The sequence below is a fragment of the Streptomyces sp. NBC_00503 genome (assembly GCF_036346895.1).
In the GTDB taxonomy this organism is placed as follows: Bacteria; Actinomycetota; Actinomycetes; order Streptomycetales; family Streptomycetaceae; genus Streptomyces.
This window is the reverse complement of sequence record NZ_CP107855.1, coordinates 1,367,629-1,422,816: the sequence shown is the minus strand read 5'-3', so window position 1 is coordinate 1,422,816 and position 55,188 is coordinate 1,367,629. Positions and strand designations below refer to the sequence as shown.

Sequence of the window (55,188 nt, the reverse complement as noted above, 5' to 3'; positions counted from 1 at the left end):
GTGCCCCACTCCACCCGGCCGCCGGAGAGCACGTCGACAGTGGCGACCTTCTCCGCGATGCGCTGGGGCGGGGTGAAGGCGAAGGGGGTCAGGGTGACTCCGAAGCCGAGCCGGATCCGCTCGGTGAGCCCGGCCAGGTGTCCGAGGAGCACCTCGGGGGCCGGGCAGTGCGAGCGGCCTTCGCGGAAGTGGTGTTCGACCGCCCAGACGGTACGGAACCCCATCCGGTCGGCGAGCCGGATCTGTTCCACGGCCTCCCGGTAGGCGCGCTGCTCGGCGGCCCGCTGGCCGTGCGGATGGGCCCCCTGCCAGGGCCGCGGCACGTCGATCTCGTAGAGCACGTCCAGGTCCATGGCGGCACGCTGCGGCAGATCTGACGAAGTGTCAAGAATGCCGGTCGGGATCCCCTGCGCACTGATCGATCATCCGCACGCAACAAAGGACCACCCCGGACAGATCCGCGCAACGATCAGTCGCCAATGTGCAAGGATGGTGCATTACGGGCGGTATCACTCAGCTCGTAGGCTCACTCGCTGTACGTGGAGTGGCGAGGACCGCCTGCTCGGCGGTCCCCATGCCCAGGCCTCAGGCCTGCTCCTGCTCCGGACCGCTGCGGTCGACGCCTGACAACCCCACCCGCAGTGACAAAGGAGTCCCCTCGTGCTCGATCACGGCCAGGCGCCACCGCTCACCTCCGAGCCCCGTAAGGCTGCCCACCCCCTGTTGCGCCGCAAGCCGGTGGAACAGCTGGTCGCCGAGGGCGGCCAGGGCGAGGGCGGCGCGCTGAAGCGGTCGCTCACCATGTGGCAGCTGACCATGATCAGCATCGGCGCGACCCTGGGCACCGGCATCTTCGTCGTCCTCGGCCAGGCCACGCCGATCGCCGGTCCGGCCGTCTTCATCGCGTTCATCGTCGCGGGCCTGACGGCGCTGTTCTCCGCGCTCTCCTACGCCGAGCTGGCCGGTTCCATACCGGTTTCGGGCTCCTCGTACTCCTACGCCTACGCCACGATGGGCGAGCTCGTCGCCTGGATCTGCGGCTGGTGCCTGGTCCTGGAGTACGGGGTCTCCGTCGCGGCCGTCGCCGTCGGCTGGGGTCAGTACCTCAACGAGTTCCTCGACGGCACCATCGGATACACCATCCCCCAGGGCTTCTCCGCGCCGCTGGGCGAGGGCGGCTACATCAACCTGCCCGCACTGGTCGTGGTGCTGCTCTGCATGGTCTTCCTGCTCCGCGGGGCCAAGGAGAGCGCCCGGATCAACTCGATCATGGTCGCCGTCAAGATCGTGACGCTGGCGGTCTTCTGCGTCATCGGCTTCATGGGCATCAAGGCCGGCAACTACACCCCGCTGGCCCCGCTCGGCGTCACCGCCATCAGCACGGCGGCCTCCATGCTCTTCTTCTCCTACATCGGCTTCGACGCCGCCTCCACCGCCGGTGAGGAGGCCAAGAACCCGAAGAAGGACCTGCCGCGCGCGATCATGCTCTCCCTGGCCATCGTCACCGCCCTGTACTGCCTCGTCGCCCTGGTCGCCGTCGGCGCCATGCCGTGGCAGGAGTTCGAGGGCAGCGAGGCCACGCTGGCCAAGATCATGGAGAACGTCACCGGGCACGCCTACTGGAGCGTCGTCCTCGCCGCCGGCGCGATCGTCGCGATCGCCAGCGTCGTCTTCGCAGTCCTCTACGGCCAGACCCGCATCCTCTTCGCGATGTCCCGCGACGGCCTGATGCCCAAGGCATTCGCCAAGGTGGACCCGAAGACCGGCACGCCCCGCGTCAACACGATCATCGTCTGCGTCTTCTGCGGACTCCTGGCCGCCTTCATCCCGCTGGGCGAGCTCGCGAACGCCACCAGCATCGGCACGCTCTTCGCCTTCGGCCTGGTCAACATCGCCGTCGTCATCCTGCGCTACACCCGGCCGGAGATGAACCGCACCTTCAAGGTCATGCTCTTCCCGGTCACCCCGATCCTGGGCTTCCTCTTCTGCGCCTACCTGATGACGGAGCTGCCGGGAATCACCTGGTTGGTCTTCGGTGGCTGGATGGCCGTCGGGCTCGTGATCTACTTCCTTTACGGCATCCGCCGCTCCCGACTGGCCACCGCCGAGCCGACCACCGCAGAGCCGGCCGCAGCAGAGAAGTGATCCACGCGCAGTGCGACTGAACGATCTCGACGAACGCATCGTGCACGCCCTCGCCGAGGACGCCCGCCGCTCCTACGCGGACATCGGCTCCGAGGTCGGGCTCTCCGCCCCCGCCGTCAAGCGGCGCGTGGACCGGCTGCGTGCCGAAGGGGCCATCACCGGCTTCACCGTCCGCGTCGACCCCGCCTCCATGGGCTGGGAGACCGAGGGCTTCATCGAGATCTACTGCCGCCACAACACCTCGCCGGACGACATCCGGCGAGGTCTGGCGCGCTACCCCGAGGTGGTGTCCGCGTCGACCGTCACCGGCGACGCGGACGCCCTCGTCCAGGTCTTCGCCTCCGACATGCGGCACTTCGAGCGGGTCCTGGAGCGGATCGCGGGCGAGCCCTTCGTGGAGCGCACCAAGTCCGTCCTCGTCCTCTCCCCGCTGCTACGACGTTTCACCTCGGGCGCCCCGGCGTAGTCAGGCGTGCTGCGGCGCCTCGTCCTTCATCAGAGTCTGCAGCGTCGCGCGGAACTCAGGAGTGTCCTGGTGGCCGTGCACGTCGACGGAGTGCAAGACCGCCGCCCGCATGACTTCCTCTTCCTCACCCGCGATGGTGAGGGAGCAGTGCGATTCGCTGGGGTACTGCCTGCAGTCCATGACCTTGCGCATGATGTACCTCCCGGGATGGCAGGTGCAGGTGGACTCGCCTCCCACGATCCTCTTCCCGGGCCCGGTGCGAAAGCCGGGGCGCCGAGCCGGCCACAGCACTAGCGCCCGAGGTACCCCCGGCGGGCCCACTCCCCGGCCAGCAGCCGGTACGAACGCACCCGGTCGGCGTGGTCGTGCGTGATCGTGGTGATCAGCAGCTCGTCCGCGCCGGTCGCGTCGCGCAGCCGCTCCAGCTGGTCGGCGACGGTGGCCGGGGACCCCGCGAACTGGGTCTCCACCCGGTCGGCGACCAGCTTGTGGTCCGTCGCCGACCAGCCCCGGACCAGCTCCCGGGCCTCGGCCGGGGAGGGGAAGGGGATCGCGCCCTCGGCCGTGCGGATGCTGTGCACCCACGGCCCGTACCCGGCGGCGAGCTCCCGGGCCTCCGCGTCGGTCGGCGCCACCACCACATCGGCGGAGACGCTCAGGTGGGGCCGGTCCAGCCCGCCCGGCCCGGCCGAGGGTTTGAAGGCCTCCCGGTACGCCGAGGCCGCCGCCAGCACGTTCGCCGGGCTGACGTGGTAGTTCGCGGCGAACCGCAGCCCGCCCGCCCCGGCCGTCTCCGCGCTCACCCCGGCGCTGCTGCCCAGCACCCACACCTCCACCTCGGCGCCCTCCCCGGGCACGGCGTGCGCTTCCACCCCTTCCGGCGAGCGGTACTCCCCGCGCAGCAGGGCCAGTACGTCGGCCACCTGCCCGGAGTACTCCTCGGACTCGGCCCCCGGCAGATGCAGCAGCCGCTGCTGGAGCAGCACGCGCGGGTGGCCCCGTAGATGGGCGAAGGAGAACGGCTCCGGGATGCGCAGCCCGTTCTCCGTCGTGTGGGCCCGCGCCGGCTCCCCGGCCGGGCGCTGCGGCGGGCCGCCCGCCGAGCGGCCCAGGCCCAGGTCGATCCGGCCCGGGAAGGCCGCGTCCAGCAGGCCGAACTCCTCGACCGTGGACAGGGCCGTACGGTGCCCCAGCTGGACCGCGCCCGAGCCGATCCGGATCGAGGTGGTCGCCGAGGCGGTCAGCGCCACCACGACGGCGGGGGAGGACCCGGCGACCCCGGGATTGAGGTGGTGCTCGGCGAACCAGTACCGGGCGTAGCCGAACTGTTCGGCCTGCCGGGCCAGGTCGACGGTGCTCCGCAGGGCCTCGGCGGCCGTGGAGCCCGACGGGATCGGGACGAGGTCGAGGATCCCGAGCGGGACGGTGGCGGGCATGGGGGTCTCCTCAGTGGTGGGCGTGGGCCAGGGGGCGGGGGCGCGGAGCCGCGAGACCGAGGTGGTCGCGCAGCGTCGGCCCCTGGTACTCGTCGCGGAACACCCCGCGCTCCTGGAGCAGCGGGACGACGGTGTCGGCGAAGCCGTCCAGGCCGCCGGGCGTCAGGTGGGGGACCAGGATGAAGCCGTCGGCGGCGTCCTGCTGGACCAGGTTGTCGATCTCCCGCGCGACCGTCAGGGGCGAGCCGACGAAGGACTGCCGGCCGGTCGTCTCGATCACCAGCTCCCGGATCGACAGCCCGCGGGCGGCCGCGAGCTCGCGCCACTCCCGCGCGACGGCCACCGGATCCCGGTTCAGGCGTACGCTCGCCCGTCCCAGCGCGATGGTGTTCTCCCCGGGGTCCGGGTCGATCTCCGGCAGCGGCCCGTCCGGGTCGTAGCCGGACAGGTCCCGGTTCCACACGTGCTCCAGGTACTTGATCGCTGTCGCCCCGCTGACCTGCTCGAGCCGCACCTCGCGGGCCAGCTCCCGGGCCTCGGCATCGGTGTCGCCGAGCACGAAGGTGGCCGCAGGCAGGATCTTCAGCTCGTCGGGGGTGCGCCCGTAGCGGGCCAGGCGCCCCTTGACGTCCGCGTAGAACGCGCGGCCCGCCTCCAGCGTGCTGTGCCGGCCGAAGATGGCGTCCGCACCGGCCGCCGCGAACTCCCGGCCCTCGTCCGAATCGCCCGCCTGGAAGACGACGGGCCGCCCCTGGGGGCTGCGCGGCACGTTGAAGTGGCCGGAGATGTCGAACTGCTCGCCCCGGTGGGCGAAGGCCCCCGCGCCCGCGTCCCGCAGGAACTCCCCGGAGACCGGATCGGCGAGGACCTCGCCGCCGTCCCACGAGTCGAACAGCTCGTGCGCGGTGGCCAGGAACTCCCGGGCCCGCTCGTAGCGCTGCTCGCGCGGCAGGAACCCGCCGCGCCGGAAGTTCTCCCCGGTGAAGGCGTCCCAGGAGGTGACCACGTTCCATGCGGCCCGGCCGCCCGACAGGTGGTCGAGGGAGGCGAACTGGCGGGCCACCTCGTAGGGCTCGTTGAAGGTGGAGTTGATGGTGCCGGTCAGCCCGAGGTGCTCGGTGACGGCGGCCAGGGCCGCCAGCACGGTGAAGGTGTCGGGCCGCCCGACCACGTCCAAGTCGTAGATCTCACCGCCCTGTTCGCGCAGGCGCAGGCCCTCGGCGAGGAAGAGGAAGTCGAACTTGGCGCGCTCGGCGGTACGCGCGAAGTGGACGAAGGAATCGAAGTCGATATGGCTTCCGGCGGCCGGGTCGCTCCACACGGTGGTGTTGTTGACCCCGGGGAAATGCGCCGCGAGATGGATCTGCTTGAGCGGCTTGCTCATGGCTGTGGTCCTTCCGGACGGGGTCAGGCGGATGCGGATGCGGATGCGGATGCGGGGGCGGGGGCCGGGGCGGGAGTGGGTGCGGGAGTGGGCGTGCGGGTGGCCCCGGGCGCGGCGGCGTACCGGTTCGCGGGGCGCTCCAGCCCCAGCAGGCCGCGGAGCGAGGAGGCCTCGTACGCGCTGCGGAACACCCCGCGGCGCCGCAGTTCCGGGACCAGGCCGCGGGTGATCGCCGGCAGGTCGTGCGCGAGCACCCCCGGCCGCAGCCGGAAGCCCGTCAGCCCGGCCCCGTGCCACTCCAGCAGCAGATCGGCCAGGAGGGCCGGGGTGCCCGCGAAGACCAGGGCGTCACTGGTGTACGCGGCCCCGTGCGCGGCGTCCAGCCGCTGCAGCCGGCGCTCCGCGGCCGCCGGCTTCTCGTCGAGGAACACCGTCAACTCGCCGAATACGTGCGGGAGTCCGGGGAGCGCGGCGGCCGCGGAGCGGGCCTCGTCCGCGGTGCGCGGGGTCACGTAGCCGATGTCGGCGGTCCGGGCCAGGAACGGGTACGCGGCGGCGTCCGAGGCGAGTGCGCTGACCGGCGGCCTGCCCTGCGGCGGCCGCGGGGTGATGGAGGGACCCCTGACGCTGAAATGGGGTCCCTCGAAGTCGATGTAGTGCAGCTTTTCCCGGTCGACGAAGCGGCCCGTCGCCACGTCGCGGATCTCGGCGTCGTCCTCCCAGCTGTCCCACAGCCGCCGCACCACCTCCACGTGGTCGGCGGCCTCCCCGTACAGCACGGCGGCGCCCTCTCCCGCCGCACGGCGCCCGAAGTGGCGTACCTCGTCCGGTCGTTCGGAGATCTGGATGCGCAGACCGGCACGCCCGCGGCTGACGTGGTCCAGGGTGGCCAGCGCCTTGGAGACGTGGAACGGCTCGGTGTGCGTGGCCACCACGCTCGGCACCAGCCCGATGTGCCGGCTCAGCGGCGCCACCCGGGCGGCCACCAGGACCGCGTCGAGCCGGCCGCGCACCAGGTCGGTGCGGCCGTCGGGCCCGGCCGGATCGGTGGACTGGAGGCCGAGCGAGTCCTCGAAGGTGACGAAGTCCAGCAGGCCGGCCTCGGCCTCGGCGACCAGCGCGGCCCAGTACCCGGCGGTGAACAGCCGGCCGGCGTCGGCGCCCGGCTCGCGCCAGGCGGCCGGGTGCCAGCCCGCGCCGTCCAGGGCGACGGCGAGACGGATCTCGGGGGAGGCGGAAGGGTCGGTCGAACGGTGAGCGGGCATGGCGGAGCTGCCTCCTGATCAGGCGGGCGGTCGGGCCGGCGACCGGCGCGGCGAAAGGCGCGCGGATCGCGGCCCGCGGAACGCGGAACGCTGATCAGGAACGACAGAGGGAGGCGGCGACCCGCTGGAGGTCGATGTGCGCGCGGGAGTGCAGGTGCACGGCGCGGCTGGGGGTGACGGGGTCACCCCCGGTGCGTACGGTCATGCCCTTGCCACCCCCTTCCGGTCGTTCTTCCGACGCTAGGTCAGAGGGGGCCGGGCCGCAACGCCCGCAGGGCCGATCCGTGTTAAGCCTTCGTGTCGGTGTCAAGCCTTCGTGTCGGGAGTGCGAAGCCCGATGAAGAACGGCTCCCGGCGCAGGGTGAACCCCATCGCCTCGTAGAGGGCGATCGCCGAGGTGTTCTGCGCGGCCGCGTGCAGGAACGGACTGTCCCCGCGCCCCTCCACGGCGGCCACCACCGCGCGGATCAGCCGCCCGGCCAGCCCCTGGCCGCGGTGCTCGGGGTGCGTGCACACCGCGCTGATCTCCGACCAGCCCGGCGGGCGCATCCGTTCCCCGGCCATCGCGACGAGCCGGCCGCCCCTGCGGATCCCGAGGTACGTGCCCAGCTCGACGGTGCGCTCGCCGAACGGGCCGGGCTTGGCCAGCGCCACCAGCTCGAGCATCTCCGGCACGTCGGCGGGCCCCAGCAGGACCGCCTCCGAATCCTCCTTGCCCCGCACTGGCCGCCCGTCCAGCTGCACGCCCGGTATCGACAGCAGGGTCTCCCAGCCGGGCGGCGGGGTCGGCAGCCCGGTCACCCAGACCTCCTGGCCGGGCCCGACCAGCGCGGCCAGATCCTCCCAGGCGTGCGGGTCCTCGGGATCGCAGAGGGCGGCGAAGGGGGACACGCCCGCGGCGTAGCGGGCGGCGAGCCCGGCGGGGCCGGTTTCGGCGAAGCCCCGGTGCGGGCCGTCGAGCGCGGCCCAGACGGGATTGTCGAGGACGCTTCCGGGCCGGAACTGGGCGGACATGGGCGGAGCTTCCTTCCATCATGCGGGCACTCTTGACGGCCTCAGGGCGGTGCCATGAGACTGCCAACGTCAGCCTAACGGGGCCGCGGACAATGAGGGGGACCCGGTGGATCAGCTCATCACGCCACCCGCGCCCCTCCGCCGCTCCTGGCTCACCCGCCGTCTGCACATCGATCTCCTCCGCGTCTGCAGCGCCTCGGCCCCGGCCTCCTAGACCCCGCCGAGCACGCGCGTACGTACCCATGCAGGCAGCCGGAGGAGAACCGTGTCCCAGACCCCTGTGCAGACCCATGTCCAGAGCCCTGCCCCGACGCACGCCCAGCCCCAGCCCCAGGCACGCCTGCGCGGGCGGATCGGGGCCGGGTTCTCGCCGGTCCCGCACCGGTACCGGGTCTTCCTGGCCGCCGACGACTGTCCGCACTGCCGAGGCGTCGCCGCCGCACTCGCCGAACCGGGGCTCCGGGACGCCGTCGCCGTGACCGTCCTCGGCTCCAGCACCGACAGTGACAGCGACACCCGCACCGACAGCGCCGGGCACCAGGCGCTCCGCCGCGCCTACGAGGCCTCCGGACACCACCACGACGGCCCCCTCACCGTCCCCGCCCTCTGTGACGGCTGGAGCGGCCGGGTGGTGTCCAACCACACCCCCGACATCCTGGAAGACCTGCGCCGCCTCAGCGCGGACCCGGCCTTCCGCAAGGCCTCGTAGGGGCTGGGTCGGGGCCTCATAAGGCGCCCGCGCGGGGTCCGTACAACGCCCGCGCAACGAATCGCCGGGTCCGCCCCGCAAGACGCAACGAATCGATGCGCGGAGCGCAACGGTCACGGCTTGTCGGGGTCGAACGCGCGAACGTACCGTCTTATGACCCCCACCCCTCCTGCCACAGAGGTACGTCCATGCCCCCGTTGCGCACCGCCCTCCTCCAGAGCTCCGGACGGCTCGGCGACACCGCCGCCAACCTGAAGGCGCTCGACGAGGCCGCGGCACGCGCCGCACAGGCGGGGGCCGGGCTCCTCGTGACCTCGGAGATGTTCCTGACCGGCTACGCGCTGGAGATCGCGGACATCGCCCGGCTCGCCGAACTCGCCGACGGCATGTCCGCCCGCGCCATCGGCGAGATCGCCCGCCGCCACGGTGTCGCCGTGCTCTACGGCTACCCCGAGCGGGACGGCACAGCCGCCGACACCGTCTACAACGCGACCCAGCTCATCGGCCCCGACGGCGACCGGCTGGCGAACTACCGCAAGACCCACCTCTTCGGCTGCTTCGAACAGGACGCCTTCACCCCCGGAGACGTCCCCGTCGTCCAGGCGGACCTCGGCGGACTGCGGATCGGCCTGATGATCTGCTACGACGTGGAGTTCCCCGAGAACGTACGGGCGCACGCGCTGGCCGGCACCGACCTCCTCCTGGTGCCGACGGCGCAGATGCACCCCTTCCAGTTCGTCGCCGAACAGCTGGTACCCGTACGGGCCTTCGAGAACCAGATGTACATCGCGTACGTCAACCGGACCGGCCCGGAAGGCGAGTTCGAGTTCGTCGGGCTCAGCTGCCTGGCCAGCCCCGACGGGGTCACCCGCACCCGCGCCGGGCGCGGCGAGGAAATGGTGATCGGCGAGGCCGACCCCGAACTGCTGCGGGTCTCGCGCGAGACCAACCCGTACCTGCGGGACCGCCGCCCCGGCCTGTACGCCTCGCTCGTCTGAGCCTCCCGCCCGGTCCCGCCGGGCCCTCCAAGCCTCTTTCCCCCTGCCCCACCCCGCTAGGAGTCGTACCCCATGACGTCCACGGTGCCCACCACCGCCGTCCCGCACAGCGACGGTCAGCCGCCGATCACGATGTTCGGTCCGGACTTCCCCTACGCGTACGACGACTTCCTCGCGCACCCGGCGGGCCTCGGCCAGATACCGGCGACCGAGCACGGCACCGAGGTCGCGGTCATCGGCGGCGGACTGTCCGGCATCATCTCGGCGTACGAGCTGATGAAGATGGGCCTCAAGCCCGTCGTCTACGAGGCCGACCAGATCGGCGGCCGGCTGCGCACGGTGGGCTTCGAGGGTGCGGGCACCGAGGAGCTGACCGCGGAGATGGGCGCCATGCGCTTCCCGCCGTCATCCACCGCCCTCCAGCACTACATCGACCTCGTCGGCCTGGTCACGGAGCCCTTCCCGAACCCGCTCTCCCCGGCCACTCCCTCGACGGTCGTCGACCTCAAGGGCGAGACCCACTACGCCGAGACCATCGCCGACCTCCCGCAGGTCTACCGCGACGTGTCCGCCGCGTGGAACGCCTGCCTCGAAGAGGGTGCCGACTTCTCCGACATGAACACCGCGATGCGCGAGCGGGACGTCCCGCGCATCCGCGAGATCTGGGCCAAGCTCGTCGAGAAGCTCGACGACGAGACCTTCTACGGGTTCCTCTGCAAGTCCGAGGCCTTCAAGTCCTTCCGCAAGCGCGAGATCTTCGGCCAGGTCGGCTTCGGCACGGGCGGCTGGGACACCGACTTCCCGAACTCGATCCTCGAGATCCTGCGCGTCGTCTACACCGAGGCCGACGACCACCACCGCGGCATCGTCGGCGGCTCGCAGCAGCTCCCGCTGCGGCTGTGGGAGCGCGAGCCCGAGAAGATCGTCCACTGGGCGCAGGGCACCTCCCTCTCCACCCTCCACGAGGGCACCCCCCGCCCGGCCGTGACGCGCCTGCACCGCACCGCGGGCAACCGCATCACGGTCACGGACTCCTCGGGCGACATCCGCACCTACCGTGCGGCGATCTTCACGGCCCAGTCCTGGCTGCTGCTCTCCAAGATCAGCTGCGACGACTCGCTCTTCCCGATCGACCACTGGACGGCGATGGAGCGCACCCACTACATGGAGAGCTCCAAGCTCTTCGTCCCCGTGGACCGCCCCTTCTGGCTGGACAAGGACGAGGAGACGGGCCGCGACGTCATGTCGATGACCCTCACGGACCGCATGACCCGCGGCACGTACCTCCTGGACAACGGCCCCGACAAGCCGGCCGTCATCTGCCTGTCCTACACCTGGTGCGACGACAGCCTGAAGTGGCTGCCGCTGTCCGCGAACGAGCGGATGGAGGTCATGCTGAAGTCCCTCGGCGAGATCTACCCGAAGGTCGACATCCGCCGCCACATCATCGGCAACCCGGTGACCGTGTCGTGGGAGAACGAGCCCTACTTCATGGGCGCCTTCAAGGCCAACCTGCCGGGCCACTACCGCTACCAGCGGCGCCTGTTCACCCACTTCATGCAGGACCGCCTCCCCGAGGACAAGCGCGGCATCTTCCTCGCGGGCGACGACATCTCCTGGACGGCGGGCTGGGCCGAGGGCGCGGTCCAGACGGCGCTGAACGCGGTCTGGGGCGTCATGCACCAGCTCGGCGGCGCCACGGACGCCACCAACCCCGGCCCCGGCGACGTCTACGACGACATAGCCCCGGTCGAACTCCCGGAGGACTGACGGTTCCCGACCCCTCCGGCCCCCTGACACGGGCCGCCCCCGCGCGCGCGAGCGCGGGGGCGGCCCGTCCTCATGCCCGGCGCCGCCAGATCAGCTTCCACCGGGACTTCGGCGCGTCAACCAGGGCATCGGGCTCCCAGCGGTACTCCAGCTGCACTCCGCATTCCGCGCAGAGGCCGCGGTACACGCCGTGGGGGACCCGCCACTCCTTCGTACCGCCGTCCCGTTCGCAGACCGGGCAACCCTGGAGGTTTCGGCGGGCGGCGCCCATGATGCGCGGCATGACCGTGGGCAACGGCTCCGTCGGATGCGATTCGGGGTCCGGACAGTAGAGCATGCGCAGGGGCTCGGGCGGGTCCGGCTGCCGGACCCCGGCGGCCTTCTGGAGCTTGCGGCGCTCCTGCCACGGCAGGAACTCCGCGAGCCAGACCTCCCGCGCCGCGTGCAGCTCCTCCACCGCCCGGACCAGCGCCTGCGGATCCTCCTCCAGGTCCACGGGGATCCCGGCGCTGCGGTACAGGTGGTGGTAGGTCGCGTGGAAACCGTACGGGGCGAACTCCGTGATGCACGTGCGCAGCGCGGCGAAGCGCTGCTGCGGCGTACGGGAGGTGTCGTGCACGCGGAGCCGATGGGTGGTGAAGCTGGCCATGGGCCGGAGCCTATGTGCGCGGCGGCAGCTTCGCACCGGGGTATCGGACCGTCGGAGTCAGCCCGTCTGCGTCAGCCCGTCGGAGTCAGCAGGCAGCGGCCGACCAGGCCTACGCCCGCGTCGAGGGACTCGGTGAACTCCTCCGCCAGGTCGGGGGAGCGGCGCAGCGACCACAGCAGGCGGGCCGAGGCCCAGGCTCCCGCGCGGGCCCGTTCCAGGCTCCACGCGCCGAGGAGGTGGGTCAGGGGGTCCGCGATCTCGAGGAGGTCGGGGCCCGGCATCAGTTCTTCCCGGATGTGTTCCTCCAGGGAGACCAGATGGTCCCCGACCCGGTCGAAGTCCGCTTCGAGCGCCGCCGGATCGCAGTCCAGGACGTGGCAGGTGGAGACCACCGCCAGCGCCAGGTCGTGGCCGATGTGCGCGTTGATCCCGGCCAGCGCGTGCTGGAGCGGCCGGATCCCGGGGTGGCGGCGGTATTGGAGGAGCGGCCGCCAGCAGGCCGGGGCCCGGTCCGCCTCCACCGCCGTCAGGTAGCGCTCGGCGAAGCGGACGCTGAGGGTCTCCGCCCGTCGCGGCGCGGGGAACGCACCGTGCGCGATCCGCTCGTGGAGCGTCTGCGTCACCGTGAGGTACACCCGGTTGAAGACGGCGACGCCGTCCCGCTCGGGGAGCCGCTCGTCCAGGGCGCGCATCCGCGCCAGCACCGCTTCCATGGGGGCCATGTCAGGCAGCGTCGCAGCCGCGGGCCGGGATCAGGGGAACTTGGCCGTACGCTTCGCCGGTTCGGGCGAAACTCCGTCAACCCCGCTTGTCGCCCGGCTCCCCGGCAGGGTTCCCGTCCGTGCCGTCGTACGCCGAGGTGCCCGCGTCCAGCAGGGGTTCCTGCTGCTTCATGTGGGCCGGAGCGAAGTACCGCAGGGCGTGGTAGCCGGTGATGACGACGATCGTGCCGAGCGCGATCCCGCCCAGTTCGAAGCTGTCGCTGATGTGCAGCTTGACGCCGCCGACGCCGATGATGATGCCGGCCGCGGCGGGCACCAGGTTCAGCGGATTGCGCAGGTCCACGCGGCCGTTGAGCCAGATCTGCGCGCCGAGCAGGCCGATCATGCCGTAGAGGATCACGGTGATCCCGCCCAGCACCCCGCCGGGGATCGCGGCGACGACCGCGCCGAACTTCGGGCACAGGCCGAAGAGGAGGGCGAATCCGGCGGCCGCCCAGTAGGCCGCCGTCGAGTACACCCGGGTGGCGGCCATGACGCCGATGTTCTCGGAGTAGGTGGTGTTCGGCGGGCCGCCGAGCGCGGTGGAGAGCATCGAGGCGGCGCCGTCGGCCGCGATGGCCGTGCCCAGCTTGTCGTCGAGCGGGTCGCCGGTCATCTCGCCGACGGCCTTGATGTGCCCGGCGTTCTCCGCGATCAGGGCGATGACCACCGGCAGCGCGATCAGGATCGCCGACCATTCGAAGGCCGGCGCGTGGAAGCTCGGCAGGCCGATCCAGTCGGCCTTTCCGACCCCGGACAGGTCGAGCCGCCAGTGGTCCACGGCCTCGGGGCCGCCCATCGGGGAGTGGATCTTGCCGAAGACCAGGTCGAAGATCCAGGAGATGCCGTAGCCGAAGACCAGGCCGAGGAAGATCGCGATCCGTGACCAGAAGCCCCGCAGGCACACCACGGCGAGCCCGGTGAACGCCATGGTCAGCAGGGCCGTCCACTGGTCCTGGGGCCAGTACGTGGAGGCCGTCACCGGGGCCAGGTTGAAGCCGATCAGCATCACGACCGCGCCGGTCACCACCGGCGGCATCGCCGCGTGGATGATCCGCGCCCCGAATCGCTGGACGGCCAGACCGGACAGGAAGAGCGCCGCGCCGACCACGAAGACGGCGCCCGTGACGACCGCGCTGTCCCCGCCGCTGGCCCGGATCGCCGCGGCCACGCCCACGAACGAGAGCGAGCAGCCCAGGTACGAGGGGATCCGGCCGCGGGTCGCGAGCAGGAAGATGACGGTGGCGACACCGGACATCATGATCGCGAGGTTCGGGTCCAGCCCCATCAGGACCGGTGCGACGAAGCTCGCTCCGAACATCGCCACGACGTGCTGGGCGCCCAGCCCGGCGGTCCGCGGCCAGGTCAGCCGCTCGTCCGGCCGCACCACCGCGCCGGGGGCGGGGGTCCGCCCGTCTCCGTGCAGGGTCCAGCGCACGCCGAGGCCCATGTTCCACCGCTTCCGTTCGTCGGTCAGGTCAAGCTACGAGGCCGCAGGCGGCCAGGCGATATATTACGGCCGGATAGCAGCAGGTTCGTCCTGGTTCGCGGTGGAGGCTCCCGCCGCCACCGGCCGTCGGCGCAGCACGGTCGCCCCCAGGATCAGTGCGAACGCCAGCAGGGTGACCAGCCCGAAGGACACCACGAGCGAGGTCGCGTCCGCCACCGCGCCGATCGCCGACGGGGCGATCAGGCCCGAGGTGTACGTGATCGTCGCGACACCCGCGATGGCCTGCGCCGGGGCCGGACCGCTGCGGGCGGCCGCCGCGAAGGCCAGCGGGACCACCACCGCGATGCCGAGCCCGATCAGCCCGAAGCCGGCCAGGGCCGCGGCCGGTTGGTGGACCGTGACGACGAGGAGCCCGCCCGCGGTGGCCAGCGCCCCGCCCGCGCGGACCGTCCGTACGGCCCCGAACCGGTCGACGACCTTGTCCCCGACGAGCCGGGCGAGCGCCATGGTGAGCGCGAAGGCCGTGGTGGAGGCGGCGGCGAGGCCGGCGTCCGTGTGCAGCACGTCCCGCAGGTAGACCGCGGACCAGTCCATGCTCGCGCCCTCCGCGAAGACCGCGCAGAAGCCGATCGCCCCGATGAACAGCGCGGACCTGGGGGGCAGCGCGAAGTGCGGCGGAGCTTCGCCGTCCGTGTCGGTGCGCAGGTCCAGCACGCCCCGTACGGCGACCAGCCCGGCCGCCGTCAGGGCGAGCGCGGCGATCAGGTGGTGGAGGCGGGCGTCGGTGCCGGTGTGCGCGGCGACCGTGCCGGCGGCCGAGCCGATCAGGGCGCCCACGCTCCACATGCCGTGCAGCGAGGACATGATCGAGCGGCCCATCCGGTTCTCCGTCTCCACGCCGAGCGCGTTCATCGCGACGTCGGACATGCCGGCGGTGGCCCCGTAGACGAAGAGCACGAAGCAGAGCGTCGCCAGGTTCGGGGCGAGGCTCGGGAGGATCAGGGCGAGGGTCCACAGGGACAGCAGCACCCGCAGGGCGGTGCGGGCGCCGAGCCGGTGGTTGATCCGCCCGGCCAGCGGCATCGTCAGCGCGGCGCCGAGGGCGGGGAAGGCGAGGGCCATGCCCAGGGTGCCCGCGCTGAGCTGCGCGTGGTCCTGGATCCACGGGATGCGGGTGGCGAAGGAGCCGGTGACGGCGCCGTGGGCGCAGAAGACGGCGGCGATGGCGAAGCGGGCATGGCGCAGTCGCGCCGGGCTGAGGTCGGTTTCCCCGGTCATGACACGTAAACTATCAGGGACCCTGCCTGATAGTTAGACCCCGGGAACTCGTAGGATGGGCCGCGTGACTCCTGCCAAGGTCCTGACCGCCACCGCACCGTCCCCCGCCTCCCCGAGCACGGCGCGGGCCATCAACGACCGGCTGGCCCTGCAATTGCTCCAGGACGAGGGCGCGCTGACGGCCCCGCAGCTCAAGCAACTGACCGGCCTGTCCCGCCCCTCCGTCGCGGACCTGGTGGAACGCCTCACCGAGGCCGGACTCATCGAGGTGGTCGGCGAATCGGGCGAGCAGCGGCGCGGACCCAACGCCCGGCTCTACGGGATCGTCGCGCGGCGGGCGCACCTCGCCGCGCTGGACGTACGCGTGGACAGCGCGACCGCGGTCGTCACCGACCTGCTCGGAAATCCGCTGGCCGAGGCGGCGCTGCCCGTCGACGCGGTGGAGGAGGCCGTCGACCGCCTGCTGGAACTCGCCCGGGAAGCGGGCGCGGACCGGCTCCACACGGTGGTGATCGGCGCACCGGGCCTGGTCTCACCGGGCAGCGGCGAACTCGGCAGCACCATCGGACTGCCCGCCTGGCACCGGGACCTGGTGGCGGCCCTGCAGCGGCGGCTGCCGGCGACGGTCGTGGTGGAGAACGAGACCAACCTGGCGGCGCTGGCCGAACAGCGCCTCGGAGCGGCCCGGGACGTGGACTCCTTCGTCCTGCTCTGGCTCAGCGCGGGGGTGGGAGCGGCGGTGGTCCTCGACGGCCGGCTGCGCCGCGGAGCCTCCGGCGGGGCGGGCGAGATCGGCTTCCTCCCGGTGCCGGGCGCGGGCGGGCTGCCCTCGGCCACGAACTGCGAAGGCGGGTTCCACTCGCTGGCGGGGCGCGGGGCGGTGGCCGCGCTCGCGGCGGAGCACGGCTTCGAAGGGACCGCCGAGGAGGCGGTCGCGGGCGGCGCCGGTCCCGCCTTCCTCGACGCACTGGCGGAGCGGCTCGCCCTCGGGGCGGCGGCGGTCGCGGCGATCCTGGACCCCGGCTGCGTGGTGCTCGGCGGGGAGCTCGGACGCGCCGGCGGTGCGGAGCTGGCCTCCCGGGTCGCCTCCCGGCTCGCGGTGCTGAGCCCGGTCCCGATGGAGGTCCGGGCGAGCACCCTGGGCGATCCCGCGGTGCTCCAGGGCGCCCGGCTGGCCGCCCGCGAGGCCGCGCAGGCGACGCTCTTCGGGGCCTGACGCCGGGTGCGGGTGGTCGGCCCTGCGGGGCGTGTCCCCTACCCGCCCTTCCACCGTTCCCTGGGGCTCCGCCCCAGACCCCGCGCCTCAAACTCCCCCAGACTTCGTCCGGGGGGACCCCCTGGCGAGGCTGGAACGTCAAAGGCGGGCCAGGAACTCGGCGAACGTGCCCCGGCCCACCGCGTGCGACGGAGTCAGGTGGCCGCCCCGCTTGAAGCCCGCGTAGACCTTCCCCACCAGGGGGACCGGGAGGAGCGGGCGGCGCTTGCCGGTCGCCGCGAGGTAGGCGCGGGCCGCCTCCTCGAAGGTGAGGACCTCCGGGCCGCCCATGTCCGGGACCCGCCCGGCCGGCGGGCCCGACGCCAGCGCGGCCAGCCGGTCCGCGACCTCCTCGACCGCGATCGGCTGCCCGCTGACCCCGGCGGGCAATGGCATCACCGGCAGCTTCGCCGCCGCGGCCAGCGCCTGGGCCACCAGGTCGTGGAACTGCGTCGTCCGCAGGATCGTCAGGCCCAGCCCCGACGCCTCCAGCATCCGCTCCACCTTCAGCTTCGTCCGGTAGTACGGGAGCGGGACCTCGTCCACACCCACGATCGAGATGTAGACGAGGTGCCCGACCGTCCCGGCCCGCTCGGCCGCCCGGATCAGGTGCCCGGCCGCCACGTCGTCGCCGCCGCGCGGGCTGCTCGCGCAGTGCACGATCACCTCCGCGCCCGCCATCGCCGCGTCGAGACCGCTGCCGTCCCGCAGGTCGACGGGGAAGTCCGGAGCGCTCCGGCTCAGGACGCGGACCTCGTGGCCCGCCGTCCGCAGCCGTTCCACGACCGGCCTGCCCAGGGTTCCGGTGCCTCCGGTGACGAGGATGGTGCTCATGGTGACCGTTCCTTTCGGCGGGCGATGCGTTCACCAGCTGGGACCGGACGGCCCTCAGGAATGTGACAGCTGCCGCTCGATGAATTCCAGCTTCGCCGGGTTCATCACCGCCCGCGCCTCCTGGACCAGCCCGTCCTCGAACTCCACCTGGAGGACCCCGACCCCGCCGACGACCAGCGTCGGCTCCCCGTTGACCTCCGCGAAGGAGACCGGCAGCTCGCCGGAGTACTTGCGCAGCACGCCCAGCAGGAACCGCGCCACGTTGCCCCGGCCCACGACCGGCCGCCGCGCCGCGCTGACCACGCCGCCGCCGTCGGACACGAACCGCGCGTCGGCCGCCAGCAGCCCTTCCAGCCGGGCCAGGTCCCCGCTGTTCGCGGCTTCGAGGAAGCCCTCCACCAGGGACTGCCACTGCGCCGGGTCCGGCTGGAACCGCCGCTCGGGGGCCTTCGCCGCGCTCACCCGTCCCGCGGCCCGCCGGTAGAGCTGACGGCAGTTGGCCTCGGTGAGGTCGAGGAGCCCGGCGATCTCCCGGTGGCCGTACGCGAAGGCCTCGCGCAGCACGTACACCGCGCGCTCCATCGGGGTGAGCTGCTCCAGCAGCACGAGCAGGGCCATGGACACGCTGTCCCGCTGCTCCGCCGACTCCAGCGGGCCCAGCGCGCCCTCCCCGGTGAGGACCGGTTCGGGGAGCCAGGGGCCCACGTACTCCTCGCGCCGGGCCCGCGCCGAGGTGAGGCGGTTGAGGCACAGGCGGGTGACGACCTTGGCGAGCCAGGCCCCGGGGTGCTCGATGGGTTCGGGGGGTTCGCGGTCGACGGCCGAGCTCCAGCGCAGGTAGGCGTCCTGGACGGTGTCCTCGGCCTCCGAGGCCGAACCGAGCATGCGGTAGGCGATGGCGAACATCCGGGGCCGGTGCTGTTCGAAGTCCGCGACGGGGGCGGTGACATGTGCGATCACGGCACCAGCGTACGAAGTGCCCGTACGCGCACGCACGAGGACCCGGTGGCCGCCGGGCCACCGGGTCCTCACGCCTTCCCCCGAAACCACTGGGAACAGGGGTCCTTCATCCGACGCCTATCCGGTCAGCAGGCGCCCTGGTCCTTCCAGACGCCCCAGTCACCGGTGGTGCCGGGCTCCTCGTTCTGCGTCCACCACTGGGCCTTCCAGTTGTGGCCCTTGTGGGAGACGACCGTCCCGCCCGTGTACACGTTGCCCGCGACGTAGGCCGGGTTGGCACAGGTGCCGCCCGTCGGAGGCGTCGTGGTCGGCGGAGTGGTCGTGGGAGGCGTCGTGGTCGGGGGAGTGGTGGTCGGCGGGGTCGTGGTCGGCGGGGTGGTCGTGGGAGGGGTCGTCGCGCCGCCCGGCTCCACCACCGTCGTACCGCGGGCCAGGTCGCCGGCGATGCCGTACGTCTTGCCGCCGAAGGTCACCGTCCAGTTGGACGGGGTCGAGGTCGGCAGGTAGTAGACGAAGTCCAGCTGGACCGAGGCGCCGGGGGCCAGCGTCTGCCAGGCCGGGAGCTTCAGGGAGCCCCGGTTGTAGTCGCCCTTCAGGCCGCCCGCGTTGCTGCCCGTGTGGTCGCTGCGGATGATCGTGGTGTTCCAGCCGGACTGGTCCTTGGCGTTGCTCGGCGCGGAGGTGGAGTAGTCGAACTGGAACTCCGTACCGCCCGGCAGGGTCGCCGTGGTGTTGTTGGTGATCGTCAGCTTCGGGCTGATCGGGTAGTTCGAGTCGCCGAGCGGGAAGGCGCCGAAGTCGGCGTCGACCTTGATCGCCTCGGTCGGCATGGTGATGGTGGCGCGCTTGGCGCCGTAGGGGGCGGCCGACTTGAACTTGTCGTACATCGCCGTCGTCAGGGTGTCGCCCATCTCGTACTGGCCCTTGGCCGCGTTGTACGAGTAGTCGCCGGCGAGCTCCCAGACCATCGTGCCGCCGATGCCCTTGTTGACCACCCAGTCGGCCTTGGCGTTGACGGACTGCTCGTCCTCGGTGGAGAGGAAGACCTTCTTCTGGTCGTTCCACAGCCACGGCGCCACGAGGTTGGAGTCGTACTTGCGGACGTAGGTGCCGGTCAGCTTGGTGTCGGCCGGGAAGCCGTACTTGGTGACGTAGTCACCGACGACACCCTTCTCCAGGTTCTTCGCGTGCCACATCGGGTTGGACCCGGCCGGGGCCTCGACGCCGTTGCTGTCGAGGTCGTGCCACAGGTTGTCGATGCCGACCGCGCCGTCGCCGCACTTGGTCAGACCGGCGCCCGCCGGGCAGTTGGTGGCCGGGGCCTTGCCCCACAGGCCGTCCGTGCCGCCCTGCACGTTCTTGAAGCCGCGGGTGTAGTACGGCAGGCCCATGTTGATGCGGCCGGCCGGCATGGAGCCGCGGAAGTAGTGGTAGGCCCAGTCCGTGTTCAGGTAGCCGATGCCGCCGTACTGGGAGGTGGAGTAGACGCCGGCCGCGGCGAGTTCGCCGTCTTTGCCGTCGTCGAAGAGCGAGGCGTTCGGACCGACGTACTCGTTCCAGGCGCCGTGCAGGTCGTAGGACATGACGTTGACGTAGTCCAGGTACTTCTGCATCTGGAACGTCTCCATGCCCCGCAGCAGGTAGCCGGAGGAGGGGGCGGCGACCGAGAGCAGGTAGTGCTTGCCGTCGGAGGCGCCCGCGCGGTCGAGCTTCTCGCGCAGCGACTTCATCAGGGCCGCGTAGCCCTTGACCAGACCGGCGCGCCGCGCGTTGGACAGCTGCCAGTCCAGCGGGTTGCCCGCGTCCTTCATGGTGGTCGGGTACTCGTAGTCGATGTCGACGCCGTTGAACCCGTACTTGCGGATGAACTCGACGGAGGAGTCCGCGAAGGTGTCGATGCCGGCCTGGTTGACCGAGCCGTCGGCGTTGGTGGCCATCGAGTAGAAGCCGCCGGAGGCGACGCGGTTGCCGTCGTCGCCGAAGTAGCCGCCGGTCTCGGCCCAGCCGCCGACCGAGATCAGGGTCTTGACGTTGGGGTTCTGCTTCTTGAATTTGTTGAGCAGGTTGAAATTGCCCTTGTAGGGGAGGGCGGGGTCCATCTCGGCGCCCGCCACGCCCGGCCAGGTCATACCGGTGGCGGAGTTGTTCGCGTTGTCCGCGCCGACCGAGATCTTGTTGTTGCCGTCGACGTGGGCGAAGGCGTAGTTCAGGTGGGTGACCTTGGACCACGGAATGTTGTTGGGCAGGTAGGCGGGGGTGCCGTCCTTGCCCGTGCGCCAGCCGGTGAAGTAGCCGATGACGCGGCGCTGGTGGTCGGCGCCCATCTTCTCGCGGCCCTCGGTGTCGTAGACCGAGCAGTACGGGACGTCGACGCCCGGGGTCTTGTACAGACCGTCGGGGCGACAGGACTCGTTGTCGGCGGCGTGCGAGACGCCCGCCGAGAGGCCCGCGACCAGCAGTCCGGCGATTGCGGCGCCGGACGTCAGGAGCATGGCTCTCGTCCGTGTGGGGGACAGCATTGTGCCTCCTGGGGAGGGGAGGATGGCAGGACACAACAGGCAGATATGTGGTGCGTGTTGGCCCGTGACGTGCGCACATCTGACGGGCTGTCTCCCGGGGAAGATGAAGGGAACGTTAAGAGGACTAGACCAACCCGTCAATAGGTCTGGACCAAAGCGGCCGATGCGGCCGGGGCGTACGGGGGTGTGAGGGGGGCCGTGAGGGGGGTCGCCGAGGCGGTCGCGAGGGAGGTCGCGAGGGGGGTCGCGAAGGCGGTCGCGGGAAGGCGCCGCGCGCGGGCTGTCCGGATGCCGGGAGGGCTCCGCCGGATGGCGCAATGGAATCGCTCGAGAATGGCCGATGTGTGACCCAGGCCACATTGACTCACTCGCATGGCTGCCGATCACCCGTGGCACACTGGCTCTAGTACCAGTAGCAGCGCACTCCGGGGTCGGTGTAATTCCGAACCGGCGGTATAGTCCGCGACCCGTCCGCATCCAGCGGCCGGTTGACCAGGTGAAATTCCTGGACCGACGGTTAAAGTCCGGATGGGAGGCAGTGCGCGGCGGGCCAGTCACCGGTACGCCGCCGTCGGCGGTTCCATCGGCACATCCCTCGGGATGCGCGAGCGAAGGGACCGTGTTTTCGGCCTCGGCGTCCCCGCGTGTGCTAACCCGCTTCATCTGTCGTATCCCGACAGGCCCCGGAGTCCGTGCCCGATGAGGCAGGAGGACCCGGTGGCGACACACGCCGACGCGCAGGACAGCGGCACATCCGACAGCGATGCCCGCGACGGCCGTGCCTTCGAGGTGCGGGCCATGGCCCGGGCCATCGAGCTCGCCGCCCGCGGAACCGGCTCCACCAGCCCCAACCCGGTCGTCGGGTGCGTGATCACCGACGCCTCCGGCACCGTCGTGGGCGAAGGCTGGCACGAGCGGGCCGGCGGCCCGCACGCCGAGGTCCACGCCCTGCGCGCCGCAGGCCCCGCCGCCCGCGGCGGCACCGCCTACGTCACCCTCGAACCCTGCAACCACACCGGCCGTACGGGGCCCTGCGCGCAGGCGCTCATCGAGGCCGGCATCACCCGCGTCCTCTACGCCGTCCCCGACCCGAACCCGCAGGCCAGCGGCGGCGCCGACACCCTGCGCGCCGCCGGGATCACCGCCGCGGCCGGGCTGCTGCGCGCGGAGGCCGAGGAGGGCAACGCCCCCTGGCTGACCTCCGTACGGCTCGGGCGCCCGTACATCCTGTGGAAGTACGCCGCCACCCTCGACGGCCGCGTCGCCGCCGCCGACGGCACCAGCCGCTGGATCAGCTGCCCCGAATCCCGCGCCGACGTCCACCGGCTGCGCGCCGAGGCCGACGCCGTGGTCGTCGGCTCCGGCACGCTGCGCGCCGACGACCCGCACCTCGCGGTGCGCGGACCCGACGGCGTCACCCCCGGCGGCCAGCCGCTGCGGGTGGTCCTCGACACCCACGCCACCATCCGGCCCACCGCCCGGGTGCTGGACGACGCCGCCCCGACCCTGGTGGCCGTAGCCGAGGACGCCGATATTCGCCACCTGGCCGGAGTCGAGCTCGCCCGGCTCCCGTACGACAAGTACGGGATCTCCGTGGACGCCCTGCTCGGCGAACTCCACCGGCGCGGGGTCCGCTCCGTACTCCTCGAAGGCGGCCCGACCCTGGCCGGCGCCTTCGTCGCCGCGGGCGTGGTCGACAAGGTCGTCGGCTACCTCGCTCCTGTCCTCCTCGGCGCTGGCCCCAACGTCCTCGCCGATGCCGGCATCGGCACCCTCGCCGAAGCGCTCCGGCTCCGGATCACCGAGACCGTCCGCATCGGCACGGACATCCGTGTCACCGCCGTCCCGATGGTCCAGTCCGTCCCCACCGTCCTGACCTCCCACACCGCCCTCAAGGAGCACTGAGTGTTCACCGGAATCGTCGAAGAACTGGGCGAAGTCACCGCCGTCGAGGAACTCCCCGAGGCCTCCCGCTTCCGCCTGCGCGGCCCCGTGGTCACCGAGGGCGCCAAGCACGGCGACTCCATCGCCGTGAACGGCGTCTGCCTGACCGTCGTGGAGACCGCCGAAGGCGAGTTCACCGCCGACGTCATGCAGGAGACCCTCAACCGCTCCAGCCTCGGGGCGCTGGCCAAGGGCTCCCGGGTCAACCTGGAGCGCCCCATGGAGCTGGGCGGACGCCTCGGCGGCCACCTGGTCCAGGGCCACGTGGACGGCACCGGCGAGATCCTCTCCCGCACCCCCTCCGAGCACTGGGAACTGGTCAGGATCGCGCTCCCGGCGAACCTCTCCCGCTACGTCGTGGAGAAGGGCTCCATCACCGTCGACGGCGTCAGCCTCACCGTGGTCGAGGCCGCGGCCGACTGGTTCACCATCAGCCTCATCCCCACCACCCTCGCGCTGACCACCCTCGGCATCAAGGGGGCCGGCGACCCGGTCAACCTCGAGGTCGACGTCCTCGCCAAGTACGTGGAGCGCCTGCTCGCGGCCGGCGTGAACCCGCTGGCCGCCAACCCGTCGGCCACGGACGCGGCGACCGCCGAGGGGGAGTCGAAGTGAGCGCCCTGACCTGGCTCAACACCGAGGCCTTCGAGGTCTTCGGCCAGAAGGTCATCTGGTCCGACATGATCGGCAACCTGATCGGCCTGGGCGCCCTCGCCCTCGGCTGGCGCCGCTCCATATGGACCTGGCCCGCCCAGCTCCTGTCCGGCCTGATCCTCGTCGGCGCCTACGCCTCCGCGCACCTCGCGGGCGGAGTCGGCAAGCAGCTCCTCGTCATCGGCGTGGCCGTGTGGGGCTGGCGCGCCTGGCAGCTCGGCAAGCAGAAGGCCCAGGACGGCTCCATCGCCGTCCGCACCGCCACCTGGAAGGAGCGCGGGCTGCTGCTGGCCGGCGCCGCCGCCGGGACCCTGGCCGTCGGAGGCCTGTTCACGCTCGTCCCGAGCCTGTCGTGGAGCCCCTGGGCCGACGCCTACATCTTCGTCGGCACCATCGTCGCGATGGTCGCCCAGGCCCGCGGCCTGGTCGAGTTCTGGTTCGCCTGGCTCCTCGTCGACCTGGTCGGCGTCCCCCTCGCCTTCAACAGCGGACTGGCCTTCTCCGGCCTCGTCTACGTCGTGTACTTCGCCCTCGTCGTCTGGGGCGCCTACGACTGGTACCAGCGCTCGCGCACCACCCCCGCCCCGGCCCTGGAAGGAGCAACGGCATGACCTCCCTGAACCCCGTCCTGAAGCCCGTGCCCGACGCGAGCGACTCCGAGTCCTTCCGGCTCGACCCCGTCGAGCAGGCCATCCGCGACATCGCGGCCGGCCGCCCGGTCGTCGTCGTGGACGACGAGGACCGCGAGAACGAGGGCGACCTCGTCATCGCGGCCGAGAAGGCCACCCCCGAGATCGTCGCGTTCATGATGAGCGAGTGCCGCGGCCTGATCTGCGCCCCCATGGAGGGCCCCGAGCTGGACCGGCTCGACCTCCCGCAGATGGTCCACCACAACACCGAGTCCATGCAGACCGCCTTCACGGTCTCCGTGGACGCGAGCGCCGCGCACGGGGTCACCACCGGCATCTCGGCCGCCGACCGCGCCACCACCCTGAGGCTGCTGGCCGACGGAGTCTCGGGCCCCGGCGAGTTCGTCCGCCCCGGCCACGTCTTCCCGCTGCGCGCCAAGTCCGGCGGGGTCCTGGTCCGCAACGGCCACACCGAGGCCGCCGTCGACCTCGCCCGCCTCGCGGGGCTGCGCCCGGCCGGCGCCATCGTGGAGATCGCCGGCGAGGACGGCGTCATGCTGCGGCTGCCCGAGCTGATCCCCTTCGCCCGCAAGCACGGCCTGACGATCATCTCCATCGAGGACCTGATCGCCTACCGCCGCTCCGCGGAGCCGACCGTCCGCCGCGAGGCCGAGGTCAGCCTCCCGACCTCCTTCGGCCAGTTCACGGCCTACGGCTACCGCTCCACCGTCGACGGGGTCGAGCACGTCGCCCTCGTCCACGGCGAGATCGGCGACGGCGAAGAGGTCCTGGTCCGGATGCACTCCGAGTGCCTGACCGGGGACATCTTCCAGTCGCAGCGCTGCGACTGCGGCCCCCAGCTGCACGCCGCCATGGAGCGGGTCCAGGCCGCGGGACGCGGTGTGATCGTCTACCTGCGGGGCCACGAGGGCCGCGGCATCGGACTGCTGTCCAAGCTGCGCGCGTACGAGCTCCAGGAGCGCGGCCGCGACACCCTCGACGCCAACCTCGAGCTCGGCCTGCCCGCCGACGCCCGCGACTACGCGGCCGGCGCCCAGATGCTCGCCGACCTCGGCGTCCACAGCGTCCGGCTGCTGACCAACAACCCCGACAAGGCGGAAGCCCTGGTACGGGGCGGCATCAAGGTTTCCGACCGGGAGCCGATGCCCATGGAGGCGGGCGAGCACAACCTGCGCTACCTGCGCACCAAGCGGGACCGGATGGGCCACGACCTGCCCTGGCTGGACGCGGCCACCACCTCCGCCTGCGGCAACCAGTAACACCGACCAGACCGACCGACGTACAACTGACGCAACGAGGAGCAGAGCTGTGAGCGGCAAGGGCGCACCCGAACTGAGTGTGAAGAACTGCGGAGACCTGCGAGTCGCCGTGATCGCGGCCCAGTGGCACGAGAAGGTCATGGACGGCCTGGTGGACGGCGCCCTGCGGGCCCTGCACGAGCTGGGCATCGACGAGCCCACCCTGCTGCGCGTCCCCGGCAGCTTCGAGCTCCCGGTCGTGGCGAAGGTACTGGCCGGTCGCGGTTACGATGCCATCGTCGCCCTCGGCGTGGTCATCCGCGGCGGAACCCCGCACTTCGACTACGTGTGCCAGGGCGTCACCCAGGGCCTGGTACAGGTGTCGATCGACACCGGAGTCCCCGTCGGCTTCGGCGTACTGACCTGCGACAACGACGAGCAGGCGCTGGACCGCGCCGGCCTCGAGGGGTCGAACGAGGACAAGGGACACGAAGCGGTCACCGCCGCCGTCTCCACCGCCATGACGCTGCGGACCGTCAGCGAACCCTGGCGCTGATCGGTATCCACGCACCCCGTATTCTGAGGACCATCATGGCCAACGAACCTTCCAAGAGCTTCGAAGAGCTCTTCACCGAGCTCCAGCTCAAGGCCGCCAATGGCGACCCCAGCACCTCCCGTACCGCCGAGCTCGTGGGCAAGGGCGTCCATGCCATCGGCAAGAAGGTCGTCGAGGAGGCCGCCGAGGTCTGGATGGCCGCCGAGTACGAGAGCAAGGAAGCCGCCGCCGAGGAGATCTCCCAGCTGCTCTACCACGTCCAGGTGATGATGGTGGCGCGCGGAATCTCCCTCGACGACGTCTACGCGCACCTTTAGACCGCAGCAGGTCCGCGCGGGCCCCGGCACACGCTGCCGGGGCATCCGCGCGCCTCGCACACGTAACCAGCACACCCTTTCGCACCTACGCACCAAAGGAAGCCCCATGCTGCGCATCGCCGTCCCCAACAAGGGTTCTCTCTCCGGACCGGCGTCGGCGATGCTCCATGAGGCCGGCTACCGGATGCGCAAGGAGTCCAAGGAGCTCGTGGTCGTCGACCCCGACAACGAGGTGGAGTTCTTCTACCTCCGCCCCAAGGACATCGCGATCTACGTGTCCTCCGGCAAGCTGGACATCGGCATCACCGGCCGCGACCTGCTGCTCGACTCCGGCGCCAGCGCCGAGGAGATCCTGCCGCTGAACTTCGGCCGCTCGACCTTCCGCTACGCGACCATGCCCGGCACCGCGAAGGGCCCCGAGGACTTCCACGGGATGACCATCGCGACCTCGTACGAGGGAATCGTCGCCAAGCACCTCGCCGACAAGGGCATCGAAGCCTCCGTCGTCCACCTCGACGGCGCGGTCGAGACCGCCATCCAGCTCGGCGTCGCCCAGATCATCGCCGACGTGGTCGAGACCGGCACCAGCCTGCGCAACGCCGGCCTGGAGGTCATCGGCGAGCCGATCATGACCTCCGAGGCCGTGGTCATCCGCGGCAACGGCACCGACCCCGAGGACCCGCGCGCCCAGCAGTTCCTGCGCCGCCTCCAGGGCGTCCTGGTCGCCCGCAGCTACGTGATGATGGACTACGACTGCCGCGCCGAGCACCTGGAGCGCGCGGTCGCCCTCACCCCGGGCCTGGAGTCGCCGACCGTCTCCCCGCTGCACAACGAGGGCTGGGTCGCCGTCCGCGCGATGGTCCCCGCCAAGGAAGCCCAGCGGATCATGGACGACCTGTACGAGCTCGGCGCGCGCGCGATCCTCACCACCTCGATCCACGCCTGCCGCCTCTGAGGGCCGGGGCATCCGCCCCGCCCCGCCGTACCCCACTGGCACCACCCGAAGGCATCTGACGAACATGGCCGACGCCGCCCAGCCCGTACCGCCCACCCTGCCGGTCACCTTCCGGCCGACCCGCACCCGGGCCGTCCTGCTGGGCGTCGGCCTCGCCATGTTCGTCACCATCACGGCCATCGCACTGCTCCTCGACACCCTGCACCCGGGCGAGCGGATCAGCTTCGTCTTCACCGCCGTCCTGCTGTCCTCCGTCCTCGTCCTGCTCAGCCGCCCCAAGGTGGTCGCGGACGAAGGCGGGGTCACGGTCGTCAACCTCACCAACACCCGCCGCCTGGAGTGGGCGCAGATCGTGCGCGTCAACCTCCGCCCCGGCGACGCGTGGGTCTTCCTCGACCTCAGCGACGGCACCAGCCTGCCCGCCCTGGGCATCCAGCCGGGGGTCGCCAAGGCCCAGGCGATCGCCGACGCCCGCGCCCTGCGCGCCCTCGCCGACGCCCGCGGAACCGGTTCAAAGAACGACTGACCCCGCCCGACCTCGTCGCTGCGTCCCATTGCGGGGACGATCTCAGTGACTACCCTGGTACGGGGGCGCGACGGTGCGCCCTCCCACCGGCCCCGGAACCCCGCGGCCCGTGGACACCTGCAACTTGAGGAGTGACTCCCTCCAGCAATGGACGGATCGTCCGGTAGTACACGCGCCGCCCTCCCTCCGGAGGCGGCGGCATGACCATCCCGCTACTCCTGCTCGTGGCGGCATTCGCCCTGATCCTCGCCAACGGTTTCTTCGTGGCAGCCGAATTCGGCCTCGTCACGGTCGAGAGACCCGAGGCCGAACGCGCCGCCGCCGAAGGCGACCGCCGTGCCCGCACGGTCGTCAAAGCCCTGCGGGAGCTGTCCTTCCAGCTCTCCGGCACCCAACTCGGCATCACCATCACCTCCCTGGTCGTCGGCATGCTCGCCGAACCGGCCCTCGCCGCCCTGCTGGCCGGACCGCTCGAAGCGACCGGCCTCCCCAAGGGCGCCGTACCCGGCGTCGCCGTGGTCATCGGCATGCTGCTCGCCTCCGCCGTCCAGATGGTCGTCGGCGAGCTCGTCCCGAAGAACTGGGCGGTCTCCCGGCCGCTCCAGGTGGCCCGCTTCGTCGCCGGCCCGCAGCACGCCTTCTCCCGGGCCTTCCGGCCGGTCATCGCGGCCCTCAACGCCATCGCCAACCGGCTGGTCCGCGCCCTCGGCGTCGAGCCGACCGACGAGATGGCCTCCGCCCGCACCCCCGGCGAACTGGTCTCCCTGGTCCGCCATTCGGCCCAGGCCGGCGCCCTGGAACAGGACACCGCCGACCTCTTCGTACGGACCCTCTCGCTGGGCGAGCTCACGGCCCAGCTGGTCATGACCCCCCGGGTCAGGGTCAAGGCCCTCCAGCACACGGCCACCGCGGCCGACGTGCTCAACCTGACCCGCGCCACCGGCCTGTCCCGCTTCCCGGTCTACCGCGAGCGCATCGACGAGATCACCGGGGTCGTCCACCTCAAGGACGCCCTCGCCGTGCCCGAGTCCGACCGCGCCCGCACCAGCGTCAGCCGGATCTGCGTCGCCCCGCTGCTGGTGCCCGGCTCCCTGCCGGTGCAGCCGCTGCTGGAACGCCTGCGCAGCGAACAGCCCATGGCCGTGGTCGTCGACGAGTACGGCGGCACCGCCGGGGTGGTCACCCTGGAGGACATCGTGGAGGAGCTCGTCGGCGAGGTCCGCGACGAGCACGACCTCGCCGAGGACGCCGGCCCGGAACTGGCCGCCGTAGCCGCCGAGGACGGCCGCCCCTCCTGGGAGGCCGACGGCAGCTGCCGCGTACAGACCCTGCGCCGGATAGGCCTGGAGGTCCCCGAAGGCCCCTACGAGACCGTCGCCGGCCTCGTCGCCGACCTGCTCGGCCGCATCCCCGCCCCCGGGGACCGCGCCGAACTCCCCGGCTGGAAGCTCTCCGTCCGCCAGGTCGGCCGCTTCCGCGCCGAACGGGTCCGCCTCGTGCGCACCACCCCCCTGGGTGCGATTCCCGCCCCGGCCGAACTGCAGTCGGCGGGTGTCCGGTGACCGCGCTCCAACTCCTCTTCGCACTGCTCCTCGTCCTGGCCAACGGCTTCTTCGTCGGCGCCGAGTTCGCACTCGTCTCCGTCCGCCGCAGCCAGATCGAGCCCCTCGCGGCCGGCTCCAAGCGGGCCCGCCAGGTGCTCCACGGGCTGGAGAACCTGCCGCGCATGATGGCCGCCGCGCAGTTCGGCATCACCATGTGCTCGCTCACCCTCGGCGCGGTCGCCGAGCCCACCGTGGCCCGGCTGCTGGAGCCCGTCTTCCACGCCGCGCACGTGCCCGAAGGCCTGATCCACCCCCTCGGCTACGCGTTCGCGCTCGCCGCCGTGGTCTTCCTGCACCTGGTCATCGGCGAGATGGTCCCCAAGAACCTCGCGATGGCCGCACCCGAGAAGACCGCCCTGTGGTTCAGCCCCGGCCTGGTCGCCTTCGCCCGCGTCTGCGGGCCGGTCACCACCGGGCTGGGAGCCTGCGCCACGCTGGTCCTGAGGCTCTTCAAGGTGGAGCCCAAGGACGAGGTGGAGGCCGTCTACACCTCCGCGCAGCTGGGCCGGCTGCTCAAGGACTCCCGGCAGGCCGGGCTCCTGGAGCCGGTCGAACAGGAGCGCCTGGAGGACGCGCTGGAACTGGGCAGCCGCCCCGTCACCGACGTCCTCCTCGCCCGGGACCGCCTCGTCACCGTCGGCCCCTCCGTCACCCCGCGCCAGATCGAGCAGCTGACGGTCCGCACCGGGTACTCCCGGTTCCCCGTCCGCGCCGACACCGGTGCCTTCATGGGCTACCTGCACGTGAAGGACGTACTGGACCTGGAGGACCGGGAGCGGGCCGTGCCCCAGCGCGTCTGGCGCAGGATGACCACGGTCTGCTCCACGCTCCCGCTGGACGACGCCCTGACGGTCATGCGACGCGACGCCACCCACTTGGCGCAGGTCGCGGACCCGGCGGGCCGGGTGCTGGGCCTGGTCACCATGGAGGACGTCCTGGAGACCCTGGTCGGCGAGGTCCGCGACCCGGCCCACCGGGGGTACGCGCGCAGCGCGTAGCGCGTTTCGGCGGGGCTGGATCTGCCGCTGTGCGGCAGATCCAGCCCCGCCGGCGTTTGAGGCGCGGGGTCCGGGGCGGAGCCCCGGTTTCGGGAAGGGGCGGGGCGGGGAGCAGGCTCCGCGCAGCGGCTACAGCGGCGGCGGATCCGGCCGTTCCTGCGGCCCCCGGCCCGACAGGACCTCCCCGTAGGCCTGCATCAAATCCGCGAGCCGCAGCGTGGCGAGGTCGTCCCGGGTCGGATCACCCGCGAAGCCCGACAGCCGCAGATCCCGGTACGCGCAACTCTTCTCGTACAGCGTCCGCAGAAACCGCCCGTTCCCCAGCTCGTCGATCCAGCCCTGCTCCACCACGTGCCCGCTGATGCTCCGCAGCTCCTCCAGCGCCTCCGCGTCCCACCGGTCGCCGTTGGCGTCCGCAAGGACGCCGCCGATCGAGGTCAGCTCCAGCGGCCGGTAGCTCGGGAAGTCCACCCGGGTGGTGAACCGCGAGGACAGGCCCGGGTTGGTGGCCAGCAGCCGGTCCATCCCCGCCGGGTAGCCCGCGAGGATCACCACCAGGTGGTCGCGGTTGTCCTCCGCCCGCTTCAGCAGCACTTGCAGGGCCTCGTCGCCGTACGCGTCGCCCTTGCTGTAGCCGGAGTTGGAGAGGCTGTACGCCTCGTCCACGAACAGCACCCCGCCGATCGCCGAGTCGATCAGTTCGTTCGCCTTCACCGCGGTCTGGCCGAGGAACTCGCCGACCAGGTCCGCGCGCCCCGCCTCCACGAGGTGGTCGCCGCCGAGCAGGCCCAGCGCGTAGAAGACCCGGCCCAGGATCCGTGCCACCGTGGTCTTGCCCGTGCCGGAGGGTCCGGAGAAGACGAAGTGCCGCTTCGGCGGCTGTACGGGCAGGCCCTGGCCCGTCCGCAGCCTGGCCATGTGCAGCTGCGCGGAGAGCGCCTTCACCTGCCGTTTGACGGGCTCCAGGCCCACCATCCGCTCCAGCTCCGCGAGCGCCTCGGCCAGCGCCGCCGGATCCGCGGGCCCGGCCGGCAGCCCCGCCGGGCCCGGCTGGGACGGCAGCGCCACCTTGTGGCGCACGCCGCCGGGGCGGCCGGGGGCGGGAACGGCCGGAGCCCCCGGGCCGTGCCGGGGCTCCGGCGGCTCCAGCGGGTCCGCTTCCACCTGCCCGTCCGCCGCGATGTCCTGGACCGGGCCGCCGCCGCCCAGCGCCACCGCGGCGAAGTCCCCGCCCGACGGGGACGGGCCGTGCCCGGCGAGACCCTCGTAGCCCGAGACGCCCGCGTATCCGGCGAGGCCGTCGGCGTCCTCGCCGTCCTCGATCGCCGTGAGCCGGGCCGCCGTGTCCATGAACGCCGGGTCCACCCGGTGCACCGCCCGGTACAGCGGCAGCGCCGCCGCGCTGCGCCCGGTCCCCTCGTGGGCCCGCGCCAGCCAGTAGCGGAGCTCCTTGCGCTGCGGCTGCTCGCTGCGGCAGCGCATCAGCGAGGCCGACAGCAGCGGCTCCGCCTGCCCGTACATCTCCAGCCGGACCCGGGCCATCCCGCCGAACAGACCGGACTCGATGCCCAGCAGCGGATCGTCGACGAGGGAGTCGGTGTGCCGCACCAACTGCTCCCAGTCCTTGACGAGATAGGCCCGGCAGGCGTGCAGGAACCGGACCTGGGGATCGGTGTCCACGGGCGGCAGCGCGGCCAGGGCCTGGTCCAGTTCGGGCACGTGGCGGCCGTCCAGCCAGTGCGAGGCGTGGGCGAGCAGCAGGTCGCGCCGGCTCTCCAGCACCGGCTGGACCCACCAGCCCAGCCAGTACCAGGAGTTCAGGGTCCGCCGGTGGCGGGTCCGCTGTTCCCCGAAGCGGTCCCGGTGGGCGTACATGCGCAGTAACGCGTTGGTGGTGTCGACGCGGAGCGCGTGCAGGCCCAGCCAGGCGTCGGCCATCGCCGGATCGAGTCGTACGGCCGTCCGGAACTCCTCCTCGGCCTGCGGGTAGGCGCCCATCGTGCAGGCGTCCACTCCTCGCAGCCAGGCGAGTTCGGCCGGGGCGTGTGCGCTGCCCACCGCGGCGAAATCCATCACGTCCCCCACAAGCCTGCCCCCGTGGTGCGCAGCAACCCCCGCGACGCGCACGCGAGTTGGCCCTGCGCCGATGAAATCAGGGGTGCATCGTACCTGCGGTTACGCACCTTACCCAGGGTGCGTCGCAGACGGTTCGGGTGTGCGCCCACGGCGTAAATGGTGACGCAGGGTGAAGGATCTGCGGCGGTCCGACCCGCGCGAACCCGGCACGAAAGTCCGCCGGGGGCCGGATCGGAGGCGGATCGGGGGCAGAACGAAGCCCCCGATCACGGGGGAACGATCGGGGGCTTCGCGTCCGCGGCGGCCGGTGAGAGCCGCACATTCAGAACGTAAGGCCGGTGCGGCCCCCGGGTCAAGGAGCGGGCGGGGGCCTCGGTCGAGGCCGACTCGCGGGCTCCGTCAGGCCCGGGGGAGTCCGTCACCCTCGGTGATGGAAGCGGGGGTTCCCGCGGTCGCAGCAGCCCCGGAAGACCACTCGTATCCCGTACCGCTCTGCCGCACCAGGGTGTCCGCGAAGGGGCGCGAAGGATCGTCCGAGAAGTGCGCGAGCTCCGCGCGCTCCCATCCGTCCCAGAAGTCGGAAAGTTCGCGCCCGTCCCGGTTTCGCCCGCGCCCCCAGGACTTCGCGCGCGGCATCTCCATCCACAGCAGCCGCGCCAGCCACGGCCGCAGCGCCCGCCGCCCGGCCCCGACCCCCTCGACGAGCAGCACCGGAGCCGGCTCCAGCACCCGCTCCGGCCCGAAGCGCCGCTCGACCCAGTCGTACGGGGCCCAGTGCGCGGGCCGTCCCGCGGCGAGCGGCTCCAGCACCTGGACGCGCAGCCGCTCGTCCCACCCGAAGAGCTCCTCATGACTGGCCACATCGTCCAGGTGCAGCACGGGCGCGCCCCCCAGCGCCTCGGCGAGACGCCCGGCAAAGGTGCTCTTCCCGGACCCGGCATGCCCATCGATCCCGACCAGCCGCACGGTCCCCAGCGAGGGCGGCAGCGCGGAGATCTCGCGCGCGAGGGCCTGAAGGGGCTGGCGTGACTCCTGAGCTTCCACCCGCCCAGGGTAAGGCTGCGACCCATTCCGGCCTCGGACAGATCCAGGCCGCCGGGTAAATCCAGCCCAGCTCAGCTGAATCTGGCCTCGCCCGGGCAAATCCAGCCCCGCCGGCGTTTGAGGCGCGGGGGCCCGGGGGCTGGCCCCCGGCAACGGCGCCGCAGACGACAACGGGTCCGGGCGGAGCCCCGGGGAACGGAGGAACTGGGGGTCCCCCCGGACGGAGTCTGGGGATGGGTAGGGGACGGCCCCCGCAGGGTGGCTCCGCGGCCCCGGCCGGACCGGCCCGTCACCCCGACACGACCCCGTGGCTTCGCCGCCCGGTGCGCGGGAACTGGAAGGGTGGAGCCAACCACCGCACCGACCCCTGGGGGCCACGCCGATGACCGCACCCACACCCCGCCGGGCCCTGCTGGCCGTAGCCCTGGCGGCCGCCACCGCAGCCACCGTCCCGGGCGGCCGAGCCTCGGCCGCACCCGCGCGGGCCGGGGCCGGCCCGGACCCCGCGGCCCCGTCCGGAGCCACGGCGGCGGACCTCCCGGCCGCGGCCGAAGCCGCCGAAGCCGCCGAAGCGGCCACCGCCGAAGCCGCCCGCAAGACGGTGGACAACCGCTTCTGGTACTCGTACGCCCACTGGCGCGCCGGCATCCACCAGGGCACCACCGCCGTCGGGGGCGCCCGTCCCGGGCTGGAGATCAAGACCCCGGCCGGCCGCAGCGAGTACGCCGACCCGCACACCGGGAAGAAGAGCACCTGGGAGTACGCCACCTGGACCTCCCCGGTGCACGCCTCCACCGTGCCCGCCACCGAGGCCGTCGCCTCCTGGAACGCCCGCACCCCGACCGGGACCTGGCTCCAGGCGGAGCTGCGCGGCACCTATACCGACGGCACCGCCACCCCCTGGTACGTCATGGGCCGGTGGGCGTCCGGCGACGCGGACATCCGGCGCACCTCCGTGGACGGCCAGACCGACGGGAGGTCCACCGTGTGGACCGACACCCTGGCCCTGGACGCCCCCGCGAAGACCGGCGGGCTGCGGATCAGGGACTGGCGGCTGCGCCTGACCCTCTACCGAAAGCCCGGCGCGAAGAACACCCCGACCGTATGGCTGGCCGGGGCCATGGTCTCCGATCTCCCGGACCGCTTCACCGTCCCCGCGTCCGTCCCCTCCGGTGCGGGCGCCCACGAGCTGAAGGTCCCGCGGTACTCGCAGGAGACGCACGCGGGCCAGTACCCCGAGTACGACAACGGCGGCGAGGCCTGGTGCAGCCCCACCTCCTCCCAGATGATCATCGAGTTCTGGGGCCGCAAGGCCAGCGCCAAGTCCCTGACCTGGGTCAAGAAGGGCTACGCGGACCCGCAGGTCTGCCACGCGGCCCGCTCCACCTACGACGCCGCGTACAAGGGCTGCGGGAACTGGCCCTTCAACGCCGCCTACGCCGCCACCTACCGGCAGCTGGCCGGGGTCGTCACCCGGCTCGGCTCCCTCGCCGATCTGGAGACCCTGGTCCGGGCCGGCATTCCGGCCATCACCTCGCAGTCCTTCACCGCCGAGGAGCTCACGGGCGCGGGCTACGGCACGGCCGGTCACCTGATGACCGTCATCGGCTTCACCGCGGCCGGCGACGTGATCGCCAACGACCCGAACTCCCGGGACAACCAGGCCGTGCGCCGCGTCTACCGGCGCCGCGAATTCGAGAACAACTGGCTGCGGACGAAGCGCCACAACGCGGCGGGCAAGGTCGTCTCCGGTACCGGGGGAGTCTGCTATCTCTACGGTCCGGTCCGGCCGAACGCGGCGCAGATCCTCGCACTGCGGACGGTCGGAGTGCTGTGAAAAGTTCCAGTTGACCCGAATGTATGACAAGCGGACGATAAGGGAATAAAGGTCGCGTAAAGGCTTCACGCTTCATAGGAGGCGGCCCCCCATGACCACCCACTCCATCGAACACCACCCCGACCTCGCCGAGATGCGCACGCGGTTCGAGCGCGTCACCAGTACCCCGGCCGCCCAGGCCGTCGAGGCGTTGGCCCTCCTGACGGGCCTGTACATCGCCGCCTCGCCCTGGATCGCCGGATTCAGCGGACTCAGCTCGCTGGCGATCAACAACCTGATCGCGGGCCTGGCGTACTGCCTGTGCATGAGCGGACTGGGCTCCGCCTACGAACGCACCCACGCCATGGCCTGGACGGCGGTCGGTCTCGCCGCCTGGACGATCGTCGCGCCGTTCGTCATCTCCGGGGACGTCAGCACCACCCGCACGGTGGTGAGCAACGTGATCGCCGGTGGCGTCGCACTCTGCCTCGCCCTGGCGATGGCGGGCATGGCGGGCCGCGAACGCGCCACCTGATCCCGCAGTCCGCGCCCCTCGCGCCCCCGGCCCGCACCACGCGGCCGGGGGCGTGAGACATGCCACCCGTGACCATCGTCTCTACCGCGAAGGCCACCACCGCTGTCACATTGGACGGCATGACCGCACACAGCGCAGCCCTCACCTCCCGTGCCCGCAACCTGGTCCGCACCGGCGGACCCAAGGACGGCTCCGCCTGGCTGGAGCACGTGCTCGGCTGGACCCTGGTGGTCGTCATCGCCATGTTCGTCACCCAGGTCGGCTGGCTCTAAACGCAGGTCCCGGCCCTGGATCGGGCTCGACCCGCCAGTGCCCGTCCGGAACGCCCACCAGCGCGTAGAGCCTGCGCACAGGTGACCGCGCGGGCAGCAGCACCACCCCGGCCAGCAGGGCGAACAGCCCCAGCCCCGGCCACCACCCCAGCAGCCGTACGAGGAGACTGGCGCCCAGCGCCCCCGCGAACGGCAGCCCGTAGACCCCCGCCCCGGCGATCGCCACCGCGATCACCCTGGGCACCTTGAGGTCCGCCGCCGCCCCGGGCAGCCGCCAGCCCTCCACCAGCCAGCCGATCTCGGCCAGCAGCATCGTGCCGATCACGGCCAGGCCGAAGACCAGCAGGGCCAGGAAGGTCCCCGAGGTCGCGAAGGCCAGGACGTGGTTGATTGCCGAATCCCCGCCGCCCCCGGCCGCACCGTCCGCGGGCCAGCCGGCGAAGGCCCGCGGATCGGCGCTCAGCAGCCGCTGGTACCCCGTGCCGTCCCACCCGTGGATCAGGGTGAAGAACAGCAGGAAGTACCCGGCCACCGCCTGGAGGTACCCCCAGTACCCGGCCCCGACCAGGACGAACAGCCGCGCCGCCAGGAACCCGAGCAGCGCGCCGACGACCACCGAGGCCACGTAGAAGAGGGCGAAGCCGGCCCAGACCCCGTCGTGGTCGCGCGCGACCTGCATGGTCGCCCAGGCCGGGTTCTGCCACAGCAGGTACACCCCGGTCGGGGCGGGCAGCAGGGCCGCGTAGAGCAGGGTGAGCGCGAGGTACGGATTGGCCGCGCGGCTGCGCGTACGGACCCCTTCGCCCTGGACCGAGCGCTCCCACCACTGGAGCTGGCGCCCGGCCGCCACGGCGAAGGTGGCGCCGATGGCGTACGCCCACAGCGGCGCGGCCTGTACGGGGATCACGAGGCCTCCAGCCGCAACCCGTCGGTCCTGATCACGTCGGAGGTGACCAGCGCCTGCTCCGCGCTGACCTGGGTCATGAACACGAACGGCGGGATCACCGGGGGAGCGGGCAGCCCGTCCGGGCTGAAGGTGACGCAGAGCAGCCCTTCGATGCAGCCGCTGAACCTCGTCAGGTACAAGGTCACGTCGCCGCTCAGGTTCAGGGTCTTGGCGGCGAGCCCGTACTCCTCGCCGCCGTCGCGGGTGCGCAGCCGGTAGTCGGTGAGCGTGGCCGCGCGCATCCGCAGCACCAGCACCTTCAGCGGGCCGTCCGCCGTGGGCACCTGGGTGACCCCGGCGAAGGCGAAGCCCTGCGGTGCGAAGAGGGAGGTGGTCACGGTCGGGGGAGTGCGCGCCGCCATCGGCGCCGCCGACCCGTCCGCCCTGGCCTGCGGGGCCCCCGCGGCCGTCACGAGCGCGGCGAGCAGCACCACCGGCAGGGCCGCGGCCAGCGTGCGCGGCCCGCTGCCGTCGAGGCTCGGGATGTACGGTCCCTCCTCGCCCTCGTCGGGATCCGGCAGCGGGGTCCAGCCGAAGGCCAGGGCGCTGCCCGCGATGCCCAGCAGCATGCCGAGCAGGAAACCGCCGAGGTTGGTCGCCACGAAGGACAGCACCGACAGCAGCAGCGCGTGGACGGAGACGTACGCCCGGGTCTGCGGCAGGAGCCACAGGAACAGGCCCGCGGCGATCAGCGCGATGCCGATGCCGATCGCGGCGATCCCGCCGAGACCCAGGCTGACCAGGACGGTGAGCGGGGAGAGCGGGACCAGCAGCAGTTCGGTCCCGCCCAGGATCACCAGCAGCCCGCCCCAGAACGGGCGGGTGCGCCGCCAGACGCGCAGCCGCCGCCGGGGGCCGGGGTACGGGAGCCGCCGCTCCAGCCACCCGGTCCCGGGCGCGGCCGGGCGGCGTGGGCCGAGGCGGTCTAGAAGCACTTCTTGCCGTCCAGGCTGACGTTGAGCTTCATGCCCTTGAGGTGGAAGTTGCCGCCGGTCGCGGACCAGGCGTGCGATTTCACGTCCAGGACCTCGATGTTCCCGGCCTGCAGCCCGAACTTCCCGGCCTCGCCCGTGACCCCGCTGACCTGGTCGAGGGTGGAGGCGTCGCGGCCGATCTGGGCGGTGCCGAAGGTGGCGTCGCCGGCCAGGTCCTCGCCGTCGATGACGAGATTGCTGGCGGTGACCTCCCCGGCCGGGCCGCCGGCGGTCAGTTTGAAGGTCACCTTGCCGAGCGGGGTGTCCACTTCGGCGGCCTGGCAGATGTCGGTGAGGGTGGCCTCGCCGATGCCGAGCAGTGCGACCGGGTGCCCCTTGCCGTCGACGGAGCGGTCCGTCTGCACGTACGAGGCCAGGCCCTTGCTGCTCAGTTTGGACGAGGAGACCTGGAAGCTGGTCCCCGAGACGGCGAAGGAGGCGGCGAGCGCGCCCTGCGCCATGACCATGGCCATCGCCCCGACCGCGAGGACCGCGGGCATCGCGACGGCGGCGGTCTTCTTCCAGTTGGCCCGGCCCTCGGGTGCGTTTCCGGTCGTCTTCCCGGTCGTCTTCCCGGTCGTGTTTCTCGTCGTGTTCGTCTTGCCGTTGCCCATGATGTGGTCCTCCCGTACGTCGTCCGGTGCGCAGGGGGAGTGCAAGGTGCAAAGGGGAGTGCCCAGGAGGGGTCTGCCATACTTCGGGCTTCCTGTGGCAGTTCGAGGCTAGGGCTGAATTTGAATAATAGTCAACAGCGCGGAACGACCGGGCGTTCGCAGGTTCGGCGAGCCGAACTGATAGCGATCGGACGCAAGTTGTTCGCCGACACCTCGTACGACGCGCTCAACATGGACGACATCGCCAAGCACGCCGGCGTCGCCAAGGGCCTCATCTACTACTACTTCAAGAGCAAACGCGGCTACTACCTGGCCATCGTCGAGGACTCGGTGGCCGAGCTGGTCGCCCGCGCCGGGGGCGAGAGCGATGTCCCGAACGCCGAGCGGGTGCGCGCCACCATCGACGGCTACCTGCACTACGCCGAACACCACCAGGCGGCCTACCGCACCATCGTCACCGGCGGCGTCGGCTCCGACTCCGAGGTCCTGGCCATCCGCGACGCCGTGCGCGAGGAACTGATCGCGGCCATCGCCGAAGGCGCGTACGGCCGCCGCACCGTCCCGCCGCTCGCCCGGCTGGCACTCGTGGGCTGGCTGTCGGGGGTCGAGGGCAGCACCCTCGACTGGATCGGCTCGGCGGACGGCCTCCCGGACGGGCCGCCCCCGGGCGGCCTCGCGGGCGGCCTCCCGGACGCTTCCGGCCGCCCCGACCGGGCCGGGTTCGGAGCCCTGCTCGTGCGCACGCTGCGCGCGACGCTGACCGTCATCGAGGAGTTCGTCCCCGAGTGCCCGGCTCCGCCGGCGGCAGGGGACGAGCTCCGGGGGAGCGATCCGCGCGGGGGCGATCTCCGTGGGGATGATCTCGCACCCGTGACGGGAAGCGCCTGATCGGGCATACTCAACCGCCGCAGCCACTTGAACTGGACTTTCCCGCGATCCGGGGAGGGCACCATCGGCTGTGAGCCCCGAGACCCGGCGACGCGTCCCACCCCCACGCGCCGCCCCGTGCTTTGCGAATGAGGAGAGCGCCGCCATGGCCGACCGCGCGCCGCAGCAGGTGGACCGTCAGCTGCCGACCGAGGAGTCCCGCGACCTGCTCGCGCTCGTACGCGAGATCGCGCAGCGGGAGATCCGGCCCCGGGCCGCCGAGGAAGAGGATCACGGCCGCTTCCCGCGGGAGATCTTCACGCTCCTCTCCGAGTCCGGACTGCTCGGTCTCCCGTACGCCGGTGAGTACGGCGGCGGCGACCAGCCGTACGAGGTCTACCTCCAGGTGCTGGAGGAGCTGGCCGCGGCCCGCCTGACCGTCGGCCTCGGCGTCAGCGTGCACTCCCTGGCCTGTCACGGCCTGGCCGGCTACGGCACCAAGGAGCAGCGGAGCGCCCACCTGCCCGCGATGCTCGGCGGCGGCCTGCTCGGCGCGTACTGCCTCTCCGAGCCGGGCGCCGGCTCGGACGCGGCCTCCCTGACCACCAAGGCGGTCCGGGACGGCGAAGACTGGATCATCAGCGGCACCAAGGCCTGGATCACCCACGGCGGGGTCGCCGACTTCTACACGGTCCTGGCCCGCACGGGCGTGGACGGCCCCAAGGGCATCACGGCCTTCCTGGTGCCGGGCGACGCCGAAGGCCTGACCGCCGCGATCCCCGAGAAGAAGATGGGCATGAAGGGTTCGCCCACCGCCCAGCTGCACTTCGACGGCGTACGGGTCCCCGACACCCGCCGCATCGGCGAGGAGGGTCAGGGCTTCACCATCGCCCTGGCCGCCCTCGACGCGGGTCGCCTGGGCATCGCCGCCTGCGCGATCGGCGTGGCCCAGGCCGCGCTGGACGAGGCCCTGGCCTACGCCCTGGACCGCAAGCAGTTCGGCCACCCCATCGCCGACTTCCAGGGCCTGCGGTTCATGCTGGCCGACATGGCGACGAAGATCGAGGCGGGCCGCGCGCTGTACCTGGCGGCGGCGCGGCTGCGGGACGCGGGCAAGCCGTTCTCCCGGCAGGCGGCGATGGCCAAGCTCTTCTGCACCGATGCGGCGATGGCCGTCACCACGGACGCGGTCCAGGTGCTCGGCGGCTACGGCTACACGGCGGACTTCCCGGTGGAGCGGCTGATGCGCGAGGCGAAGGTCCTCCAGATCGTGGAGGGCACCAACCAGATCCAGCGCATGGTCATCGCCCGCCACCTGGCGGGTCCGGAGTCCCGGTAGCAGTGGGGAGCGGGGTGGAGTTGACGGCGCGGGAGCCCCTGGCCGACGCCGAGCTGAACGCACTGTTCGCCGCGGCCTGGCCGGGGCACCGGGACACGTCCTTCGCGCCGGTGCTGGAACGCAGCCTGAGCTGGATCGCGGCGCGCCGCGAGGGGCGGCTGGTCGGCTACGTGAACGTCGCCTGGGACGGGGGCGTGCACGCCTTCGTCCTGGACACCACGGTGCACCCGGACGAACGCCGGCGGGGCCTGGGGGTGCGCCTGGTCCGGGCGGCCGCCGAGGCGGCCCGGGGCGCGGGCGCGCAGTGGCTGCACGTGGACCACGAGCCGCACCTCGGCGATTTCTACGCCCGGTGCGGTTTCCGGCCGACGGCGGCGGGCCTGCTCGCGCTGTGAGCGGCCGCCCCGAGCGGGCGGCCCGGCCCTCCCGGCTCCGGCCCGGTCCTCCCGGCCCCCTCTTCGGGCTCAGCCCCCGAAGAGGGGACCGGTCGGCCAGATGGGCGAGGAGGCGATCTTGGTCCACTCCGGATCGCGCCGGCCGGGCACGGTGCGGCCGTCCTCGGCCCAGTGGGTGAGCAGCGCGCTGTAGATGGGCGGGTCCGGTGTATGCCGAACCGATTCTTCGTGCTCTGCGGCCGGCGCCCGCCGCCGGCGCCCCACCCTCGGCGTGGAACTCTCCATCGTGGTCATGCCCGGCCAACGCTCCACCGGATCCACGGGTAACCCCGCCCATCCGTTCGACCCTGCACCCCCGGTCGGCGGGGAGCGCCCCGATTCCCCTCGCACGACGTGTCTTCCTGACAGTCCGTGCCACACCTCTGGTCTCCACCCCCAAATCTGACGTACCGTCATCTCCGCTCAAGGTGCCAGCTCCCGCATGCCCCGCACCCACACACGGAGGTTCGTCATGCCCGCCGACCGGCCCATATCCCTCGACGAATACCCCATCCACCAGGCCCCGTTGTCGATGAAGCACCTCGTCACCGGCGACCGCAACGCCTACGACCGCTGCATCTTCCACGTCTTCGACCACGCAGGCCGCGCCGTCCTGATCCTCGGCCTCGGCGTCTACCCCAACGCCGGTGTCATCGACGCCTACGCCACCCTGCGCATCGGCGACGAACTCCTCGCCGTCCGCGCCTCCGACGCCCTCACCGACGACCGCATGAACCTCTCCGTCGGCCCGCTGCGGATCACCGTCGACGAACCCCTCAAGCGCATCGGCCTCAGCTGCGCCGCCGACCCGGACGACCCCGACGGGCTCTCGTACGACATCACCTGGACCGCCGAGTTCCCCGCTGTCTGGGAGCCCCACCACACCCAGCGCCGCGGCGACCGCCTCATCCTCGAAGGGCGCCGCTTCGTCCAGGCAGGCAACGTCACCGGCACCATCCGGGCCAAGGGCGAGGAGTTCACCCTCGACACCGCCGAGTGGACCGGAACCCGGGACCGCAGCTGGGGCGTGCGCCCCATCCCCGGCGAGGACGGCGGCCGGGCAGCCGAGGAACACCGCCCCGAGGGCTTCCACTGGCTCTGGATCCCCGTCCGCTTCGAGGACCGCTTCCTCATGGTCATCGCCCAGGAGGACGCGGACGGCCTGCGGGGCCTGAGCGAAGCAGTCCAGGTGTTCCCCGAGGACAGCGGCAGGGGCGACGTGCAGCTCGGCTGGCCGCACACCGACATCCGCTACCGCTCCGGCAGCCGCCACCCCGAGAGCGCCGTCGTCCACCTCACCGACCCGGCCGGCCGAAAGCCCCTCGAGCTCGGCGTGGAGATCCTGAACTCCTCACCGCTGGCCGTCGGCGCCGGCTACCCGCCCGCCACCGACTGGCAGCACGGCACCTGGCAGGGCCGCGGCTGGACCGACCGCCGCGTCTACGACCTCTCCGACCCCGCGGCCCACCCCATGGCCGCCTTCGGAGTCACCGACCACTCGGCCCGCTTCACCCTCGAAGGCCGCACCGGCTTCGGCATCTTCGAGCACGGCAGCTTCGGCCGCCACGACCCGAGCGGCTTCACCGACTACGGCTCGGTGGCCCCGTAGGGAAGCAGCAGCCGCAAGCCCCCAGCAGCACGCAGGAACAGGAAGGGGTACCCCCAATGGCAGGACCGGCACCACGCCCCCGCACCTCCACCCGCGAACCCGAGGAACTCGGCCGGCGCCTCGCCGCCTGGCTCGACACCGAGCTCCCCGGGGCCGAGGTCACCAACGTCTCCGTCCCCGGCTCCAACGGCATGTCCAGCGAGACCCTGCTCTTCGACATCGAGCACCCCGACGCCCCCGTCCGGGCCTGCGCCCTGCGCCTCGCCGCCGACCCGGCCGCCTACACCGTCTTCCCCACCTACGACATGCCCCGCCAGCACCGCGTGATGAGCCTGGTCGCCGCCCACACCGACCTGCCCGTCCCGCGCGTGCAGTGGCTGGAAGAAGACCCCGGCCCGCTCGGCGCGCCGTTCTTCGTCATGGCCCGCGCCGAAGGCCGCGTACCGCCCGACGTGATGCCCTACACCTATGAGGGCAACTGGCTGCACGCCGCGAGCGACACCGAACGCGCCACCCTCCAGGAGGCGAGCGTCTCCCTCCTCGCCCGGCTGCACGACCAGTTCCCGCCCGGGGAAGCGGAGTTCCTTCTGCCGGAGGGCGAAGGCAGCCCGCTGCGCCGCCACGTGAACGGCCAACGGGCCTACTACGACTGGGTGGTGGCGGGAAAGTCCCGATCCCCGCTACTGGAACGGGCCTTCGACCGCCTCGAAGAACTCTGGCCGGCCGACGAAGGCGGACCCGCCGTGCTCAACTGGGGCGACGCCCGCATCGGCAACGTCATCTTCGACCCCGACGGCTTCGAGCCCGTGGCCGTCCTCGACTGGGAGATGGCGGCCTTCGCACCGCGGGAGGTCGACCTCGGCTGGAGCGTCTACCTCCACCGGTTCTTCCAGGACCTGACCGTGAGTTTCGGCCAGCCGGGCCTGCCGGACTTCCTGCGCCGCGAGGACATCGAGCGCCGGTACGCCGAACTCACCGGGCACACCCCGCGGGACATGGAGTTCCACACCCTCTACGCCGCCCTGCGGCACGGGATCGTGATGCTGCGGATCGCCTACCGGCAGGCGCACTTCGGCGAGGTCGAGGTCCCCTCGGACCCGGACAGCCTGATCCTGCACCATGCCAGTCTCGCCGCCATGGTGCAGGGAACGTACTGGTAGCTCCTGCTCGCCGGCCCGTACGGGCGGATCAGGCGGCCTGCGCGTGCTGTCGCATCTGCGGCAGCGCCGCGGGCACCGGCGTCCGTACCGGACGCGAGCCGGGGCCGCCGACGTGCGAGAAGGGCTGCGTGCGCCAGTCCAGCCCCTGCGGCAGCGCCAGGTGCACGACGGGCTCCAGCTCCGGGCCCTCGTCGACGCCGAGGCCCAGGGTGGGCAGGGCGTCGGAGGCCGGCCGCCCGGTACCCGCGCACACCGTGAGCCCGAACGGGTTCCACGGGGTCAGGCAGAGGGCGTGCTGCGGCAGGTACTCCTCGTCCGCGACCAAGGCGATCGCCTGACCGCAGTCGGGGCAGGTCGCGTGGTGGATCTCGAATCCCTCGGCGTATTCGAGGTAGTCGTCGTCGTCGGCATAACCGCCATCGACGATTTCCAGGGGCTCCGGTTCGGTGCGACCGGCGCGCTTGGTGTTCAGCATGGATGTACTCCCCCTTGGGTGGGCCGGGCGGGCAGGTTCTTCGGCCACGGCCACCCCAAGCACTTCCCGTCACGCGGCACGAGTAACCACTTCCGGCCGCCGTACGCCCGCATACTCCTGTGGCCTTGGTCACATGCCCGCCGCAGGTGCCACGTCAATCCGTGGACACGGCTGGGCGGAACCGGTCCGGGGCCGTAAGTTGTGCGGCTATGAGCGCAATGGAGGAGCTGGACCGCCAGATCGTGGATCTGCTCGTGCGGGACGGGCGGATGAGCTACACGGACCTGGGCAAGGCCACGGGACTGTCCACGTCGGCCGTCCACCAGCGAGTACGCCGCCTGGAGCAGCGCGGAGTCATCCGCGGCTACGCCGCCGTCGTCGACCCCGAGGCCGTAGGGCTGCCGCTGACGGCCTTCATCTCCGTCAAGCCCTTCGACCCGAGCGCACCCGACGACATCGCGGAACGCCTCGCGGGGGTCCCGGAGATCGAGGCCTGCCACAGCGTCGCGGGCGACGAGAACTACATCCTCAAGGTCCGCGTCGCGACCCCGCTGGAACTGGAAGACCTCCTGGGCCGCCTGCGCGCCCTGGCCCACGTCTCCACCCGCACCACGGTGGTCCTCTCCACCCCGTACGAGGCCCGCCCGCCCCGCGTTTAGCCCCCGCTGGGCAAGTCCAGCCCCGCCCGGGGGCACCTCCCAGCGGTAGCTGGGGGAGTTTGAGGCGCGGGGTCTGGGGCGGAGCCCCAGGAAACGGCGAAAGGGCGGGGCGGGGAGAGCCGCCCTCAGGGCCCGCCCCGCACCCGCGTCCCGCCGCGCCCCCCGCACACGCGAAACTTGTCCCCATGACCGAGCGCGCGACACCCGCCCCCAGCGACCCCACCCGTACCGTCCTCCTGCGCGGCGGCGAGGTCCACAGCCCCGCCGACCCCTTCGCCACCGCGATGGTGGTCGAGCGCGGCCACATCGCCTGGGTCGGCTCCGAAGGCGCCGCCGACGCCTTCGCGCAGGGTGTGGACGAGGTGGTCGACCTCGACGGCGCGCTCGTCACGCCCGCCTTCACCGACGCCCACGTCCACACCACCTCCGCCGGCCTCGCCCTCACCGGCCTGGACCTCTCCGAGGCCGCCTCCCTGCCGGAGGCCCTCGCGCAGGTGCGCGCGTACGCGCTGGCGCGCCCGGCCGACCGGGTGCTCCTCGGCCACGGCTGGGACGCGGCCCGCTGGCCCGAGCGCCGCGCCCCCCGCCGCCGGGAGCTGGACGAGGCCACCGGCGGCCGGCCGCTCTACCTCAGCCGCATCGACGCGCACTCCGCCGTGGTGACCACCGCCCTGCTGGACCTCGTACCCGGTGTGCCCGCCGAGCAGGCCGACGGCGACGAGCCGCTGACCCGCGACGCCCACCACCTCGTACGCCGCGCGGCCTTCGGCGCCCTCACCGCGGCGCAGCGCGCCGAGGCCCAGCGGGCCGCACTCGACCGGGCCGCCTCCCTGGGCATCGGCTCCGTCCACGAGTGCGGCGGACCCGACATCTCCTCCGCCGAGGACTTCACCGCCCTCCTGGAGCTCGCCCGCACCCACCCCGGACCCCGCGTCTTCGGCTACTGGGCCGACCGGGACATCGACCGGGCCAAGGCGCTCGGCGCCGTCGGGGCCGCCGGGGACCTCTTCGTCGACGGCGCCCTCGGCTCGCACACCGCCTGCCTGCACGCCCCCTACGCCGACGCCGCCCACACCGGCACCGGCTACCTCGACGCACGGGCCGTCGCCGAACACGTCGCCGCCTGCACCGAGGCGGGGCTCCAGGCCGGCTTCCACGCCATCGGGGACGCCGCGATCACCGCCGTCGTCGAGGGCGTCCGGGCCGCCGCCGAGAAGGTGGGCCTGGCCCGGATCCGCGCCGCCCGGCACCGCGTCGAGCACGCCGAGATGATGACCGCGGCCACCATCGCCGCCTTCGCCGACCTCGGACTGACCGCCTCCGTGCAGCCCGCCTTCGACGCGCTGTGGGGCGGCGAGGAGGGCATGTACGCCGACCGGCTGGGCGCCGAGCGCGCCCGTACCCTCAACCCGTACGCGGCCCTGCTCAAGGCGGGCGTCCCGCTCGCCTTCGGCTCCGACGCCCCCGTCACTCCGCTCGATCCCTGGGGCGCGGTCCGCGCGGCCGCCTTCCATCGCACGCCGGCCCACCGGGTCTCGGTACGGGCCGCCTTCGCCGCCCACACCCGCGGCGGCTGGCGGGCCATGGGCCGCGACGACGCCGGGATCCTGGTCCCGGGCGCCCCGGCCGACTACGCCGTGTGGCGGACGGCCGAACTGGTGGTGCAGGCCCCCGACGACCGGGTCGCCCGCTGGTCCACCGACCCGCGTTCCGGCACCCCCGGACTGCCGGACCTGACCCCCGGCACGGACCTGCCGGTCTGCCTGGCCACCGTGGTCGGTGGCCGGGAGGTATTCGTACGGCCACAGGGGTGATCCGGGGGGCCACGGTTCGGTAAGGGCGACCGGACCCGGATAGGTTCGGCCGGGTCCACCACCGGACGTCCGATCCGGACGGAGCCGTTCGCTCAACCGCGCCCGCGCCTCGGGGGCGAGGGAAGGTTTCGCCGGAATGGAGTCCCCCCTGCTCTCCAGGAGCGTGGGGGAGGGTGGCCTCAGATCGGGGCCCGGCGGTCCAGTAGACAACGGTCAGGCGGCCCGCAGCCAGCGGGAGCCGGTCCGGCCCGAAGGACCGCGGGCTCCGATCGCTGTTCTAAAATCACCTCTGCGACACCACGTACACGACGTACAGGATGTACGGAACGCCAAAGGGGACTCAGTGAGCGACGGCGGACAGCGAAGCTACGGACCGCTCGGCACGGCCTTGGTGATCATTCCGACCTACAACGAGGCGGAGAACATCGGGCTGATCGTCGGCCGCGTCCGCGCGGCTGTGCCTGAGGCCCACATCTTGGTCGCGGACGACAACAGCCCGGACGGCACCGGAAAGCTCGCCGACGAGCTGGCCGCCGGGGACGACCACGTCCACGTCCTGCACCGCAAGGGCAAGGAAGGGCTCGGAGCGGCCTACCTGGCCGGTTTCACCTGGGGCCTGGACAACGGCTACGGGGTCATCGTCGAGATGGACGCTGACGGCTCCCACCAGCCCGAGGAACTGCCCCGGCTGCTCACCGCCCTGGAGGGCGCCGACCTGGTGCTGGGTTCCCGCTGGGTGCCGGGCGGCCGGGTCGTCAACTGGCCCAAGAGCCGCGAGTTCCTCTCCCGGGGCGGCTCCACGTACTCCCGGCTGATGCTCGGCGTCCCGATCCGCGACGTCACCGGCGGCTACCGAGCCTTCCGCCGCGAGACCCTCGAAGGCCTGGGCCTGGCCGACGTGGCCTCCGCCGGCTACTGCTTCCAGGTGGACCTGGCCCGCAGGTCCGTGCGCAAGGGCTTCCGCGTCGTCGAGGTGCCCATCACCTTCGTCGAGCGCGAGTTCGGCGACAGCAAGATGAGCAAGGACATCGTGGTGGAGGCCCTCTGGCGGGTCACCCAGTGGGGCATCAAGGAGCACGCGGACAAGCTGACCGGCAAGATCCGCGGGAAGTAGGGCCCGACCCCGAGCCGCCTAGGGCCCGGCCCCGAGCCGCCGGACACCCCCTAGGGGATGTCCGGTACCTCCGACTGAGGACGCTTTTACGTCGGCCCAGGCACACTGGTGGGTATGACGACCGGAGTTCCGACACAGACGGCCCCCCGGCGCCGTTCGCCCGCCCGTACGATCCTTCCCCTGGCCGTCGCGGCCTGGCTGATCCTGGAGATCTGGCTGCTCGGCCTGGTCGCCGGAGCCGCCGGCGGCGGTACCGTCGCCCTGCTCCTCGCGGGCGGTATGGTGCTCGGGGTGGTGGTCATGAAGCGGGCCGGACGGCGCGCCTTCAAGAACCTCACGGAGACCTTCCAGCAGGCCCAGGCGGGCGCTGCGCCGACCCCGCAGCAGCCCGGCACGGGCAACGGCCTGACCATGCTGGCCGGCCTGCTCCTGATCGTGCCGGGCCTGCTCTCGGACGCTGCGGGCCTGTTCCTCCTGCTCCCGCCGGTCCGCGCCTGGATCAGCCGCCGGACCGCCCGCGCACTGGAGCGCAAGATGGCCTCCGCGCCCGCCGGCACCTTCGGCGACGCCTTCCAGCAGGCCCGCATCCACTACCCGGACGGCAAGGTCGTCCAGGGCGAGGTCGTCCGCGAGGACCGGCCGCAGCAGTCCGGTCCCGCCTCGGGCCCCGACGCCGGCGGCTACCGGCCGCCGCTCACTCCCTGATCCCGATCCGTCCGGCTGTCCGTCCGTCCTCACGGGAACGGACGGACAGCCGGGACGGACGCACGGCAAAGCCGAGGGCCCCCGCCACACACTGTGTGGCGGGGGCCCTCGGCTTTGGCGCTGTGTTGCTTTCGTCCGGCTGTCAGGCGGACTTGCGGCTGTCGCGCGGATGCACGGCAATGTTCATGGCGCCGGAACGAAGGACCGCCAGCCTCTCGGCCAGCACTTCCTCCAGCTCCTCGCGGGTGCGCCGCTCCATGAGCATGTCCCAGTGCGTTCGCGCAGGCTTGCCCTTCTTCTCTTCGGGCCCGTCCCCGTCGACCAGGAGTGCCATGGCGCCGCACGCCTTGCACTCCCACTCCGGCGGAATTTCTGCCTCAACCGAGAACGGCATCTCAAATCGATGTCCGTTCTGGCATGCGTACTCCACCGCCTGGCGCGGGGCCAGATCGATGCCGCGGTCCGTCTCGTAGCTGGTAACCACGAGCCGCGTACCGCGGAGAGCTCGCTCACTCATGAATCGTGCCTCCCGGGCTTGTCGCCCACAGGACAGGTGTCGCTGTCGTCGTCATCCGGTCAACGTCCGGTCGGCGGTATAGATTCCCGCTCCGGGTCATGCGTCGCCCGTCGTGCCGCCCCTTGTTGTACCCACCAATGCCCGTTTTGTCACATCTGGCAGCAGATGTCACCCAACGTCTTCACTCAGTGAGCACGCAGTAACGGTCCGCCTGGCAGGCCAAAGGCGTACACTACCGGCCCTTCGCTTGAACGTCGAAATCTGTTCCGAATTCGCGTCCCCGGATCCGCTCAGATCCGTTCCGGTACAGGATTCCCCGCCGCCTCCACCGCGCGCCGGACCGGCACTCTGGCGAGCAGCACGAAACCCAGTGCGAAGAACACCACCAACGAGATGATCGCGTACCGGTAGCTCCCCGTGACCTGGTAGGTGATGCCGAAGACCAGCGGTCCCACCCAGCTCAGGCCCCGGTCGCTCATCTCGTACGCCGAGAAGTACTCGGCCTCCTTGCCCGCCGGCACCAGGTGCGAGAAGAGCGAGCGCGACAGCGCCTGGCTCCCGCCCAGCACCAGCCCGATCATCGAGGCGAGCGCGAAGAACCAGACCGGGGTGCGGGCCGGCAGGAAGTACCCGGCGGCCAGCGTGAGCCCCCAGGCGGCCAGCGAACCGAGAATCGTCCGCTTGGCGCCGTAGAGCGCGGCCAGCCGGCCCATCCCCAGCGCGCCCGCCACCGCGAGGATCTGCACGAGCAGCACGGCCACGATCAACGTCGACTGCTCCAGCTCCAGCTCCTCCGAGCCGTAGATGGAGGCCTGGGAGATCACGGTCTGCACGCCGTCGTTGTAGATCAGGTACGCCAGCAGGAACGACAGGGTCAGCGGGTAGCGCCGCATGTCCTTCAGGGTGGCGATGAGCTGCTTCCAGCCGCTGACGGTCGGTCCCGCCTCCCGGACCACGGCCCGGTCCCGCAGCCGCCGCAGCGGGATGATCGTGAAGGCGCCCCACCAGAGCCCCGCCGAGGCCAGGCAGATCCGTACGGCCGCGCCCTCGGAGAGCCCGAAGGAGTCGTGGCCCTGGAAGAGCGCGAGGTTCAGTACGAGGACGAAGGCGCCCGAGGTGTACCCGAAGGCCCAGCCGCGCGAGGAGACGGTGTCCCGCTCGTCGGGGGTGGAGATCTGCGGCAGATAGGCGTTGTAGAGCACCATCGAGACCGACAGCGAGGCGTTCGCGACGATCAGCAGCAGCCCGCCGAGCAGGTAGCGGTCGCCGCCCAGCAGGAACATCCCGGTGGTCGCTGCGGCCCCGGTGTACGCGGCCGCCGCCAGCAGCGGCTTCTTGCGGCCGCTGCGGTCGGCGATCGCGCCGGCCAGCGGCATGATCAGGACGGCCAGGATCACCGAGGCCGACACGGAGTACGCGAAGTACGAACCGGCCCGGACCGGGATGCCCAGCGGGTGCACGTACCCGTCGGCGTCCGCGGCGGCCTTGGCCACGGCGGTCAGGTACGGCCCGAGGAACACGGTGAGCACGCTCGTCGAATACACCGAGCAGGCGAAGTCGTAGAAGTACCAGCCGTGCTGCTCGCGCTTGCGCGCCGCCTTCGAGGCCGCCGCGGCGGTGGCCGCCGAAGCCGCTCCTCTGCCGTCCTCCGCCCCGGATTCCGCTTGATCTGTGGTCTGCGCACTCATGAGTGCCCCCTCGCTGGTCCCCGTACCGCCTCGGCCGCCTTACCGGGTGCGCAGGCCCACGGGCTCGTCAGGCCCAGGCCCCGCGCCGGTCCAGCACCGTGCGCAAGATGTCGATCCGGTCGGTCATGATGCCATCGACACCCAGGTCGAGTAGAGCCTCCATGCGTTCCGGTTCGTTCACGGTCCACACGTGCACCTGCAGACCTCGCTCGTGCGCGGCGCGGACGAACCGGCGGTCCACCACCCGGATGCCCCCCTGGGTCTCCGGAACCTGCGCCGCCACCGCCCCCGCGCGCAGCGCGGCCGGGATCGCGAAGGAGCGCAGCCGCAGCCCCAGCACCCCGAGCACCCCGTACGAGGTCGCCAGCCGGGGACCGGCGATCTTCTGGGCCCGCGCCACCCGCCGCTCGGAGAAGGAGCCCACGCACACCCGGTCCCAGGCCCCGGCCCGCGCGATCAGATTGACCAGCGGGTGCAGGGCGGACTCGTCCTTGATGTCCACGTTCCAGCGGGCGTCCGGGAACTCCTCCAGGAGGTCCTCGAAGAGCGCGAGCGGCTCGGTCCCGCCGACCCGGGCCTCCCGGATCCGGCTCCACTGCTGCTCGCGGATCCGGCCCTGCCCGTCGGTGACCCGGTCCAGGGTCGCGTCGTGGAAGGCCACCAGTTTCCCGTCGGCGCTGGCGTGGACATCGGTCTCGAAGTACCGGTATCCCGCGTCGGCGGCCCGCCGGAAGGCCGCGGCGGTGTTCTCCAGCCCGTCCGCGGCCCCGCCGCGGTGCGCGAAGGGGATCGGTGCCGGGTGGTCGAGATAGGGGTGGGGGAGGTGTACGTGCGTCACCGCGGCAGTATGCCCCCTGTCCCCGCCTCAACGGGAGCGGCCCGGTGTCCGCCCGGTGAACGCCCCCCCCGGGTCAGGCCGCTACCCGGTCGGGACGGACCCCTGGCGGGCCCTGCGGGTCGGAGCGGGGGTGCCGCGTGGCATTCTGGACCTGCGGAATCAAGCCAATCCCGGCCCTTGGCGGGACGGCAGAGGCCAATTTTACGAAGGTGGACCGGATCCCATGGCGCAGTGGACCTCGGCGGTAGGTGCCGCACAGCTCGGCCGGCTCATCACCTCCCAGCAGGGCCGGGCCGCGGTGCCCGGCGCGCGCAAGCCGCCCGCGTACCGCAGCCTCGCCGACGGGATCCGCCTCCTCGTCCTCGAAGGCCGCGTCCCCGTCGCCGCCCGGCTCCCCGCCGAGCGGGAGCTCGCCCTCGCGCTCTCCGTGAGCCGCACCACTGTTGCCGCCGCCTACGAGGCCCTGCGCGGCGAAGGGTTCCTGGAGTCCCGCCGGGGTGCCGGGAGCTGGACCTCCGTGCCCGCCGGCAACCCCATGCCCGCGCGCGGCCTGGAGCCCCTGCCCCCCGAGTCCCTCGGGTCGATGATCGACCTCGGCTGCGCCGCCCTCCCGGCCCCCGAGCCCTGGCTCACCAAGGCCGTCCAGGGCGCTCTGGAGGAACTCCCGCCGTACGCGCACACCCACGGGGACTACCCGGCCGGGCTGCCCGCGCTGCGCCGGATGCTCGCCGACCGGTACACCGAGCGCGGCATCCCGACCATGCCCGAGCAGATCATGGTGACCACGGGCGCGATGGGCGCCATCGACGCCATCTGCAGCCTCTTCGCCGGCCGCGGCGAGCGGATCGCCGTCGAATCCCCGTCCTATGCCAACATCCTCCAACTCATGCGGGCCGCGGGGGTGCGCCTCGTGCCGGTGGCGATGGGGGAGGGGCTGACGGGCTGGGACATGGACGTCTGGCGCCAGGTCCTGCGCGACTCCGCCCCCCGCCTCGCCTACGTGGTCGCCGACTTCCACAACCCCACCGGGGCGCTCGCCTCCGACGAGCAGCGCCGCGCGATGGTGGAGGCGGCCCGCTCGGCCGGGACCGTGCTCGTCGCCGACGAGACCATGATCGAGCTCCAGTTCGACCCGGCGATGGAGATGCCGCGCCCGGTCTGCTCCTTCGACCCGGGCGGCTCCACGGTCATCACCGTCGGCTCCGCCAGCAAGGCCTTCTGGGCCGGCATGCGCATCGGCTGGGTCCGCGCGGCCCCCGACGTCATCCGCAGCCTCGTGGCGGCCCGCGCCTACGCCGACCTCGGCACCCCCGTGCTGGAACAGCTCGCGGTGGACTGGCTGATGCGCACCGGCGGCTGGGCCGAAGCGGTGGAGATCCGCCGGAACCAGGCCCGCGAGAACCGGGACGCGCTGGTCGCGGCGGTGCGCAGGGAGCTCCCGGACTGGGAGTTCCGGGTGCCGCTGGGCGGTCTGACCCTGTGGGCCCGCGCGGGCGGGCTGTCGGGCTCCCGGCTGGCCGAGGTGGGCGAGCGGGTCGGCGTACGGGTCCCCTCGGGGCCCCGGTTCGGCGTCGACGGGGCCTTCGAGGGGTACGTACGGCTCCCGTTCACCGTCGGCGGCCCGGTGGCCGAGGAGGCGGCGGCCCGGCTGGCGGCGGCGGCCCGGCTGGTCGGCACCGGAGCGGGCGGCGGCGGCGCGGAGCCGCCGCGCACCTTCGTCGCGTAGAGGTCCGGGGAGAGGTCCCCGAGGAACTGCCTACGGGGCGTCCGCCGGGACCTCGGGGATCTCCGAGGCGTCGATCGCCGGGCCCTGGGACTGGGCCGGCGGCTGCACGATGTGCAGGGGCTTGCTCAGCGTGACGTGGTCCGGGACGGGCTTGGGCTGCGCCTGCCGCTCGGGCAGCAGCTCCAGTACCGCCTGCCGGGGCCCCGGGTGGGTGGTGTCGTCGTACGGGTCCGGGGTGGCGGGCACCTGCAACCGGTGCACGGGACCGGAGCCGAGCCGGGCGTACCCGCGCCCCGGCGGCACGGCGGCCGTGGGCGTGGTGTGCGGGGGCAGCCCCAGCACGTCGGCGATCTGCTGGATGGTGGCAGCCCCGAGCACCACCCGGGCCCTGGTGTGCTGCCAGACCGAGTCGTGCAGCAGCTCGAGATGGTCGAACTGCTCGGCCACCACCACGGTGACGTGCGCGGCCCGTCCGTGCCGCAGCGGCACCTGGAGCTGAGCGAGCGGGTCGGGGGCGCCCTCGGCGGTGGCCAGGTGGGCCAGCACGGTGGGCCGGTCGAGCAGGATCCACAGCGGGCGGCGGGTGTCCTCGGGGGCCGGCCTGCCGGCTTCGCGGGCCCGGTGGGCGGCGATCAGGCGCCGCTCGGTCTCGCGCGCGGCCCACTCCAGGGTGGACAGGGCCCCGCTGGGTCCGCACTCCACGGCGAGGACCCCGGAGCGGCCGGAGAGGCAGGAGTACTCGCCGCTGCCGCCGCCCTCCACGATCAGTACGTCGCCCCCGTGCCGCAGGGCCTGCAGGGCGACCGAGCGCAGCAGCGTGGACGTGCCGCTGCCGGGCTGGCCGACGGCCAGCAGGTGGGGTTCGGCGGAGCGGGAGCCGGTGCGCCAGATGACCGGCGGCATGTCGCGGGGTTCGTCGCCCTCCAGGACGGGCAGGGTGCGCTGCACGCTGCCCGGGTCGGTGAAACCGAGCACGGTCTCGCCGGGGGAGGTCACGAAGGGCTGGGCGGCGATGCCTGTCGGCAGCGCCGCCAGCACGCTCAGGTCGAGCTGGTTGCCCTCCTCGTCCCAGTCGAAGAGATACTCCCGTCCGCGCCCGGACTTGGCGTGCAGCAGTGCCTCGATCCGGGCCCGTGACGCGGCCTCGCCATCGGTGAAGTAGGCCGGGTAGCGGATGTGGAGCCGGGTGACGCGGCCCGCCTCGTCGAACTCGTAGCCGCTGAAGGCCTTGTCCCACTCCCCGCCGTGGGCGAAGAGCGGACTGGGGTCCTCCGGGATGGAGAAGTACGGCACGAGGGCTTCATAGAGGGAGCCGAGGCGTTCGGTCTCGGCATCGCTGGGCCCGGTCTTCACCGGGGTGCGGTCGCGTCCCTGCCAGGCCGCCGCCGCCATGAGGGTGATCAGGGCGGTGAGCGGTCCGTAGGGGACGAGCGCGACCACGAGGACGCAGGCGGCTCCCAGGAACAGCGCGGGACCACGCTTGTCCTTGGGGGTGTCGCACCATTTGCGCCGCCCGGCCGAGGCCAGGATGCGCAGCCCGCGTCCGATGGTGAGGAGCGGATGGAGGACGTCCGTGGCGCTGTCGGCGGCCGTGCGAGCGAAGTCGCGGCCCCGGGTCAGCGACACGGTGC

General features: G+C 72.3%; 54 protein-coding genes and 1 riboswitch (2 of these 55 cut by a window edge). Of the genes, 29 read left to right on the top strand and 25 right to left on the bottom strand.

All coding sequences use genetic code 11. The features are described 5' to 3' along the window. Nucleotides 1-353, bottom strand: partial view of an LLM class flavin-dependent oxidoreductase gene (locus OG490_RS06620; protein WP_330295343.1) — the 5' end (the start) only. Its footprint begins 772 nt before the window's first position; 353 of the gene's 1,125 nt are visible here — the first part of the coding sequence; the start codon lies at nt 351-353; its stop codon lies beyond the left edge, outside the window. 307 nt (nt 354-660) lie between these two features. On the opposite strand from OG490_RS06620, the gene OG490_RS06615 reads away from it, so the two are divergent. Together OG490_RS06615 and OG490_RS06610 are read left to right on the top strand one after the other, a co-directional pair. Beyond that, the gene (locus OG490_RS06615; protein ID WP_330295342.1) at nt 661-2,145 is read left to right on the top strand and encodes an amino acid permease; all 1,485 of its coding nucleotides are present in this window, start codon (nt 661-663) and stop codon (nt 2,143-2,145) included. Nucleotides 2,146-2,155: 10 nt separating this feature from the next. Beyond that, a complete protein-coding gene (locus tag OG490_RS06610; protein WP_330295341.1) occupies nt 2,156-2,611 on the top strand; it encodes an Lrp/AsnC family transcriptional regulator in 456 nt (151 codons plus the stop codon). On the opposite strand, the gene OG490_RS06605 is transcribed toward OG490_RS06610, so the two are convergent. The 6 genes from OG490_RS06605 to OG490_RS06580 form a co-directional block, all read right to left on the bottom strand. Beyond that, the gene (locus OG490_RS06605) at nt 2,612-2,803 is read right to left on the bottom strand and encodes a DUF1059 domain-containing protein (protein WP_330295340.1); all 192 of its coding nucleotides are present in this window, start codon (nt 2,801-2,803) and stop codon (nt 2,612-2,614) included. A 98-nt stretch (nt 2,804-2,901) separates the two neighbouring features. Next, entirely contained in the window at nt 2,902-4,047 is a 1,146-nt protein-coding gene (locus OG490_RS06600) for an LLM class flavin-dependent oxidoreductase (protein ID WP_330295339.1), read from the bottom strand. A 10-nt stretch (nt 4,048-4,057) separates the two neighbouring features. Beyond that, nucleotides 4,058-5,431 (bottom strand): NtaA/DmoA family FMN-dependent monooxygenase, encoded by a 1,374-nt coding sequence (locus OG490_RS06595; RefSeq protein ID WP_443065763.1) that lies wholly within the window; start codon nt 5,429-5,431, stop codon nt 4,058-4,060. A 23-nt stretch (nt 5,432-5,454) separates the two neighbouring features. Then, a complete protein-coding gene (locus OG490_RS06590) occupies nt 5,455-6,696 on the bottom strand; it encodes an LLM class flavin-dependent oxidoreductase (RefSeq protein ID WP_330295338.1) in 1,242 nt (413 codons plus the stop codon). 94 nt (nt 6,697-6,790) lie between these two features. Continuing rightward, nucleotides 6,791-6,901, bottom strand: a complete 111-nt coding sequence (locus tag OG490_RS06585; protein WP_330295337.1) for a putative leader peptide — start codon at nt 6,899-6,901, stop codon at nt 6,791-6,793. Nucleotides 6,902-7,002: 101 nt separating this feature from the next. Then, complete coding sequence (locus OG490_RS06580) at nt 7,003-7,710, bottom strand: GNAT family N-acetyltransferase (RefSeq protein WP_330295336.1); 708 nt, start codon at nt 7,708-7,710, stop codon at nt 7,003-7,005. A gap of 265 nt (nt 7,711-7,975) precedes the next feature. Between OG490_RS06580 and OG490_RS06575 the strand changes: the two genes are divergently transcribed. The 3 genes from OG490_RS06575 (at nt 7,976) to OG490_RS06565 (ending at nt 11,187) form a co-directional block, all read left to right on the top strand. Then, nucleotides 7,976-8,419, top strand: coding sequence for a hypothetical protein (locus OG490_RS06575; RefSeq protein ID WP_330295335.1), 444 nt, complete (start codon nt 7,976-7,978; stop codon nt 8,417-8,419). Nucleotides 8,420-8,607: 188 nt separating this feature from the next. Then, a complete protein-coding gene (locus OG490_RS06570) occupies nt 8,608-9,417 on the top strand; it encodes a carbon-nitrogen hydrolase family protein (protein WP_330295334.1) in 810 nt (269 codons plus the stop codon). Between the two features lie 72 nt (nt 9,418-9,489). Beyond that, nucleotides 9,490-11,187, top strand: a complete 1,698-nt coding sequence (locus OG490_RS06565; RefSeq protein WP_330295333.1) for a flavin monoamine oxidase family protein — start codon at nt 9,490-9,492, stop codon at nt 11,185-11,187. Between the two features lie 70 nt (nt 11,188-11,257). Here OG490_RS06565 and OG490_RS06560 read toward each other — a convergent pair whose 3' ends face one another. The 4 genes from OG490_RS06560 to OG490_RS06545 all read right to left on the bottom strand — a co-directional run bounded on the left by OG490_RS06560 (nt 11,258) and on the right by OG490_RS06545 (nt 15,325). Further along, nucleotides 11,258-11,836 (bottom strand): hypothetical protein, encoded by a 579-nt coding sequence (locus OG490_RS06560; protein WP_330295332.1) that lies wholly within the window; start codon nt 11,834-11,836, stop codon nt 11,258-11,260. Nucleotides 11,837-11,907: 71 nt separating this feature from the next. Beyond that, nucleotides 11,908-12,558 (bottom strand): DUF5995 family protein, encoded by a 651-nt coding sequence (locus OG490_RS06555; protein WP_330295331.1) that lies wholly within the window; start codon nt 12,556-12,558, stop codon nt 11,908-11,910. Between the two features lie 76 nt (nt 12,559-12,634). Continuing rightward, nucleotides 12,635-14,047 (bottom strand): uracil-xanthine permease family protein, encoded by a 1,413-nt coding sequence (locus OG490_RS06550; RefSeq protein ID WP_330295330.1) that lies wholly within the window; start codon nt 14,045-14,047, stop codon nt 12,635-12,637. Nucleotides 14,048-14,110: 63 nt separating this feature from the next. Then, a complete protein-coding gene (locus OG490_RS06545) occupies nt 14,111-15,325 on the bottom strand; it encodes an MFS transporter (protein WP_330295329.1) in 1,215 nt (404 codons plus the stop codon). A gap of 55 nt (nt 15,326-15,380) precedes the next feature. On the opposite strand from OG490_RS06545, the gene OG490_RS06540 reads away from it, so the two are divergent. Then, nucleotides 15,381-16,541 (top strand): ROK family transcriptional regulator, encoded by a 1,161-nt coding sequence (locus tag OG490_RS06540; RefSeq protein ID WP_330295328.1) that lies wholly within the window; start codon nt 15,381-15,383, stop codon nt 16,539-16,541. Nucleotides 16,542-16,679: 138 nt separating this feature from the next. On the opposite strand, the gene OG490_RS06535 is transcribed toward OG490_RS06540, so the two are convergent. The 3 genes from OG490_RS06535 to OG490_RS06525 form a co-directional block, all read right to left on the bottom strand. Next, nucleotides 16,680-17,414, bottom strand: coding sequence for an SDR family oxidoreductase (locus OG490_RS06535; protein ID WP_330295327.1), 735 nt, complete (start codon nt 17,412-17,414; stop codon nt 16,680-16,682). Nucleotides 17,415-17,468: 54 nt separating this feature from the next. Then, nucleotides 17,469-18,374, bottom strand: a complete 906-nt coding sequence (gene sigJ / locus OG490_RS06530) for an RNA polymerase sigma factor SigJ (protein ID WP_330295326.1) — start codon at nt 18,372-18,374, stop codon at nt 17,469-17,471. Nucleotides 18,375-18,499: 125 nt separating this feature from the next. Continuing rightward, nucleotides 18,500-20,893: a chitinase C-terminal domain-containing protein gene (locus OG490_RS06525; protein ID WP_330295325.1), complete on the bottom strand. Its 2,394-nt coding sequence runs from the start codon at nt 20,891-20,893 to the stop codon at nt 18,500-18,502. 416 nt (nt 20,894-21,309) lie between these two features. Next, a riboswitch (FMN riboswitch) is annotated at nt 21,310-21,439 on the top strand. A gap of 252 nt (nt 21,440-21,691) precedes the next feature. Here OG490_RS06525 and ribD point away from each other — a divergent pair. From ribD to OG490_RS06475, 10 genes are all read left to right on the top strand, one after another. After that, nucleotides 21,692-22,798 (top strand): bifunctional diaminohydroxyphosphoribosylaminopyrimidine deaminase/5-amino-6-(5-phosphoribosylamino)uracil reductase RibD, encoded by a 1,107-nt coding sequence (gene ribD, locus OG490_RS06520; RefSeq protein ID WP_330300808.1) that lies wholly within the window; start codon nt 21,692-21,694, stop codon nt 22,796-22,798. Beyond that, nucleotides 22,799-23,452 (top strand): riboflavin synthase, encoded by a 654-nt coding sequence (locus tag OG490_RS06515; RefSeq protein WP_330295324.1) that lies wholly within the window; start codon nt 22,799-22,801, stop codon nt 23,450-23,452. It abuts the gene before it with no gap. Beyond that, entirely contained in the window at nt 23,449-24,102 is a 654-nt protein-coding gene (locus OG490_RS06510) for a nicotinamide mononucleotide transporter family protein (protein WP_330295323.1), read from the top strand. The genes OG490_RS06515 and OG490_RS06510 overlap by 4 nt, the downstream gene beginning before the upstream one ends. Beyond that, a complete protein-coding gene (locus tag OG490_RS06505) occupies nt 24,099-25,400 on the top strand; it encodes a bifunctional 3,4-dihydroxy-2-butanone-4-phosphate synthase/GTP cyclohydrolase II (RefSeq protein WP_330295322.1) in 1,302 nt (433 codons plus the stop codon). Before OG490_RS06510 ends, OG490_RS06505 begins: the two co-directional genes overlap by 4 nt. A gap of 49 nt (nt 25,401-25,449) precedes the next feature. Beyond that, nucleotides 25,450-25,935: a 6,7-dimethyl-8-ribityllumazine synthase gene (gene ribH, locus OG490_RS06500; RefSeq protein WP_007262951.1), complete on the top strand. Its 486-nt coding sequence runs from the start codon at nt 25,450-25,452 to the stop codon at nt 25,933-25,935. Between the two features lie 35 nt (nt 25,936-25,970). Continuing rightward, nucleotides 25,971-26,252 carry a phosphoribosyl-ATP diphosphatase gene (locus OG490_RS06495; protein ID WP_330295321.1) on the top strand — a complete coding sequence of 94 codons (282 nt, stop codon included), beginning with the start codon at nt 25,971-25,973 and terminating at the stop codon, nt 26,250-26,252. A 106-nt stretch (nt 26,253-26,358) separates the two neighbouring features. Then, nucleotides 26,359-27,207, top strand: coding sequence for an ATP phosphoribosyltransferase (hisG, locus tag OG490_RS06490; RefSeq protein ID WP_330295320.1), 849 nt, complete (start codon nt 26,359-26,361; stop codon nt 27,205-27,207). A 64-nt stretch (nt 27,208-27,271) separates the two neighbouring features. Further along, nucleotides 27,272-27,733, top strand: coding sequence for a PH domain-containing protein (locus tag OG490_RS06485; RefSeq protein WP_330295319.1), 462 nt, complete (start codon nt 27,272-27,274; stop codon nt 27,731-27,733). A gap of 200 nt (nt 27,734-27,933) precedes the next feature. Next, on the top strand, nt 27,934-29,295 hold the full coding sequence (locus tag OG490_RS06480) for a hemolysin family protein (RefSeq protein ID WP_330295318.1): 1,362 nt from the start codon (nt 27,934-27,936) through the stop codon (nt 29,293-29,295). Next, nucleotides 29,292-30,335, top strand: coding sequence for a hemolysin family protein (locus tag OG490_RS06475; RefSeq protein ID WP_330295317.1), 1,044 nt, complete (start codon nt 29,292-29,294; stop codon nt 30,333-30,335). The genes OG490_RS06480 and OG490_RS06475 overlap by 4 nt, the downstream gene beginning before the upstream one ends. A 129-nt stretch (nt 30,336-30,464) precedes the next feature. Here the strand turns inward: OG490_RS06475 and OG490_RS06470 are convergent, their stop codons facing one another. Together OG490_RS06470 and OG490_RS06465 are read right to left on the bottom strand one after the other, a co-directional pair. Continuing rightward, nucleotides 30,465-32,408, bottom strand: coding sequence for an AAA family ATPase (locus OG490_RS06470; RefSeq protein WP_330300807.1), 1,944 nt, complete (start codon nt 32,406-32,408; stop codon nt 30,465-30,467). Nucleotides 32,409-32,810: 402 nt separating this feature from the next. Continuing rightward, on the bottom strand, nt 32,811-33,455 hold the full coding sequence (locus OG490_RS06465; protein WP_330295316.1) for a uridine kinase family protein: 645 nt from the start codon (nt 33,453-33,455) through the stop codon (nt 32,811-32,813). 382 nt (nt 33,456-33,837) lie between these two features. Between OG490_RS06465 and OG490_RS06460 the strand changes: the two genes are divergently transcribed. The 3 genes from OG490_RS06460 to OG490_RS06450 all read left to right on the top strand — a co-directional run bounded on the left by OG490_RS06460 (nt 33,838) and on the right by OG490_RS06450 (nt 36,078). Next, nucleotides 33,838-35,292 carry a peptidase C39 family protein gene (locus tag OG490_RS06460; protein ID WP_330295315.1) on the top strand — a complete coding sequence of 485 codons (1,455 nt, stop codon included), beginning with the start codon at nt 33,838-33,840 and terminating at the stop codon, nt 35,290-35,292. Between the two features lie 91 nt (nt 35,293-35,383). After that, nucleotides 35,384-35,806: an SPW repeat protein gene (locus tag OG490_RS06455; protein ID WP_330295314.1), complete on the top strand. Its 423-nt coding sequence runs from the start codon at nt 35,384-35,386 to the stop codon at nt 35,804-35,806. A gap of 119 nt (nt 35,807-35,925) precedes the next feature. Continuing rightward, nucleotides 35,926-36,078, top strand: a complete 153-nt coding sequence (locus OG490_RS06450; RefSeq protein WP_330295313.1) for an SCO1431 family membrane protein — start codon at nt 35,926-35,928, stop codon at nt 36,076-36,078. On the opposite strand, the gene OG490_RS06445 is transcribed toward OG490_RS06450, so the two are convergent. The 3 genes from OG490_RS06445 to OG490_RS06435 are packed head-to-tail and all read right to left on the bottom strand — an operon-like array spanning nt 36,056 to nt 38,498. Further along, a complete protein-coding gene (locus OG490_RS06445) occupies nt 36,056-36,985 on the bottom strand; it encodes a hypothetical protein (RefSeq protein WP_330295312.1) in 930 nt (309 codons plus the stop codon). The genes OG490_RS06450 and OG490_RS06445 overlap by 23 nt on opposite strands. Beyond that, nucleotides 36,982-37,959, bottom strand: coding sequence for a DUF6114 domain-containing protein (locus OG490_RS06440; RefSeq protein WP_330295311.1), 978 nt, complete (start codon nt 37,957-37,959; stop codon nt 36,982-36,984). Before OG490_RS06440 ends, OG490_RS06445 begins: the two co-directional genes overlap by 4 nt. Continuing rightward, nucleotides 37,950-38,498 carry a DUF6230 family protein gene (locus tag OG490_RS06435; RefSeq protein WP_330300806.1) on the bottom strand — a complete coding sequence of 183 codons (549 nt, stop codon included), beginning with the start codon at nt 38,496-38,498 and terminating at the stop codon, nt 37,950-37,952. The genes OG490_RS06440 and OG490_RS06435 overlap by 10 nt, the downstream gene beginning before the upstream one ends. 234 nt (nt 38,499-38,732) lie before the next feature. Between OG490_RS06435 and OG490_RS06430 the strand changes: the two genes are divergently transcribed. The 3 genes from OG490_RS06430 (at nt 38,733) to OG490_RS06420 (ending at nt 41,213) form a co-directional block, all read left to right on the top strand. Further along, nucleotides 38,733-39,500, top strand: coding sequence for a TetR/AcrR family transcriptional regulator (locus OG490_RS06430; RefSeq protein WP_330295310.1), 768 nt, complete (start codon nt 38,733-38,735; stop codon nt 39,498-39,500). A gap of 145 nt (nt 39,501-39,645) precedes the next feature. Then, a complete protein-coding gene (locus tag OG490_RS06425; RefSeq protein ID WP_330295309.1) occupies nt 39,646-40,818 on the top strand; it encodes an acyl-CoA dehydrogenase family protein in 1,173 nt (390 codons plus the stop codon). 14 nt (nt 40,819-40,832) lie between these two features. Continuing rightward, nucleotides 40,833-41,213, top strand: coding sequence for a GNAT family N-acetyltransferase (locus OG490_RS06420; RefSeq protein ID WP_330295308.1), 381 nt, complete (start codon nt 40,833-40,835; stop codon nt 41,211-41,213). A 69-nt stretch (nt 41,214-41,282) separates the two neighbouring features. Here the strand turns inward: OG490_RS06420 and OG490_RS06415 are convergent, their stop codons facing one another. Next, nucleotides 41,283-41,507 carry a hypothetical protein gene (locus OG490_RS06415; protein WP_330295307.1) on the bottom strand — a complete coding sequence of 75 codons (225 nt, stop codon included), beginning with the start codon at nt 41,505-41,507 and terminating at the stop codon, nt 41,283-41,285. A gap of 217 nt (nt 41,508-41,724) precedes the next feature. Between OG490_RS06415 and OG490_RS06410 the strand changes: the two genes are divergently transcribed. Then, nucleotides 41,725-42,861 carry a hypothetical protein gene (locus OG490_RS06410; protein ID WP_330300805.1) on the top strand — a complete coding sequence of 379 codons (1,137 nt, stop codon included), beginning with the start codon at nt 41,725-41,727 and terminating at the stop codon, nt 42,859-42,861. Between the two features lie 56 nt (nt 42,862-42,917). Beyond that, the gene (locus OG490_RS06405) at nt 42,918-44,021 is read left to right on the top strand and encodes a phosphotransferase family protein (protein WP_330295306.1); all 1,104 of its coding nucleotides are present in this window, start codon (nt 42,918-42,920) and stop codon (nt 44,019-44,021) included. 28 nt (nt 44,022-44,049) lie between these two features. Here the strand turns inward: OG490_RS06405 and OG490_RS06400 are convergent, their stop codons facing one another. Next, a complete protein-coding gene (locus tag OG490_RS06400; RefSeq protein ID WP_330295305.1) occupies nt 44,050-44,496 on the bottom strand; it encodes a hypothetical protein in 447 nt (148 codons plus the stop codon). 218 nt (nt 44,497-44,714) lie between these two features. Between OG490_RS06400 and OG490_RS06395 the strand changes: the two genes are divergently transcribed. The 4 genes from OG490_RS06395 to fxsA all read left to right on the top strand — a co-directional run bounded on the left by OG490_RS06395 (nt 44,715) and on the right by fxsA (nt 48,788). Next, the gene (locus tag OG490_RS06395) at nt 44,715-45,155 is read left to right on the top strand and encodes an Lrp/AsnC family transcriptional regulator (RefSeq protein ID WP_030240692.1); all 441 of its coding nucleotides are present in this window, start codon (nt 44,715-44,717) and stop codon (nt 45,153-45,155) included. 185 nt (nt 45,156-45,340) lie between these two features. Next, entirely contained in the window at nt 45,341-46,969 is a 1,629-nt protein-coding gene (locus OG490_RS06390) for an amidohydrolase (protein ID WP_330295304.1), read from the top strand. Nucleotides 46,970-47,312: 343 nt separating this feature from the next. Then, complete coding sequence (locus OG490_RS06385) at nt 47,313-48,083, top strand: polyprenol monophosphomannose synthase (protein ID WP_330295303.1); 771 nt, start codon at nt 47,313-47,315, stop codon at nt 48,081-48,083. Between the two features lie 114 nt (nt 48,084-48,197). Continuing rightward, nucleotides 48,198-48,788: an FxsA family membrane protein gene (gene fxsA, locus OG490_RS06380; RefSeq protein ID WP_330295302.1), complete on the top strand. Its 591-nt coding sequence runs from the start codon at nt 48,198-48,200 to the stop codon at nt 48,786-48,788. Nucleotides 48,789-48,930: 142 nt separating this feature from the next. On the opposite strand, the gene OG490_RS06375 is transcribed toward fxsA, so the two are convergent. From OG490_RS06375 to OG490_RS06365, 3 genes are all read right to left on the bottom strand, one after another. Then, nucleotides 48,931-49,305: an RNA polymerase-binding protein RbpA gene (locus tag OG490_RS06375; protein WP_007262928.1), complete on the bottom strand. Its 375-nt coding sequence runs from the start codon at nt 49,303-49,305 to the stop codon at nt 48,931-48,933. A 290-nt stretch (nt 49,306-49,595) separates the two neighbouring features. Beyond that, the gene (locus OG490_RS06370) at nt 49,596-50,993 is read right to left on the bottom strand and encodes an MFS transporter (RefSeq protein ID WP_330295301.1); all 1,398 of its coding nucleotides are present in this window, start codon (nt 50,991-50,993) and stop codon (nt 49,596-49,598) included. 67 nt (nt 50,994-51,060) lie between these two features. Further along, a complete protein-coding gene (locus tag OG490_RS06365; protein WP_330295300.1) occupies nt 51,061-51,831 on the bottom strand; it encodes a glycerophosphodiester phosphodiesterase in 771 nt (256 codons plus the stop codon). Nucleotides 51,832-52,054: 223 nt separating this feature from the next. Between OG490_RS06365 and OG490_RS06360 the strand changes: the two genes are divergently transcribed. Beyond that, entirely contained in the window at nt 52,055-53,557 is a 1,503-nt protein-coding gene (locus OG490_RS06360) for an SCO1417 family MocR-like transcription factor (RefSeq protein WP_330295299.1), read from the top strand. Nucleotides 53,558-53,587: 30 nt separating this feature from the next. Here the strand turns inward: OG490_RS06360 and OG490_RS06355 are convergent, their stop codons facing one another. Then, nucleotides 53,588-55,188: the 3' portion of a hypothetical protein gene (locus OG490_RS06355; protein ID WP_330295298.1), read on the bottom strand. The gene runs 37 nt beyond the window's last position; the window shows 1,601 of its 1,638 coding nt (coding positions 38-1,638); the start codon falls outside the window, past its right edge — the gene reads right to left on this strand; it ends in the stop codon at nt 53,588-53,590.

What these genes read in the sequence shown, in the direction of transcription:
- OG490_RS06605 (WP_330295340.1), bottom strand. Translation starts at nt 2,803, where the DNA reads ATGCGCAAGGTCATGGACTGCAGGCAGTACCCCAGCGAATCGCACTGC.
- OG490_RS06600 (WP_330295339.1), bottom strand. Translation starts at nt 4,047, where the DNA reads ATGCCCGCCACCGTCCCGCTCGGGATCCTCGACCTCGTCCCGATCCCG.
- OG490_RS06595 (WP_443065763.1), bottom strand. Translation starts at nt 5,431, where the DNA reads ATGAGCAAGCCGCTCAAGCAGATCCATCTCGCGGCGCATTTCCCCGGG.
- OG490_RS06590 (WP_330295338.1), bottom strand. Translation starts at nt 6,696, where the DNA reads ATGCCCGCTCACCGTTCGACCGACCCTTCCGCCTCCCCCGAGATCCGT.
- OG490_RS06585 (WP_330295337.1), bottom strand. Translation starts at nt 6,901, where the DNA reads ATGACCGTACGCACCGGGGGTGACCCCGTCACCCCCAGCCGCGCCGTG.
- OG490_RS06580 (WP_330295336.1), bottom strand. Translation starts at nt 7,710, where the DNA reads ATGTCCGCCCAGTTCCGGCCCGGAAGCGTCCTCGACAATCCCGTCTGG.
- OG490_RS06570 (WP_330295334.1), top strand. Translation starts at nt 8,608, where the DNA reads ATGCCCCCGTTGCGCACCGCCCTCCTCCAGAGCTCCGGACGGCTCGGC.
- OG490_RS06565 (WP_330295333.1), top strand. Translation starts at nt 9,490, where the DNA reads ATGACGTCCACGGTGCCCACCACCGCCGTCCCGCACAGCGACGGTCAG.
- OG490_RS06560 (WP_330295332.1), bottom strand. Translation starts at nt 11,836, where the DNA reads ATGGCCAGCTTCACCACCCATCGGCTCCGCGTGCACGACACCTCCCGT.
- OG490_RS06555 (WP_330295331.1), bottom strand. Translation starts at nt 12,558, where the DNA reads ATGGCCCCCATGGAAGCGGTGCTGGCGCGGATGCGCGCCCTGGACGAG.
- OG490_RS06550 (WP_330295330.1), bottom strand. Translation starts at nt 14,047, where the DNA reads ATGGGCCTCGGCGTGCGCTGGACCCTGCACGGAGACGGGCGGACCCCC.
- OG490_RS06545 (WP_330295329.1), bottom strand. Translation starts at nt 15,325, where the DNA reads ATGACCGGGGAAACCGACCTCAGCCCGGCGCGACTGCGCCATGCCCGC.
- OG490_RS06540 (WP_330295328.1), top strand. Translation starts at nt 15,381, where the DNA reads ATGGGCCGCGTGACTCCTGCCAAGGTCCTGACCGCCACCGCACCGTCC.
- OG490_RS06535 (WP_330295327.1), bottom strand. Translation starts at nt 17,414, where the DNA reads ATGAGCACCATCCTCGTCACCGGAGGCACCGGAACCCTGGGCAGGCCG.
- OG490_RS06525 (WP_330295325.1), bottom strand. Translation starts at nt 20,893, where the DNA reads ATGCTGTCCCCCACACGGACGAGAGCCATGCTCCTGACGTCCGGCGCC.
- ribD (WP_330300808.1), top strand. Translation starts at nt 21,692, where the DNA reads ATGGCCCGGGCCATCGAGCTCGCCGCCCGCGGAACCGGCTCCACCAGC.
- OG490_RS06505 (WP_330295322.1), top strand. Translation starts at nt 24,099, where the DNA reads ATGACCTCCCTGAACCCCGTCCTGAAGCCCGTGCCCGACGCGAGCGAC.
- OG490_RS06495 (WP_330295321.1), top strand. Translation starts at nt 25,971, where the DNA reads ATGGCCAACGAACCTTCCAAGAGCTTCGAAGAGCTCTTCACCGAGCTC.
- hisG (WP_330295320.1), top strand. Translation starts at nt 26,359, where the DNA reads ATGCTGCGCATCGCCGTCCCCAACAAGGGTTCTCTCTCCGGACCGGCG.
- OG490_RS06485 (WP_330295319.1), top strand. Translation starts at nt 27,272, where the DNA reads ATGGCCGACGCCGCCCAGCCCGTACCGCCCACCCTGCCGGTCACCTTC.
- OG490_RS06480 (WP_330295318.1), top strand. Translation starts at nt 27,934, where the DNA reads ATGACCATCCCGCTACTCCTGCTCGTGGCGGCATTCGCCCTGATCCTC.
- OG490_RS06470 (WP_330300807.1), bottom strand. Translation starts at nt 32,408, where the DNA reads ATGGATTTCGCCGCGGTGGGCAGCGCACACGCCCCGGCCGAACTCGCC.
- OG490_RS06460 (WP_330295315.1), top strand. Translation starts at nt 33,838, where the DNA reads ATGACCGCACCCACACCCCGCCGGGCCCTGCTGGCCGTAGCCCTGGCG.
- OG490_RS06455 (WP_330295314.1), top strand. Translation starts at nt 35,384, where the DNA reads ATGACCACCCACTCCATCGAACACCACCCCGACCTCGCCGAGATGCGC.
- OG490_RS06450 (WP_330295313.1), top strand. Translation starts at nt 35,926, where the DNA reads ATGACCGCACACAGCGCAGCCCTCACCTCCCGTGCCCGCAACCTGGTC.
- OG490_RS06435 (WP_330300806.1), bottom strand. Translation starts at nt 38,498, where the DNA reads ATGCCCGCGGTCCTCGCGGTCGGGGCGATGGCCATGGTCATGGCGCAG.
- OG490_RS06425 (WP_330295309.1), top strand. Translation starts at nt 39,646, where the DNA reads ATGGCCGACCGCGCGCCGCAGCAGGTGGACCGTCAGCTGCCGACCGAG.
- OG490_RS06415 (WP_330295307.1), bottom strand. Translation starts at nt 41,507, where the DNA reads ATGACCACGATGGAGAGTTCCACGCCGAGGGTGGGGCGCCGGCGGCGG.
- OG490_RS06410 (WP_330300805.1), top strand. Translation starts at nt 41,725, where the DNA reads ATGCCCGCCGACCGGCCCATATCCCTCGACGAATACCCCATCCACCAG.
- OG490_RS06405 (WP_330295306.1), top strand. Translation starts at nt 42,918, where the DNA reads ATGGCAGGACCGGCACCACGCCCCCGCACCTCCACCCGCGAACCCGAG.
- OG490_RS06400 (WP_330295305.1), bottom strand. Translation starts at nt 44,496, where the DNA reads ATGCTGAACACCAAGCGCGCCGGTCGCACCGAACCGGAGCCCCTGGAA.
- OG490_RS06395 (WP_030240692.1), top strand. Translation starts at nt 44,715, where the DNA reads ATGGAGGAGCTGGACCGCCAGATCGTGGATCTGCTCGTGCGGGACGGG.
- OG490_RS06390 (WP_330295304.1), top strand. Translation starts at nt 45,341, where the DNA reads ATGACCGAGCGCGCGACACCCGCCCCCAGCGACCCCACCCGTACCGTC.
- fxsA (WP_330295302.1), top strand. Translation starts at nt 48,198, where the DNA reads ATGACGACCGGAGTTCCGACACAGACGGCCCCCCGGCGCCGTTCGCCC.
- OG490_RS06375 (WP_007262928.1), bottom strand. Translation starts at nt 49,305, where the DNA reads ATGAGTGAGCGAGCTCTCCGCGGTACGCGGCTCGTGGTTACCAGCTAC.
- OG490_RS06370 (WP_330295301.1), bottom strand. Translation starts at nt 50,993, where the DNA reads ATGAGTGCGCAGACCACAGATCAAGCGGAATCCGGGGCGGAGGACGGC.
- OG490_RS06360 (WP_330295299.1), top strand. Translation starts at nt 52,055, where the DNA reads ATGGCGCAGTGGACCTCGGCGGTAGGTGCCGCACAGCTCGGCCGGCTC.